General features: G+C 45.8%; 60 protein-coding genes, 1 pseudogene and 1 other annotated feature. Of the genes and pseudogenes, 49 read left to right on the top strand and 12 right to left on the bottom strand.

From position 1 onward, the window contains the following. The first annotated feature begins 304 nt into the window (after positions 1-304). The 5 genes from OCV99_RS04680 (at position 305) to OCV99_RS04660 (ending at position 6,734) form a co-directional block, all read left to right on the top strand. Positions 305-1,369 (top strand): 2,5-dihydroxypyridine 5,6-dioxygenase NicX family protein, encoded by a 1,065-nt coding sequence (locus OCV99_RS04680; RefSeq protein ID WP_158368691.1) that lies wholly within the window; start codon positions 305-307, stop codon positions 1,367-1,369. Between the two features lie 11 nt (positions 1,370-1,380). Continuing rightward, positions 1,381-2,445 carry a 2,5-dihydroxypyridine 5,6-dioxygenase NicX family protein gene (locus OCV99_RS04675; RefSeq protein ID WP_158368689.1) on the top strand — a complete coding sequence of 355 codons (1,065 nt, stop codon included), beginning with the start codon at positions 1,381-1,383 and terminating at the stop codon, positions 2,443-2,445. A gap of 24 nt (positions 2,446-2,469) precedes the next feature. Further along, positions 2,470-4,158, top strand: coding sequence for an OPT/YSL family transporter (locus OCV99_RS04670; RefSeq protein ID WP_262574884.1), 1,689 nt, complete (start codon positions 2,470-2,472; stop codon positions 4,156-4,158). Between the two features lie 19 nt (positions 4,159-4,177). Further along, positions 4,178-5,572, top strand: a complete 1,395-nt coding sequence (gene pepV, locus OCV99_RS04665; RefSeq protein ID WP_158368687.1) for a dipeptidase PepV — start codon at positions 4,178-4,180, stop codon at positions 5,570-5,572. A gap of 406 nt (positions 5,573-5,978) precedes the next feature. Then, positions 5,979-6,734 (top strand): aminoglycoside phosphotransferase family protein, encoded by a 756-nt coding sequence (locus OCV99_RS04660; RefSeq protein ID WP_158368685.1) that lies wholly within the window; start codon positions 5,979-5,981, stop codon positions 6,732-6,734. Positions 6,735-6,809: 75 nt separating this feature from the next. Here OCV99_RS04660 and OCV99_RS04655 read toward each other — a convergent pair whose 3' ends face one another. After that, a complete protein-coding gene (locus OCV99_RS04655) occupies positions 6,810-7,811 on the bottom strand; it encodes a 3D domain-containing protein (protein ID WP_227192447.1) in 1,002 nt (333 codons plus the stop codon). A gap of 117 nt (positions 7,812-7,928) precedes the next feature. Between OCV99_RS04655 and OCV99_RS04650 the strand changes: the two genes are divergently transcribed. The 8 genes from OCV99_RS04650 to OCV99_RS04615 all read left to right on the top strand — a co-directional run bounded on the left by OCV99_RS04650 (position 7,929) and on the right by OCV99_RS04615 (position 15,541). Next, the gene (locus tag OCV99_RS04650) at positions 7,929-8,519 is read left to right on the top strand and encodes a hypothetical protein (RefSeq protein ID WP_158368683.1); all 591 of its coding nucleotides are present in this window, start codon (positions 7,929-7,931) and stop codon (positions 8,517-8,519) included. Further along, entirely contained in the window at positions 8,500-9,357 is an 858-nt protein-coding gene (locus tag OCV99_RS04645) for an HAD family hydrolase (protein ID WP_262574876.1), read from the top strand. Before OCV99_RS04650 ends, OCV99_RS04645 begins: the two co-directional genes overlap by 20 nt. A 1-nt stretch (position 9,358) precedes the next feature. Next, complete coding sequence (locus OCV99_RS04640) at positions 9,359-10,180, top strand: undecaprenyl-diphosphate phosphatase (protein WP_158368681.1); 822 nt, start codon at positions 9,359-9,361, stop codon at positions 10,178-10,180. 153 nt (positions 10,181-10,333) lie between these two features. After that, a complete protein-coding gene (locus OCV99_RS04635) occupies positions 10,334-11,086 on the top strand; it encodes a basic amino acid ABC transporter substrate-binding protein (protein WP_158368679.1) in 753 nt (250 codons plus the stop codon). 23 nt (positions 11,087-11,109) lie between these two features. Further along, positions 11,110-11,802 (top strand): amino acid ABC transporter permease, encoded by a 693-nt coding sequence (locus OCV99_RS04630; RefSeq protein WP_158368677.1) that lies wholly within the window; start codon positions 11,110-11,112, stop codon positions 11,800-11,802. Next, complete coding sequence (locus OCV99_RS04625; protein ID WP_317247741.1) at positions 11,792-12,535, top strand: amino acid ABC transporter ATP-binding protein; 744 nt, start codon at positions 11,792-11,794, stop codon at positions 12,533-12,535. Before OCV99_RS04630 ends, OCV99_RS04625 begins: the two co-directional genes overlap by 11 nt. 5 nt (positions 12,536-12,540) lie before the next feature. Then, a complete protein-coding gene (gene mutY / locus OCV99_RS04620; RefSeq protein ID WP_158368672.1) occupies positions 12,541-14,301 on the top strand; it encodes an A/G-specific adenine glycosylase in 1,761 nt (586 codons plus the stop codon). Positions 14,302-14,389: 88 nt separating this feature from the next. Continuing rightward, positions 14,390-15,541: a double-cubane-cluster-containing anaerobic reductase gene (locus OCV99_RS04615; protein ID WP_158368670.1), complete on the top strand. Its 1,152-nt coding sequence runs from the start codon at positions 14,390-14,392 to the stop codon at positions 15,539-15,541. A 64-nt stretch (positions 15,542-15,605) separates the two neighbouring features. Here the strand turns inward: OCV99_RS04615 and OCV99_RS04610 are convergent, their stop codons facing one another. From OCV99_RS04610 to OCV99_RS04590, 5 genes are all read right to left on the bottom strand, one after another. Next, complete coding sequence (locus tag OCV99_RS04610; RefSeq protein ID WP_158368667.1) at positions 15,606-16,028, bottom strand: bacteriohemerythrin; 423 nt, start codon at positions 16,026-16,028, stop codon at positions 15,606-15,608. Between the two features lie 21 nt (positions 16,029-16,049). Continuing rightward, a complete protein-coding gene (locus OCV99_RS04605) occupies positions 16,050-16,718 on the bottom strand; it encodes a phosphatase PAP2 family protein (protein WP_158368665.1) in 669 nt (222 codons plus the stop codon). 99 nt (positions 16,719-16,817) lie between these two features. Beyond that, the gene (locus OCV99_RS04600) at positions 16,818-17,630 is read right to left on the bottom strand and encodes a glycerophosphodiester phosphodiesterase (protein WP_227192442.1); all 813 of its coding nucleotides are present in this window, start codon (positions 17,628-17,630) and stop codon (positions 16,818-16,820) included. A gap of 26 nt (positions 17,631-17,656) precedes the next feature. Next, complete coding sequence (locus OCV99_RS04595; RefSeq protein ID WP_158368660.1) at positions 17,657-18,577, bottom strand: diacylglycerol/lipid kinase family protein; 921 nt, start codon at positions 18,575-18,577, stop codon at positions 17,657-17,659. A gap of 20 nt (positions 18,578-18,597) precedes the next feature. Beyond that, positions 18,598-19,236: a GntR family transcriptional regulator gene (locus OCV99_RS04590; RefSeq protein ID WP_158368658.1), complete on the bottom strand. Its 639-nt coding sequence runs from the start codon at positions 19,234-19,236 to the stop codon at positions 18,598-18,600. 179 nt (positions 19,237-19,415) lie between these two features. On the opposite strand from OCV99_RS04590, the gene proC reads away from it, so the two are divergent. The 14 genes from proC to OCV99_RS04520 all read left to right on the top strand — a co-directional run bounded on the left by proC (position 19,416) and on the right by OCV99_RS04520 (position 32,159). Further along, positions 19,416-20,210 (top strand): pyrroline-5-carboxylate reductase, encoded by a 795-nt coding sequence (gene proC / locus OCV99_RS04585; RefSeq protein WP_158368656.1) that lies wholly within the window; start codon positions 19,416-19,418, stop codon positions 20,208-20,210. 159 nt (positions 20,211-20,369) lie between these two features. Further along, positions 20,370-20,888 carry a peptidylprolyl isomerase gene (locus OCV99_RS04580; protein ID WP_158368654.1) on the top strand — a complete coding sequence of 173 codons (519 nt, stop codon included), beginning with the start codon at positions 20,370-20,372 and terminating at the stop codon, positions 20,886-20,888. A gap of 13 nt (positions 20,889-20,901) precedes the next feature. Next, on the top strand, positions 20,902-21,747 hold the full coding sequence (locus OCV99_RS04575; protein WP_158368984.1) for an energy-coupling factor transporter ATPase: 846 nt from the start codon (positions 20,902-20,904) through the stop codon (positions 21,745-21,747). After that, a complete protein-coding gene (locus OCV99_RS04570) occupies positions 21,732-22,580 on the top strand; it encodes an energy-coupling factor transporter ATPase (RefSeq protein WP_158368652.1) in 849 nt (282 codons plus the stop codon). The genes OCV99_RS04575 and OCV99_RS04570 overlap by 16 nt, the downstream gene beginning before the upstream one ends. After that, on the top strand, positions 22,577-23,401 hold the full coding sequence (locus OCV99_RS04565; protein ID WP_158368650.1) for an energy-coupling factor transporter transmembrane component T family protein: 825 nt from the start codon (positions 22,577-22,579) through the stop codon (positions 23,399-23,401). The genes OCV99_RS04570 and OCV99_RS04565 overlap by 4 nt, the downstream gene beginning before the upstream one ends. A 43-nt stretch (positions 23,402-23,444) precedes the next feature. Continuing rightward, positions 23,445-24,188, top strand: a complete 744-nt coding sequence (truA, locus tag OCV99_RS04560) for a tRNA pseudouridine(38-40) synthase TruA (RefSeq protein ID WP_158368648.1) — start codon at positions 23,445-23,447, stop codon at positions 24,186-24,188. Further along, positions 24,178-25,341 carry an aminotransferase class V-fold PLP-dependent enzyme gene (locus OCV99_RS04555; RefSeq protein WP_158368646.1) on the top strand — a complete coding sequence of 388 codons (1,164 nt, stop codon included), beginning with the start codon at positions 24,178-24,180 and terminating at the stop codon, positions 25,339-25,341. Before truA ends, OCV99_RS04555 begins: the two co-directional genes overlap by 11 nt. A gap of 128 nt (positions 25,342-25,469) precedes the next feature. Beyond that, complete coding sequence (locus OCV99_RS04550; RefSeq protein WP_158368644.1) at positions 25,470-26,744, top strand: double-cubane-cluster-containing anaerobic reductase; 1,275 nt, start codon at positions 25,470-25,472, stop codon at positions 26,742-26,744. Between the two features lie 4 nt (positions 26,745-26,748). Continuing rightward, positions 26,749-27,009 carry a putative Se/S carrier protein gene (locus OCV99_RS04545; protein WP_158368642.1) on the top strand — a complete coding sequence of 87 codons (261 nt, stop codon included), beginning with the start codon at positions 26,749-26,751 and terminating at the stop codon, positions 27,007-27,009. Between the two features lie 18 nt (positions 27,010-27,027). Further along, a complete protein-coding gene (locus tag OCV99_RS04540) occupies positions 27,028-27,789 on the top strand; it encodes an acyl-CoA dehydratase activase (protein WP_158368640.1) in 762 nt (253 codons plus the stop codon). 414 nt (positions 27,790-28,203) lie between these two features. Further along, a complete protein-coding gene (locus OCV99_RS04535) occupies positions 28,204-28,350 on the top strand; it encodes a hypothetical protein (RefSeq protein WP_262574862.1) in 147 nt (48 codons plus the stop codon). Positions 28,351-28,369: 19 nt separating this feature from the next. Next, positions 28,370-30,352, top strand: coding sequence for a sodium-translocating pyrophosphatase (locus OCV99_RS04530; RefSeq protein ID WP_158368638.1), 1,983 nt, complete (start codon positions 28,370-28,372; stop codon positions 30,350-30,352). Positions 30,353-30,535: 183 nt separating this feature from the next. Further along, a complete protein-coding gene (locus OCV99_RS04525; protein ID WP_158368636.1) occupies positions 30,536-30,877 on the top strand; it encodes a PadR family transcriptional regulator in 342 nt (113 codons plus the stop codon). Then, a complete protein-coding gene (locus tag OCV99_RS04520) occupies positions 30,870-32,159 on the top strand; it encodes an FtsW/RodA/SpoVE family cell cycle protein (RefSeq protein WP_227192463.1) in 1,290 nt (429 codons plus the stop codon). The genes OCV99_RS04525 and OCV99_RS04520 overlap by 8 nt, the downstream gene beginning before the upstream one ends. A gap of 43 nt (positions 32,160-32,202) precedes the next feature. On the opposite strand, the gene OCV99_RS18340 is transcribed toward OCV99_RS04520, so the two are convergent. The 4 genes and pseudogenes from OCV99_RS18340 to OCV99_RS04505 all read right to left on the bottom strand — a co-directional run bounded on the left by OCV99_RS18340 (position 32,203) and on the right by OCV99_RS04505 (position 33,923). Further along, entirely contained in the window at positions 32,203-32,328 is a 126-nt protein-coding gene (locus tag OCV99_RS18340; RefSeq protein WP_158368632.1) for a hypothetical protein, read from the bottom strand. 160 nt (positions 32,329-32,488) lie between these two features. Further along, positions 32,489-33,082: pseudogene (locus tag OCV99_RS04515) on the bottom strand (oxidoreductase); the annotation flags it as partial. Further along, complete coding sequence (locus OCV99_RS04510; RefSeq protein ID WP_158368628.1) at positions 33,027-33,422, bottom strand: oxidoreductase; 396 nt, start codon at positions 33,420-33,422, stop codon at positions 33,027-33,029. The gene OCV99_RS04510 and the pseudogene OCV99_RS04515, both read right to left, overlap by 56 nt. A 78-nt stretch (positions 33,423-33,500) precedes the next feature. Continuing rightward, positions 33,501-33,923: a MarR family winged helix-turn-helix transcriptional regulator gene (locus OCV99_RS04505; RefSeq protein ID WP_158368626.1), complete on the bottom strand. Its 423-nt coding sequence runs from the start codon at positions 33,921-33,923 to the stop codon at positions 33,501-33,503. 1,096 nt (positions 33,924-35,019) lie between these two features. Between OCV99_RS04505 and OCV99_RS04500 the strand changes: the two genes are divergently transcribed. From OCV99_RS04500 to OCV99_RS04490, 3 genes are all read left to right on the top strand, one after another. Further along, a complete protein-coding gene (locus OCV99_RS04500; RefSeq protein ID WP_158368624.1) occupies positions 35,020-35,907 on the top strand; it encodes a hypothetical protein in 888 nt (295 codons plus the stop codon). A gap of 62 nt (positions 35,908-35,969) precedes the next feature. Beyond that, positions 35,970-36,230, top strand: a binding site (T-box leader). Between the two features lie 119 nt (positions 36,231-36,349). Next, positions 36,350-37,573: a tyrosine--tRNA ligase gene (tyrS, locus tag OCV99_RS04495; RefSeq protein WP_158368622.1), complete on the top strand. Its 1,224-nt coding sequence runs from the start codon at positions 36,350-36,352 to the stop codon at positions 37,571-37,573. A gap of 236 nt (positions 37,574-37,809) precedes the next feature. Further along, positions 37,810-38,319 carry a flavin reductase gene (locus OCV99_RS04490; RefSeq protein ID WP_158368620.1) on the top strand — a complete coding sequence of 170 codons (510 nt, stop codon included), beginning with the start codon at positions 37,810-37,812 and terminating at the stop codon, positions 38,317-38,319. 18 nt (positions 38,320-38,337) lie between these two features. On the opposite strand, the gene OCV99_RS04485 is transcribed toward OCV99_RS04490, so the two are convergent. Further along, entirely contained in the window at positions 38,338-39,294 is a 957-nt protein-coding gene (locus OCV99_RS04485) for a carbohydrate kinase family protein (RefSeq protein ID WP_158368618.1), read from the bottom strand. A 27-nt stretch (positions 39,295-39,321) separates the two neighbouring features. Further along, on the bottom strand, positions 39,322-40,635 hold the full coding sequence (locus OCV99_RS04480; RefSeq protein WP_158368980.1) for an alpha-amylase family glycosyl hydrolase: 1,314 nt from the start codon (positions 40,633-40,635) through the stop codon (positions 39,322-39,324). 283 nt (positions 40,636-40,918) lie between these two features. Here OCV99_RS04480 and rplM point away from each other — a divergent pair, with 283 nt between their 5' ends. From rplM to OCV99_RS04385, 19 genes are all read left to right on the top strand, one after another. Then, a complete protein-coding gene (rplM, locus tag OCV99_RS04475; protein ID WP_158368615.1) occupies positions 40,919-41,347 on the top strand; it encodes a 50S ribosomal protein L13 in 429 nt (142 codons plus the stop codon). Positions 41,348-41,375: 28 nt separating this feature from the next. Then, positions 41,376-41,768: a 30S ribosomal protein S9 gene (rpsI, locus tag OCV99_RS04470; RefSeq protein WP_158368613.1), complete on the top strand. Its 393-nt coding sequence runs from the start codon at positions 41,376-41,378 to the stop codon at positions 41,766-41,768. A 433-nt stretch (positions 41,769-42,201) separates the two neighbouring features. Further along, a complete protein-coding gene (locus tag OCV99_RS04465) occupies positions 42,202-43,032 on the top strand; it encodes a phage antirepressor Ant (protein ID WP_002576413.1) in 831 nt (276 codons plus the stop codon). Beyond that, positions 43,029-43,196 (top strand): hypothetical protein, encoded by a 168-nt coding sequence (locus tag OCV99_RS04460; protein ID WP_171032223.1) that lies wholly within the window; start codon positions 43,029-43,031, stop codon positions 43,194-43,196. The genes OCV99_RS04465 and OCV99_RS04460 overlap by 4 nt, the downstream gene beginning before the upstream one ends. After that, on the top strand, positions 43,177-43,851 hold the full coding sequence (locus tag OCV99_RS04455) for a helix-turn-helix domain-containing protein (protein WP_097772875.1): 675 nt from the start codon (positions 43,177-43,179) through the stop codon (positions 43,849-43,851). The genes OCV99_RS04460 and OCV99_RS04455 overlap by 20 nt, the downstream gene beginning before the upstream one ends. After that, positions 43,848-44,693, top strand: a complete 846-nt coding sequence (locus tag OCV99_RS04450) for an ATP-binding protein (protein WP_005929990.1) — start codon at positions 43,848-43,850, stop codon at positions 44,691-44,693. The genes OCV99_RS04455 and OCV99_RS04450 overlap by 4 nt, the downstream gene beginning before the upstream one ends. Positions 44,694-44,768: 75 nt before the next feature. After that, positions 44,769-45,677: a ParB/RepB/Spo0J family partition protein gene (locus OCV99_RS04445; RefSeq protein WP_005929988.1), complete on the top strand. Its 909-nt coding sequence runs from the start codon at positions 44,769-44,771 to the stop codon at positions 45,675-45,677. A gap of 13 nt (positions 45,678-45,690) precedes the next feature. After that, positions 45,691-46,197 carry a hypothetical protein gene (locus OCV99_RS04440; protein WP_129872642.1) on the top strand — a complete coding sequence of 169 codons (507 nt, stop codon included), beginning with the start codon at positions 45,691-45,693 and terminating at the stop codon, positions 46,195-46,197. A gap of 10 nt (positions 46,198-46,207) precedes the next feature. Then, positions 46,208-46,843, top strand: a complete 636-nt coding sequence (locus OCV99_RS04435; RefSeq protein WP_129872641.1) for a DUF3846 domain-containing protein — start codon at positions 46,208-46,210, stop codon at positions 46,841-46,843. Positions 46,844-46,861: 18 nt separating this feature from the next. Next, the gene (locus tag OCV99_RS04430; RefSeq protein WP_005929980.1) at positions 46,862-47,344 is read left to right on the top strand and encodes a PcfB family protein; all 483 of its coding nucleotides are present in this window, start codon (positions 46,862-46,864) and stop codon (positions 47,342-47,344) included. After that, entirely contained in the window at positions 47,341-49,098 is a 1,758-nt protein-coding gene (locus OCV99_RS04425; RefSeq protein ID WP_005929977.1) for a VirD4-like conjugal transfer protein, CD1115 family, read from the top strand. Before OCV99_RS04430 ends, OCV99_RS04425 begins: the two co-directional genes overlap by 4 nt. Before the next feature lie 208 nt (positions 49,099-49,306). Then, positions 49,307-49,447, top strand: a complete 141-nt coding sequence (locus OCV99_RS04420; RefSeq protein ID WP_033121798.1) for a Maff2 family mobile element protein — start codon at positions 49,307-49,309, stop codon at positions 49,445-49,447. A 661-nt stretch (positions 49,448-50,108) separates the two neighbouring features. Next, complete coding sequence (tet(W), locus tag OCV99_RS04415; protein WP_158368611.1) at positions 50,109-52,028, top strand: tetracycline resistance ribosomal protection protein Tet(W); 1,920 nt, start codon at positions 50,109-50,111, stop codon at positions 52,026-52,028. Between the two features lie 125 nt (positions 52,029-52,153). Beyond that, the gene (locus tag OCV99_RS04410) at positions 52,154-52,345 is read left to right on the top strand and encodes a hypothetical protein (protein WP_000841357.1); all 192 of its coding nucleotides are present in this window, start codon (positions 52,154-52,156) and stop codon (positions 52,343-52,345) included. A gap of 624 nt (positions 52,346-52,969) precedes the next feature. Further along, positions 52,970-53,368, top strand: a complete 399-nt coding sequence (locus OCV99_RS04405) for a plasmid mobilization protein (RefSeq protein ID WP_082425540.1) — start codon at positions 52,970-52,972, stop codon at positions 53,366-53,368. Further along, positions 53,340-54,956 (top strand): relaxase/mobilization nuclease domain-containing protein, encoded by a 1,617-nt coding sequence (locus OCV99_RS04400; RefSeq protein ID WP_158368609.1) that lies wholly within the window; start codon positions 53,340-53,342, stop codon positions 54,954-54,956. Before OCV99_RS04405 ends, OCV99_RS04400 begins: the two co-directional genes overlap by 29 nt. A gap of 185 nt (positions 54,957-55,141) precedes the next feature. Then, positions 55,142-55,336: a hypothetical protein gene (locus OCV99_RS04395; protein ID WP_082425539.1), complete on the top strand. Its 195-nt coding sequence runs from the start codon at positions 55,142-55,144 to the stop codon at positions 55,334-55,336. Then, positions 55,326-56,069, top strand: coding sequence for a phage replisome organizer N-terminal domain-containing protein (locus OCV99_RS04390; RefSeq protein WP_055246178.1), 744 nt, complete (start codon positions 55,326-55,328; stop codon positions 56,067-56,069). Before OCV99_RS04395 ends, OCV99_RS04390 begins: the two co-directional genes overlap by 11 nt. Beyond that, positions 56,066-56,848 (top strand): ATP-binding protein, encoded by a 783-nt coding sequence (locus OCV99_RS04385; RefSeq protein WP_158368607.1) that lies wholly within the window; start codon positions 56,066-56,068, stop codon positions 56,846-56,848. Before OCV99_RS04390 ends, OCV99_RS04385 begins: the two co-directional genes overlap by 4 nt. The last annotated feature ends 65 nt before the right edge of the window (positions 56,849-56,913 follow it).

Raw genomic sequence — 56,913 nt, 5'->3', positions numbered from 1 at the left:
AAACAAGGATTACCAAGTATTATACAATTATAAAACAAATTGTTACTTTTTTATACCATAAATTCACTTTATAAATATATAAAAATATATAATTTGTAATCAGATAAAACATAGATTAAAATGAAAATAAGAAATACAATTTTAATAACAAGTCAGTGTATTTAGAAAAGTGAAGGTGCATTTCTGTCATTTGAAGATAAATAGTAGGAGGCGAGGTTGCTTTTTTGACAATCGCGCCTTTTTCTGTGAAGTAAATCAAAGATAGAGTGTATAGAAAGAAGTTACAGAAAAGGAGGAAGAGACTATGGAATTAAGATTAGGATTTGAACCGCGAGATGAGTATTTGGCGTATGAGACCTGGAAAGGAGCAATGGTGCTGTTAAGAGACGTTATGCTTGTAAAGCCCGGTGAAAACGTATTGGTGACAGGAGATACTTCCAGCGACAGGCGGGTAATGGAGGCTTTTTCAGCAGCAGCATATGCGTTGGATGCGATTCCGGTATGTATTACATATCCCACGGCGCCAGTGTCGTTACTTGATCCGCCAAAACCGATACAGGCGGCGGCAATGGAAGCAGACGTATGGTTTGAATGTGCTTATCAGACGGTTCAGCATACATTGTCTTGGCAGGCGGCGATTAAAAATGGTGTGCGCTATATGTGTTTGACGGGAATTGATGTGGACATGTTGACAAGATGCGTGGCAAATGTGGAATATGATGCGATGATAGAATTTGGAGAATATTTGAAGGCAACCATCGAAAAGGTTGATAAAATTGAAGTAAAAAGTGCGAACGGAACCAATCTTGTTGCCAGACAGAGTGGAAGAAAGGTCCGCCATTCGGGACAGCGGGGAACGATTAAGGGATATCCTTTTATGCTAGGAGGACAGATTAGCTGGTGTCCGTTAGAATCCACGATTAACGGGACGCTGGTGCTGGACGGAGCCCTTTGGCCGCCGGCGGATATCTGCATTCTGCAAGATAATATCAAGCTGACGCTCGAAAATGGTGTGGTTACCAATATTGAAGGCGGAAAGGATGCGGCACGTATGAAATCCTGGATTGAGTCTTACAATGATCCGGCGAGCTACCGCCTCGCGCATTATTCTCTTGGATTTAACCCGGGTGTTACGGCACCGACGGGAAGAATTGTGGAGGATGAACGAGTTTTCGGCGGCATTGAATTTGGTATTGGAAGCCAGGGAGCGGCAATTATGGGTGAAAAATGGGATGCGCCAAGCCATACGGATGGAACAATCTTAAAACCGACGCTTATTTTTGATGGGGTTGTATTTGAAGAAAATGGAGTCTATCTTGATGAAAAAGCAAGAGAATTGTGCCGTAGAATGAAAGTGGCCGGATATTAGGAGGTGGAAGGATGGAACTTCGTTTAGGATTTGAACCAATGAATGGATATTTGAAATATGAATTATACAAAGGTGCGATGAAATTAGTTGCGGATGTTATGCTTGCAAAACCCGGAGAAACGGTGCTGATTACAGCCGATACGTCGTCCGATATGCGGGTGGCAAATGCAATTGCGGCAGCAGCCCATGCGGTAGACGCAATCCCGGTATTAGCGGAGTATTCTACGGCAAAGGAAACCTGTATAGACCCGCCGGTACCGATACAGGCAGCAGCGTGTGAAGCTGATGTGTGGATTGAGCTGGCGGACAAGAATGTGCAGCATTGTCTGTCGTGGCAGAAGGCGTTATCCTGTGGCTGCCGTTATACCTGCCTGACGGGAATGGATGTGGATATGATTGTAAGATGCATTACCAATGTTGATTACGATCTGGTGATTAAAATGGGCGAGACTATGAAAGAGATTATTGAAAAAGCAAACACGGTTCAGATATTGAGTAAGAACGGTACAAATCTAACCGGTGAGATGCAGGGAAGAAAAGTCCGTCATTCTGGAAGAAGAGCGATTGAAAAAGGACAGTCCAATATGATGTGCGGGCAGATTAGTTGGAACTGCATGGAATCTACGATTAATGGCAAACTGGTATTTGACGGCGCACTTTGGCCGCCTGCAGAGATCGGACTGTTGAAAGCACCGGTATATCTAACGGTGGAAAATGGGGTAGTGACGAAAGTAGAAGGCGGCAGGGACGCAGATATTTTCCGTGAATGGCTGGCAAGCTATAATCATCCGGCGTCTTACCGAGTAGCACATTATTCTCTTGGATTTAATCCGGGAGTGATGGCTCCAACGGGAAGAATCGTGGAAGATGAACGAGTTTTTGGAGGCATTGAATTTGGAATCGGAAGCCAGGGAGCGTCTATTCTGGCTGAAAAGTGGGATGCGCCAAGCCATACGGATGGAACAATCCTGAAGCCCACGATTGTTCTTGATGGTGAAGTGTTTGAAGAGGATGGTGTTTATAAACATCCAAGAGTCAGAGAAATCTGCAGAGAGCTTGGTGTGGCAGGGTACTAACTGGATTCTAAGGGAGAGAAGCATATGACAGAAGAAAGAGGAAAATTAAAATTCAAAAATGATGAGGAATTGATAAATTATTATTGTTCAATGGAGCATCCAAAAACATTTAGCCCGGCAATTATGATCGTAATCTTCCTTACTTCTATTGTAGGGGCAATCATTGGCATGGAACTGATTGTAAGGTTTGGGCTTAGTACGAATTCATCCATTATCGGAGCGTTGATTGCGGTAATTATCGGAATGATTCCGCTGAAATTTACAAGGCAGTTTAAAAACATCCACACACAGAATATTATTGAGACCGGGATTTCCTGTGCTACTTTTGGGGCTGGAAATGTATTGATGGTATGTGTATCCGTTATCTGGGTATTTGACAGGCCGGAAATGTGTACGGGTATTTTAGTTGGCGGTGTGATTGCATTTTTAATTGACATTACCATGATGTACTGGATGTTTGACACACCGCTTATGGGAGCAAACGAGGCGTGGCCTATCGGAATTGCCACGGCAGAGACGATTCTTGCGGCGGCAGAGCTTGGTAAGAAAGCGGTTCTGTTAATAACTGGCATTGTTGCCGGAATTGCCGGAACCTATTTTGGGCTTCCGATGGATATTATTGGTGTCTGTGGACTGGGAAATATTGTTGCATTGACAGCATTCTGTATTGGTCTTATCTGTAATGGCTACTGGGAGAGCTGGTTTGGGTTCTCGCTGGGTACTTATTATGTTCCCCAGGGCGTAATGGTTGGCGCAGGTCTGGTTGCTTTGATACAGTCAGCGATTCTGATTCGTAAAAAATATAAGGAAAAAGGTGAGAAAAAGCAGGCTGAGGCGAAGCGTGTCAAGGCAGAGGAGGTACAGCCGGATGAATATGTTACTTCCAGATCTGCCGAAGATATGTCCAAGGCTCTGATAAAGGGGATGATTCTTTATACGATTGGAGCTATTGTAATGGCAGTTATCGGTGGGTTGGTTGCGGAAATGAGTATTCCGAAATTAATTATCTGGGTAATCTATGCTATGATTGCAGCGCTGGTATCTGAAATTCTGGTTGGTATTTCTGCAATGCATTCCGGGTATTTCCCGGCAATGGCTACGGTTATTATCTTTCTGGTTCTGGGAATGTTCATTGGGTTCCCACCGGAAGCGCTGGCATTTCTTGCAGGATACGCGGCATGTACAGGACCTGCATTTGCAGATATGGGATATGACCTGAAGACGGGGTGGATACTGAGAGGAAAAGGAAAGAACAAAGACTTTGAACTGGAAGGAAGAAAACAGCAGTATTTAGCAGAGCTTATGGGAGCTTGTGTTGCCATCGTTGCAGTATTTGTTTTCTATAAAGCATATTTTATGGAAGGGCGGATTCCGCCGGTAGCGACCGTTTATAAATCTACCATAGAAGCAGGAGTTGATGCGGCAGTCCTGCGCTATATCCTGATATTTGCGTGTCTGGGAGGCGTAATTCAGTTAATTAGCGGATTAAAGAGGCAGATTGGTATTATGTTTGCGGCAGGTTTGTTGATTACGAATCCAATTGCGGGCGTTGCGGGACTTATTTTCCTTGCAGTACGTTTCGGTATTGAGAAGATATTCGGCGAAGAAGGAACAAAGAATCTGAATGTACTGTCGGCCGGACTGATTGCAGGTTCTGCGCTGTTTTCCTTCTTTACAAATACATTTAAGTTGGTGAAGAAACCAACAGAATAGCAGAGGTGTATTATAATATATGGAAGCTATATTGAATACGTTGATTGAACAGTATAAAGAGGATATATTAAAAGAAATACAGAATCTTATAAAGGTTCCCAGTGTGATTCATATGGAATCTGCAGAGGAAGGCGCGCCTTTTGGACGGGAAATCAGAACCGCCTTGGACAAGGTGATGGATTTGTCGCAGAATCTGGGGTTTGAAGTCAGAGACTACGACGGTTATGCAGCGTCAGTCCGATTCGGGGATGCAGGAAAAGAAATAGGAATTCTTTCACATATTGATGTGGTTCCACCCGGCAACGGGTGGAGCCGCCCCCCATTTGAACCGTGGGTGGAAGATGGAAAGCTTTATGGAAGAGGCGCAGTGGATGACAAAGGGCCTATGGTTGCAGCGCTTTATGCCATGAAGGCGGTGAAGGAGAGCGGGCTTCCGATCAGGAATCACGTGTGTCATATTATCGGATGCGATGAAGAGACAGGCCACCGCTGTATAAAATATTATCTGACGAGAGAAAAGCAGCCGGATCTGGGTTTTTCACCGGATGGGTCTTTTTCGGTTATTCATGCAGAGAAAGGAATCCTGCGTTTTAAGATTCAGGAGGAATGGAAAGAAACGGAAGGAAACATGCTTCATGTAGAAAGGATAGAAGCAGGCACAGTGGTGAATGCAGTTCCCAACAGCGCGAAAGTATGGTTGAAAGGAACAGAGGAAATACTGGACAGTGTGCGGGAGAAATTCCTGAGCTGTAGGGAAAAAGAAAATCCGGTATATGAAGAGGGAAGACTGGTTCTTTCGTTCCGCGGTGTAAGTGCACATGCGATGCAACCGTGGCTGGGCGACAATGCAATTCTTCCGATGGTTGATTTTTTGTGTCAGCTGCCGCTTACGGAAGAAGAACGCCGCTATTTTGAAGCACTGCAGGCATTGTTTGCGGACGGATGGGAAGGAAAAAATATGGGAATTGCCTGCGAGGATCAGTTGTCAGGAAAACTGAGCATGAATCTTGGTATATTGAACCTGAAAGACGGACAATGCGAGGCAAAAATAGATGTGCGCTGTCCGGTCCATATAGATTTGGATATGGTTTGGAAAACGATTGAACTAAACTGTAGAAAATATGGATTTGAGGCAGAATACTGGCAGAAAAGACCATCTCTTTATGTACCTAAGGAGGCGGAGCTTGTACAGACACTTCTTACAATATACAATGAAATGACCGGGCAGCGGGAAGAGCCAATTGTAATTGGGGGAGGAACGTATTGCCGTGATGTGGAAAATTTCGTTTCATTTGGCCCTGTATTTCCGGGAGAACCAGAGCTGGCACATGAAGCAAATGAGTATATAGATATAGAAAGCCTTATGAAAACGGCAAAAATCTATGCGCAAGCCTTGTACCAGTTGGTAAAGTAAAAGGATTGCTTTTATGTCAATGACAAAAAAGTGTTTGCACGAGTATTATAATGTGATATTATGTCTACATATCGACGGGCAGGTTTCTTCCTGCCCGCAGGGATCTAAGCCGTAAGGCATCTCATTTTCGGAACTTCAGATCGAAGAAATGACCCGATAATGAACAAAATTAAAACATGAATTATCATCAGAAAAGCAGTAGAAAAGGGAGGAAGATTTATTCCCGCGGGCAACGAGCCAAGCGGACAGCTATGGAGAATGCATTGTTAAAATATTAACAATAAAAAGTGAACGAAAAAATAAGTTAAAAAAATATCAATTAACTCTTTTCAAATGCTCCTGCATGGTGTATAATAAGCATATCAAAAGACGGTTAAAAAAATAAGCGTTGCAGGAGGTAAAAAATATGACATTAGATCAGGGAAAATTAATTGTAAAGCGTCCTTACAAAGAAGTTTACAAATGTGATGACAGTATCGTGAAGGTATTTGAAAAAGATCATCCGAAGTCAGCGGTATTCAACGAGGCTCTGAATACGGTTAGAATAGAAGAGGCAGGTCTTGATATTCCGAAATTAAAAGAAGTAACACAGATTGATGGCAAATGGTCAATTGTGATTGAGTACAAGGAGGGCAAGACTTTAGAGGAAATGATGCAGGTAGATCATGCCAATGCAGAAAAATATATGTCAGATTTTGTGGATCTTCAGCTTAAAATCCATGGGAAAAAGGCTCCTATGCTGAACAAGCTGAAAGATAAGCTGGCACGTCAGATTGACGGTCTGAAGGAGTTGGATGCAACCCAGAGATATGAATTAAGAACCCGGTTAGAGAGTATGCCGAAGCACACAAAGGTATGCCACGGTGATTTTAACCCAAGTAATGTTATTGTAGGAAAGAACGGAAAAATGACGGTTGTTGATTGGGCGCACGCAACGCAGGGCAATGCCAGTGCAGATGCGGCAATGACGTATCTTCTTTTTGCATTGAAAGACCAGGGGCTGGCTGATATGTATATGGATATGTTCTGCAAAAAGAGTGATACGGCAAAGCAGTACGTACAGCAGTGGCTTCCGATTGTAGCAGCTTCTCAGTTAGACAAAGACAATGAATTAGAAAAAGATTTCCTTATGAAGTGGATTGATGTAATGGATTATCAATAAGAAAAAATAAAAAGAAAACCGGAGACAAGCAGTTTTTGCTTGCCGCCGGTTTTTTACTATGTGCACTGCGCATAATTAATTTGCTAAATATACTTCTGCATAATAAGTACCGGAAGATAGAGCCGTTGTATGGTCAGAGACGTAAATATCGATTCGGTTGCCTTTGATCGCTCCGCCGCAGTCTTCCGCAACGTAAGCATGTCCATTGATTACAACTACGCTTCCGTAAGGAATGACACTCGGATCTACTGCAATGGTACGTCCCGGTGTTGCCGCTGTTCCGGTAGCTGTGCCGCTTCCCCAGCCGCCGCTGCAGTAATAGCAGGGACAGTAGTGTGTAATACGGAATACGCCAAGGCTCTGCCCGGAACCGACGCTTCCCGGTGGATTCGTTTGATTGTTAATCTGCTCGGCCAGCGTCTCTGCCTCGGTGAAGTGTTGACCGGAAACAAGCTGTTCTGCAGCCCGTGCTCTCTCAAGCTGTGCCTGATACTGTTCAAGCTGACCGGATGTAGAGGCAATCTGGTTCTCCAAAGCAGTTCGCTTGTTATGCAATTCTTCCTGCAGCGCAAGCAGTTCTTCGTGCTGCCTTGCAACGGCGTCGCCATCCTTTTTAATCTCTTCCTGCGTGTCCAGAAGTTCCAGAAGCATGTTTCTGTCATATTCACTGATGTCCTGGATGAAATCACTCTTATTTAAAAAATCAGCCATATTATCTGCTGAACATAATAGTTCAATGAAGGAGTGATTGCCGGATTCGTACATATACTTAATCCGAAGCTTCATGGCTTCATATTGTTCTTCCCCTTTTTTCTGTGCTTCATCCATCTTTTGCTGAGATTCCTGAAGTGTGGCAGCGGCTTCTTCCATCTCGGCTGAAATGGAATCCATCTCTGCGCTCAGAGAACTCAACTCATTATTCAGATTATTTAACTCACCCTGTAGTTCGGAGGTCTTTTTTTCTAACTCTCCTGTTGAAGGTTCTGCGTATACCAGAGTGCATGTACACCCCATGGCTGCTACACAGGTTACGATGATGCCTGTTTGCAGCATGCGCTTAATTTTTGTACTCAACATATATACATATCCTTTCATTTCCTAGCGAGTGCCGTTTTATTATACAACAAATTGCTTTATTTGGCAAACTTTGATATGATAAAAGTGAAATTAGTTTAAGATAAGAAAGGAAGCCCTATGAAAAAGTATGAAGAAGAGCATTACAGATGGAAGAATATTCGTGAAGATATCTATCCCTGGATAAAAGAGTCGCTTGTCGACCATCAGGCATTGAATGGGAAATATATCTCAGACAAGGATACGCCTTTGATTTCTTTTGTCGGAGATTTAATGATAGTATTTGTCATACGGCGGGAAGGCGGCACATATGAAATCTTAAAAGACAATATGCTTCCGCCGGAGAGTGATATGGAACAAATATATCACATTGCCTGTGAAAACCTGGTAAGAGATGTGGAATTTGTGATATCCCATACCTGGTACGGTGGATTTGGTATTGTGGCAGATGGGATACATGAGGCCAGTTCGCTTTGTTTTAAGCATATCTGGAATGTCTGTGCCGAAAAGCTGGGTGATGATATTGCAATCATGGCGCCGTCTAAGGATATGGTGCTGTTTGTCCCGGCGAAGGATGAGACGCTGGTAGAGAAGATGCGTGCTTTTGGGGAAGAAGCATTTGCAAGAAGCCGTGATAAGATAAGCCGGGATGTGTTTATCTATACGAAAGATGGAAAGGAACTTCTGCTTTATGGGAAATCCGGATATTAAGATGATAGGATTTGATTTGGACGGTACGTTGCTGACCAGCGGAAAAGAACTGTCTGAATATACAAAAGAGATATTGAGGGAAGCGGCGCAGCGGGGGATTGTCCTGCTGCCGGCCACAGGAAGACCGCTCTGCGGACTGCCGGAGGAAATCAGGAATTTTCCCGGAATCCGGTATGCTTTAACTGCAAATGGAGCCAGGGTTCTTGATTTGGAGGAGAATAGGGGCTTATACGAAAAACTGGTGCCTTACGAGACGGCAGAGAAATTGCTGGACATTTTCCTGAAGTATGATGCGATTGTGGAGGTATATTATGACGGCGTAGGCTATGCGCAGGAGGATAAGCTTTGGCGGATCGAGGAATTTTTCCCACAGCGTCCGATGGCGGAGTATGTGATGTCAACCAGAAGATCGGTGAAGGATATCCGAAAGAAATTAGAAGAGACCGGGCGGCCATCGGATAAAATCCAGGCGGTGTTTAAAACACCGGAGGAGAAGGATATCGTTCTGAAAGAGGTGGTGTCTGAAGTAGAAGGAATCGAGGCGGTTAGCTCGCTGGGACATAATATAGAGGTAAATGTAAAAGGAGTGAATAAAGGAGATGCCCTTGTAAGGCTGGGAGGGATGCTTGGAATCCGGCAGGAAGAGATTATGGCATTCGGAGATGGAGAAAACGATATTGCTATGATGGAGGCCGTGGGAGTCGGGATTGCTATGGCAAATGGACTGGATGCAGTAAAGGCGGCGGCGAGATATGTGACGGCGTCAAATGATGAAGACGGAGTGGCGAAGGCCATTATGGAATATGTATTAAAACAGGAAGACAGGAGGAATGGATAGTATGTTAGATGTGATTAAGGTTATAGTCCTTGGAATCGTGGAAGGGATTACAGAGTGGCTTCCGGTCAGCAGTACGGGACATCTGATTCTGGTGGGTGATCTGCTTCAGCCGGGGATGAGTGATGAATTTATGGAGATGTTCAATGTGGTAATTCAGCTTGGCGCTATTATGGCGGTGGTGGTTCTGTATTTCCATAAGCTGAATCCGTTTTCGCCGCGAAAATCAAAGAAGCAGAAGATGCTTACCTGGCAGATGTGGATTAAGGTATTGATTGCGTCTATCCCGGCAGCAGTGGTGGGACTGATTTTTAATGATTATCTGGATGCGATTTTCTATAAACCAGTGCCGGTTGCAATTATGCTGATAGTATACGGTATCTTGTTTATCGTGATTGAAAACCGCAACAAAGGCGTAACCCCGAAGGTGACCAAGATATCACAGCTCACAGTTCAGATGCTGCTTATGATTGGAATTTTCCAGATGCTTGCGTTAATCCCGGGAACTTCACGGTCAGGCGCTACGATTGTGGGAGCATTGATTATTGGTGTGTCTCGCGAGACGGCGGCGGAGTTCACTTTCTTCCTGGCAATTCCGGTGATGTTCGGGGCAAGCTTTTTAAAGCTGGTAAACTTCGGTTTTCATTTTACCGGGGCAGAATTCGGCTTCCTGATGCTGGGATGTGCAGTTTCCTTTGTAGTATCCATTATTGCAATTAAGTTCCTGATGGGATATATAAAGAAACATGACTTTAAAGTGTTCGGCTATTACCGGATCGGTCTTGGAGCATTGATTTTAATTGTAGCAGCCATTAATGCATTATAGACGGGAAGAGATTGTGAAAGAGGCGTTTTGCATAAACATGTAAGACGCCTCTTGTTTTTTGGGGAAAACATGGTAAAATGTGAAAAGAGCTTGTATTTTTATAAATAAAAATACGCTTTGTTATTAAGAAGATGAATGGATGGAGGGAAAATTATGAAAATGAAAAAGGTAGTAAGTCTGGTATTGGCGGCTGTGTGTGCATTATCTCTGGCTGCATGCGGCTCAAAGGAAGATTCGGAAAAAGAAACACTGGTAATGGCAACGAATGCAGAGTTCCCACCTTATGAGTATTATGAAGGCGACGAGGTTGTAGGAATTGACGCAGAGATTGCGGCGGCAATTGCAGAGGAACTTGGCATGGAGCTGAAGATTGAAGATATGGCATTTGATTCTATTATTCCGGCAATTACCAGCGGAAAGGCAGATATGGGAGCCGCAGGTATGACGGTAACTCCGGACCGTGAGGAGAATGTAAACTTTACAGATACCTATGCGCATGCAACACAGGTAATTATCGTAAAAGAGGACAGTACGATTGCAGGACCGGACGATCTGGTTGGAAAGACCGTCGGCGTACAGCTTGGTACTACCGGTGATATTTATGCAGATGATATTGAGGATGCTACAGTAGAGCGCTACAACAAAGGCTTTGAGGCGGTTCAGGCGCTTACCCAGGATAAGATTGATGCGGTAGTTATTGACGGGGAACCGGCAAAGGAATTTGTGAAGGATGCGGAAGGCCTTAAGATTTTGGATGAGGCATTTACAGAAGAGGATTATGCAATTGCAGTGGCAAAGGATAATACAGAACTTCTGGATAAGATTAACGATGCGCTTGCCAGCCTGAAGGAATCCGGAAAGTTAGATGAGATTGTTGCAAAATACATTTCTGCAGATGAAGAATAATTAGGAAAGTAAGGATGTAGAGTATGTTACAGACATTACAGGATAAGTTTTATACGAATTTTATTGCAGATGACAGATGGAGATATATCTGGGATGGTCTTGGCGTTACGCTGCAAGTGACGTTTTTTGCAGTGCTGATTGGTATTGCGCTTGGATTCTTGGTGGCGGTCATCCGTTCTACCTGCGACAAGACCGGAAAGCTTAAGATTCTGGATTTTATCTGCAGGATTTATCTGACGGTAATAAGAGGAACTCCGGTGGTTGTCCAGCTGCTGATTATCTACTTTGTTATTTTTGGAAGCTCCGATATCAGTAAGGTTATTGTGGCAGTTATGGCTTTTGGCCTGAATTCGGGAGCCTATGTGGCAGAGATTTTCCGGTCTGGTATTATGTCTGTTGATAATGGGCAGTTTGAGGCGGGAAGAAGCCTTGGATTCAACTATGTGCAGACGATGGTATATATTGTTATGCCGCAGGCATTTAAGAATGTACTGCCGGCGCTGGGTAATGAGTTTATTGTACTTTTAAAAGAGACGTCTGTTTCCGGCTATATTGCTCTTCAGGATTTAACCAAGGGCGGCGATATCATCAGAAGCCGCACCTATGATGCATTCATGCCTTTGATTGCCGTTGCACTGATTTATCTTGTAATGGTAATGATATTTACGAAGCTTGTAAATATGCTGGAAAGGAGGCTGAGAAATAGTGACCACTAATGGAGAGACATTAATTAAGGTAGAAGAGGTACATAAGATTTTTGGTGAACTTCATGCGTTGGACGGCGTGTCAGAAGAAATCCATAAAGGAGAAGTGGTTGTAATCGTCGGGCCGTCTGGCTCCGGTAAATCCACATTTCTGCGTTCTTTGAACCTCCTGGAGACTCCTTCCAAAGGGCATATTTATTTTGAAGGAACTGACATTACGGACAAGAAGGTAGATATTAATAAACACCGTCAGAAGATGGGAATGGTATTCCAGCATTTTAATCTGTTTCCGCATAAGACGATTCTGCAGAATATTACCCTTGCGCCTGTGAAGCTTAAACTGCAGAGCAAGGAGGAAGCAGAGAAAAAAGGAATGGAGCTTCTCAGACGGGTAGGACTGGAGGAAAAGGCGAATGCTTATCCTTCTCAGTTGTCCGGCGGGCAGAAGCAGAGGATTGCCATTATTCGTTCTCTTGCCATGAATCCGGAAGTGATGCTGTTTGATGAGCCGACGTCTGCTCTCGACCCGGAGATGGTGGGAGAGGTGCTGGATCTGATGAAGCAGCTTGCAAGGGATGGCATGACCATGGTTGTAGTAACCCATGAAATGGGATTTGCGAAAGAGGTTGCCACAAGAGTGATTTTCATGGATGAAGGACGGATAAAGGAGCAGGGAACACCGGAAGAGTTCTTCGATCATCCGAAGGACGAAAGATTAAAAGAATTTTTGTCAAAGATATTATAGAAGTTATGAAATACAGGAATATTAGTCAGGGACGCTTTATAGAGCGTCCCAATCGTTTTATTGCGTATGTGGAAATAAATGGAAGAAAAGAAACGGTCCATGTGAAGAATACCGGGCGCTGTCTTGAACTGCTGGTTCCGGGGGCGAAGGTGTACGTGCAGGAGTCAGAGAATCCGGAGAGAAAGACGAAGTGGGATCTGATTGCTGTGGAGAAGAATGAAAAGCTTATTAATATGGACTCTCAGATTCCCAATCAGACGGTGAAAGAATGGCTGGAAAGCGGGAAGGCGGATTGGTTTCCCGGCTGCAGAATGAAAATCCGTCCAGAATATACTTATGGGAATTCCAGAATTGACTTGTATGTGGAGGCGGAAGAAGGAGAGAAGAACCGTCGGATTCTGATTGAGGTGAAAGGGGTTACGTTGGAAGAAAGAGGAGTGGTTCGGTTCCCTGATGCACCCAGCGAGCGTGCCGTGAAGCATGTAGAAGAACTTGTGCGGGCGGTGAAGGAAGGGTATGAGGCTTATGTATTCTTTGTAATCCAGATGAAGGGAGCCAGGTACTTTACACCGAATATGGATACCCATCCTGCCTTTGGAGAAGCCCTCCGGGGAGCAGCGTCAAGAGGCGTACATATTTTGGCGTATGACTGTGAGGTGACGCCTGACAGTATTACATTGGATGCTTCGGTTCCTGTAGTCTTGGGAGAGCCACTTTTGTTCGAAATAAGAGAACCGCTGATTCGCTGGTATCGGGAGAATAAGCGCGATCTGCCCTGGAGAAAGGCACCGGATGCTTACCGCGTATGGGTGTCGGAGATTATGCTGCAGCAAACCAGGGTAGAAGCAGTTAAACCTTATTATGAAAGATTTCTGAAGGAACTTCCGACGGTGCAGGCACTGGCAGAGGCAGAGGAAGATACTTTACTCAAACTGTGGGAAGGGCTGGGCTATTATAATCGTGTCCGAAATATGCAGAAAGCGGCACAGCAGATTATGATAGATTATCAGGGAAAGTTCCCGGACGCCTATGAAGAGATCCGATCTCTTAAGGGAATTGGAGAATATACGGCAGGGGCAATCAGTGCATTTGCATACGGGCTTCCCAAGCCTGCCGTGGATGGTAACGTACTTCGGGTAGTGTCAAGGGTGCTTTGCAGTGACGAGGATATTATGAAACAGAGCGTCCGCAGGAAGGTAGAAGCGTTGTTAGAAGAAGTGATACCCGAAGATGCTGCCAGTGATTTTAATCAGGGGCTGATAGAGCTTGGCGCTCTGGTCTGCGTGCCAAATGGAGAACCAAAGTGCGGAGAATGTCCTTTGCAGAATTTATGCAGAGCACATGCTGCGGGCAGGGAGCTGGAACTTCCGGTAAAGACGAAGCCAAAAACCAGGCGGATTGTAGAGCGTACCATATTCATTTTCTGGGATGGCGAGACGGTGGCTCTTCGGAAACGCCCGGCGAAAGGACTGCTTGCAGGACTCTATGAATTGCCGGGAATAGACCGGAAGATGACGCAGGACGAAGTGATTGCTTACAGCAAAAAAATCGGGCTTACTCCCGTCCGGGTTGTGCCGGCAGGTGAGGCGAAACATGTTTTCAGCCACGTAGAATGGCATATGACAGGATTTCTTGTGGTGGTGGATGAGCTGGAGAAGGCCTGCCGGGAGGAAATGCTGTTTGTCCGGCCGGAAGAAGTGGAGGAAAAATATCCTGTTCCGTCAGCATTTGAAAAATATGCGGAATATTATAGGTTAAAACTATAAACGGATTGTCTTTATTGCACTTTTTGATTAGAAGATGGAGTGTGCAGGTGGTAGAATAAAGGCAGAAAATATTATGGGAGGAACGAGGATGGAAGTAATAAAAGATTTGCCGGAAGTTTTTGAGGAATTTGCAGAGCAGAGAAAAAAATCATTTCTTGGGGTAAAGCAGTTAAAGGATAAGGGCATCCCGGTAATTGGTTCTTATTGTACTTACTTTCCACAGGAAATCGCAATGGCAATGGGGGCGGCAAGCGTAAGCCTTTGTTCTACGTCTGACGAGACGATACCGGATGCAGAAAGAGATTTGCCCAAGAATCTGTGCCCGCTGATTAAATCCAGCTACGGATTTGCAATTACGGATAAGTGTCCGTTTTTCTATTTTTCAGATCTGGTAGTGGGAGAGACCACCTGTGACGGCAAGAAGAAAATGTATGAATATATGTCGGAGTTTAAGGATGTATATTTGATGGAACTTCCTAACACGCAGGGAGAGGAAGCGTTGAAGCTCTGGAAGAGCGAAATGATTCGTTTTAAAGAGTATTTGGAGAAGAAGTTTGACGTAGAAATTACGGAAGAGAAGCTGCGCGAGGCAATTAAGATTAATAATGAAGGAAGACGTGCACTGAAAGGCCTGTATGAAGTGATGAAGAATGACCCGGCGCCGATTAAAGGGCAGGATCTGTTCAAAGTTCTCTATGGAAGTACTTTTAAATTCGACCGCTCTGCGATTCCGGGTGAGGTAAATGCGCTGGTTGATAAGATTAAGAAGGAATATGCGGAAGGAAAGATGGAAGAAAAGAAGCCGCGAATCCTGGTAACCGGATGTCCGATTGGCGGGGCAACAGAGAAAGTCATCCGGGCTATTGAAGATAACGGCGGTATTGTTGTTACTTATGAGAGCTGTTCCGGGGCAAAATCCATTGACAAATTAGTAGATGAAGATAATCCGGATGTATATGATGCTCTGGCACGCCGGTATCTGAATATCGGCTGTTCTGTGATGACTCCGAATCCGAACCGTCTGGAACTTTTGGGAAGACTGATAGATGAGTACCGCGTTGACGGTGTGGTGGAGATGATTCTTCAAGCCTGTCATACTTATAATGTAGAGTCTCTGGGCATTCGCAGATTTGTCAATGAGAAGAAAGGAAAGCCCTATATCAGTGTGGAGACTGATTATTCTCAGGCAGATATCGGACAATTGAATACAAGGATTGCCGCATTTATTGAGATGCTGTAATTTTTAATATGGAAATAAAAAAGATGGCTGATATCAGTCATCTTTTTATAATTACAGCTAAAAATTAAAGTCTCTCGTTATTCTCGCGCATGAATTTGTATTCTGCGACAGAGCGGTCAAATCCCTGGATGTGTGTGTAGAGCCAGTTGATTACGTTCTCCTGTACCTTCGCAACGAAAGCCGGAGAAGGACCTTCCTCTTCTACAAGCATTTCATGAAGCTCTTCTACGGTCTTCTTAAATTCTTCATGCTGGGCTTTGTGCTTGTCGTAGCCGGGATACTCAATATCCTTCTGAAGTTGTTCTTCTGCGTTGAAATGGTATTCTGTGTAGTCGGACAGGAAGTCCAGAGTCTTGATCGCGACAACCTTGTCGCTGCTCTTCTCACAACTGTCCAGTAAATCATTGATTTTCTGAATCAGTTCCTTATGCTGTGAGTCAATCATCTCGTTTCCTGTCGCTAGATTTTCTGTAAATTCTGCGTACATTATCTCTCCTCCTTAAATGAATCATGTTCTGCTGTGTGCCGGCTGGCGCGCAACCTTCGTGGCTTTCCTGCGCTCCGGCGCATATACAAATGGATAAATGATACCTGCCATAACCAGTGCGGCGAAGACATCTGTCACAGAATGTTGCTTTAGGAACATGGTGGACAGAATAATCAGGCCGGCAAACAGATAAGTAAGGTATTGTATCCATTTTTTCTGTTTTAGCTTATTGCTGTGGGCAACTGCAATGGCAATCCCTGTGGAATTGAATACGTGGATACTCGGCAGTACATTCGTGGGAGTATCGGCAGCGTAGATGAACTGTACCATACGGGTGAAAATATTGTCACGTTCAAATTCGGTTGGGCGAAGTGCAAGTCCGTTAGGGAACACGGTACAGATAATAAGGAAAAAGGTCATGCCGGTTATAAGGAACGCGGCAAGCCTGTAAAAGCCATTCTTATCTGTAAAGAAAAAATATCCCGCGCCTACAGCGATAAACAGGAACCACAATAAATAGGGTACGATAAAATATTCAACGAACGGGATATAATCGTCCAATGGTGAATGGATTAAGTAGTAATCCTGTGTGACATGCTTTTCCAGATACGTAAACCAGGGCATGTAGATTAACGCATATAAAAATACCCAGGCATGACGGTATTTTTTTATAAATTTCCTTACTTTCATTATTTATACACCCTTTTTATATTCTCTATATATCATACATCTGGTTTCATTGGGATTATAACACGAAAAATCTTTATCAACAAGGTGATTCATAGTTTCTTAATATAAATTCCTACTTTTTTCAAAAATTTGTATATCGTAATATTTTCGTCCGATTTCTAAGTCTTCCTCGGTACGCAGAGTCCACACGGCAACAGGAACCTTAAAAAGGCTGCGGCATATGGATACACTTATGGCAGGCAGGTCCGAAAGCTTATAAGAAATGAAATCCGGGCGTCCCAGTATGTTGGAAAGCAGATGTTTTATCAGAAAGCACAGGACATAATTTTCACCCGTATTTTTGGCGGTCAAATTAGAAGAAAGCTGGCCGCGCAGCACTTGGGGCGCATGATTTTTAAACCAGCGAAGCCCCATCGTGTTGAAGGACTGGATGAGGAAGGCACCTTCATAGTTTTCCAGAAGCCGCAGGGTCTCCGGACAAATGTCCAGGGATTTGGATGGGATTTTTAATTCAATCAGCAGAGGGACGCGGCCATGAACCAGTTTTAATACATCGTCAAATAGAGGGATTTTTTCTGTGGTATTTAAAAGATGGAAGTTCAGAAGCTCATCATAAGTATATGCTTCAATCCGGCCTTTTACGCCGCAGATTCGCTCTAAAGTGTCATCGTGAAAGACTACAAGCCGGCGATCTTTGGTTAAATGGAGATCTAGTTCAATTCCATAGCCATGGGCAAGTGCTGCCCGGAATGCGGGTATGGAATTCTCCGGGATTTGTTTTTCTGCGCAATGGAAGCCGCGGTGTGCGAACTGCGTGTGGAGGAAAGGAAGCATCTCGCTTCTTTTCGATAGCCTCGGCATAAGGGCAAAAATGTAGAATAAGAGTATAAAAGCAAGTAGTATCAGTAACATATCTGACATCCTTTCTGTGGCATGATTTAGCCCGCGATAATCCGTATTTTTTTGTTGGTCAGTGCCGCGCTGATATGTTTTTGTAAAAATGCGGGTTCGCCGTCTGTATGTACAGCCAGCGCCTTTTCACTGTCAATGGAGACCTCCTTGCATCGGTAAAGATACACGCCTTTGAAATGTACGTGGAATCCGCTGAAGGCTGTGGGAAGAAGCAGAAGTACTTTCAGTTTAGAAATGCCTGCCACAACAATGACATCCAGTAGATTGTCACAGGGATCTGCCTTTGGACAGAATTTACAGCCGCCGCCCTCAAAGGGATGATTCATTGCGGTAGCAAAAAGTGCATTTTCAAAAGTAAGCGTTTTTTCCTGATCCAATGTAACGGTCATCTTCCCGGGCGATGCCAGCATAAGCTGGCGGAATGCGATTCCTACATAGGTTAGCCGCCCAAGCTTTAACTTGTTCAGGAAGAATTTTAATTTGGAAATGACGGCTTCATGGCAGATGGCGGCGTCAAAGCCGATGCCTGTGCTGACGGCGAAGCTCCGGGTTCTTCCCGGATATTTTAGGATGCCCACATTCATGGAGCAGATTTTCTCCGGTTTTAAAATGATTTCCAGTGTCTGCAGCGGATCTTTGGGAAAGTGGAAATAGCGGGCGAAGTCGTTGCTGGAACCGATGGGGATGTAGCCTAAAGTAATTTGTTCATAGTCAGGAATGCCGTTTATTACTTCATTGACGGTTCCGTCGCCGCCCAGAACGATTAGTGTGTGCCGTTCGGTGTCGGCGGCGATATCCTGCGCGATTTGGGAAGCGTGGCGCTGGTATTTGGTAAAATACACGTCATAGGAAATATTTCTTGCTTTCAGTACGGCTTCTATCTCGCTCCAGACGGTATATCCAAGTCCGGAGCGGGCATTAGGATTGACGATAAATGTATAATGCATAGGGATTCTCCTCTGTGGTTTTATTTTAAAAGTGCACGGTCCTTGCCGATGCCAAAATGGTCGGTTTTTAATATGCTATAGGCATTTTCATAATCGCCGTTTCGCATATATTGGATCATCTTTTTTAGATTCTCGTTTGTTTTGGCAACTGCCATTCCGTTTTTTACAGAATATAAACCGATGCGAATCAGCTCAGACAGATTGTTTTCATAAATTTTATTGATGCGGTTATTTTCAAAAATGCTGATAATTTCCATATGCATGGCGGTATCGGCAATTTCCCATTGGTAAATATCATTTGCCGCTGCGCACATGCGGACGACCCTTTCCTCTATCCGGTAGGAATATTCATCGTATTTGCCGGAAGTGAAGATTAGCTTAAAAGCTTCGCCCTCCAGCAATTCCCGAAGTTGGTAGATTTCGTGAATGTCTTTGTCGGTGATTTCGCTTACCGTCATAGAACGGTAGTAATCGGTGGTAATCAGCCCTTCCACCTGCAGCCGGTGGATGGCGGAGCGGATGGGGCTTCGGCTCATACCCAGCTCGTCGGTCAGTCTGGCTTCCGTCAGCGGCATTCCGGGCGGCCAGGTCAGATTCAGGATGTTCTCTTTTATTTTCTCATATGCCTGGTCGGCAAGAGAAGTAGATTTATCAGTCATAAAAATCTCCTTTGATGTATACGAAAAAATGTTTTGTATACAAATTATAACGCATTTACAGCGCTGCTGCAATAAAAAGCGATTGACATTTCTAATATAGGATGCTATGATAGGCAAAAGAATGAATTGTATACAATATTTAAAAATGTATACAAAAGACCGCGAAGGAGGATATGTAGATGAAATTAGGGTTTATCGGAACAGGGAATATGGCGACGGCTATGATGGGCGGCATTATTAAAAATCAGATTGTGCCGGCAGAAGAAATTATCGGGGCAGATTTATCCGCACCGGGAAGAGAGAAGGCAAAGGCTAATCTTGGTATCCATGTTACAGAGAAGAATACAGATGTTGTGGAGAAGGCAGAGGTTATCGTGTTGTCCGTGAAGCCGCAGTTCTATGAAGATGTTATCTGTGAAATTCGGGATGGAATCACGGAGAATCAGATGATTATTACCATTGCGCCGGGTAAGACACTGGCATGGCTGGAAGAGAAGTTCGGCAAGCCGGTGAAGATAGTCCGTACAATGCCGAATACTCCCGCGATGGTAGGAGAAGGAATGACGGCGGCATGCCGCAACACCTATGTGACGGAGGAAGACATGGATCGTGCAGTTGCATTGCTGAAAGGCTTCGGCCGCGTGGAGATCGTGCCGGAACGGCTGATGGACGCAGTGGTATCCACAAGCGGAAGCTCCCCGGCATATGTATTTATGCTCATTGAGGCCATGGGAGACGCCGCAGTGTCCGGCGGTATGCCCAGACAGCAGGCATACCAATTCGCAGCGCAGGCAGTGTTGGGAAGCGCAAAGATGGTTCTGGAGACAGGCAAGCATCCGGGCGAACTGAAAGACATGGTATGCTCTCCGGCAGGGACAACCATTGAGGCGGTTCGTGTGCTGGAAGAGCGAGGGTTCAAAAGCGCAGTGTTTGAAGCTATGAAAGTTTGCGAAGAAATGTCAAGAAATATGTAGATTTTGTGTTTTGGGACGTAGGAAAGTGACACTTTCCTACGTCCCAAATTGTATTTTGTAGTGTACCTAAATTGCATTTGTCATGTCTGCGTGTTACAATACCAGAGAGCGTATGTATCCGCTTGGTTAAAAATGTGAATAAAAGTGAGGTATAATAGTATGGCAAATCCAATTGTTACGATTGAAATGGAGAATGGAGATATCATGAAAGCAGAGTTGTATCCGGAGACAGCGCCGAATACGGTGAATAATTTTATTTCTCTTGTGAAGAAAGGATATTATGACGGGCTGATTTTCCACCGTGTTATCAATGGATTTATGATTCAGGGCGGCTGCCCGCAGGGAACCGGGACGGGCGGACCGGGATATACGATTAAAGGTGAATTTATGCAGAATGGTTTTGTTAATGAGCTGAAGCATACAGAGGGTGTACTTTCTATGGCGCGGGCTATGCATCCGGATTCTGCAGGGAGCCAGTTTTTTATTATGCATAAGACGTCTCCCCATCTTGACGGGGCTTACGCTGCGTTCGGCAAGGTGACGGAAGGTATGGACGTGGTAAATAAAATTGCGGAAACGGATACGGATTACAGTGATCGGCCGCTGAAAGTGCAGAAGATGGCTAAGGTAACTGTTGATACGATGGGCGTAGATTATCCGGAACCGGAGAAGGCATAAGAACATGAGCAGAATGGTCAGGACAGAAAACCTGGTTTTTGAATATGAGAAACGGGATGAGGAAGGTAATGTCATCGGCAAGTCCCGCGCGATCGATGAAGTGAATATTGACGTGGAGGAAGGGCAGTTCATTGCCATTCTGGGTCATAATGGTTCGGGCAAGTCTACATTTGCTAAGCATTTGAATGCAATTCTTGTTCCTACGGAAGGCTCTATCTGGGTGAATGGCAGAGACACCAGGAAGCCGGAAGAGCTTTGGAATGTCCGGCAGTCGGCGGGAATGGTGTTCCAGAATCCGGATAACCAGATTATCGGAACGGTAGTAGAAGAGGACGTGGGCTTCGGTCCGGAGAATCTTGGCGTGCCCACGAATGAAATCTGGGAACGGGTGGAGGAAAGCCTAAAGGCGGTAGGAATGATTGAATACCGTCACCATTCTCCCAATAAATTATCCGGCGGCCAGAAGCAGCGTGTGGCGATTGCGGGAGTCATTGCCATGCGTCCGAAATGTATCGTGCTGGATGAGCCTACTGCCATGCTGGATCCCAATGGGCGCAGGGAGGTTCTGCGTACGGTGGAAGAGCTGCGCAGGCAGGAGAAGGTTACGGTTATTTTGATTACCCATTATATGGAAGAGGTCATCGATGCGGATAAGGTCTTCGTTATGGATCATGGGCATGTGGTAATGGAAGGGACGCCGCGGGAAATATTTTCCCAGGTGGACACACTGAAAAGCTACCGGCTGGATGTCCCTCAGGTGACTATCCTGGCAGATGAACTACAAAAGAGGGGGATTCCTGTTCCGGCAGGAATTTTAAGAAAAGAAGAGTTGGTGGAGGCGTTATGTCGATTAAAATAGAACATCTGAATTACGTATACAGTGCAGGGACAGCTTATGAAAAACAGGCGCTCCACGATATTTGCCTGGAGATACCTGACGGAGAATTTGTAGGGATTATCGGTCATACCGGCTCCGGGAAGTCTACGCTGATCCAGCATCTGAACGGACTGATTAAGGCAACTGACGGCGCGATTTATTATCAGGGTGAAAATATATATAGTGAAGGCTATGATATGAGAAAGCTCCGCTTCCAGGTGGGACTGGTGTTCCAATATCCGGAACATCAGCTTTTTGAGGTGGATGTACTGACGGATGTGTGTTTTGGACCGAAAAATCAAGGGCTTTCGCCGGAGGAATGTAAAGAGCGGGCTTTGGAGGCACTCAAATTAGTAGGACTGAAGGAAAAATATTATAAGGCTTCTCCATTTGAGTTGTCTGGCGGCCAGAAACGGCGGGCGGCGATTGCGGGAGTTCTTGCCATGCGTCCTAAGGTTCTGGTGTTGGACGAACCCACAGCAGGGCTTGACCCCAAAGGCAGAGATGAGATTCTTGAACAGATAGCCAGCCTGCATAAGGAGACGGGCATGACAGTTATTTTGGTATCCCATAGCATGGAAGATATTGCCAGATATGCGGACAGGATTATTGTGATGAACAAGGGGAAGGTTATGTATAACGACACGCCGAAAAATGTGTTCCGGCATTACCAGGAACTTGAGAAAGTAGGGCTGGCTGCTCCACAGGTAACTTATATTATGCATGAGCTTAAGGAACAGGGGCTGGATGTGGATGTAACCGCAACTACTGTGGAAGAAGCGGCGGATGAGATTATAGGAGCATTGGGAAGATGATTCGAGACATTACAATAGGACAGTATTATCCGGCAAAGAGTGTACTTCATCGTCTGGATCCAAGAGTGAAGCTTACCTGCACTTTGCTGTATTTGATATCTTTATTTTTATTTAAGAGCATACCGGGATATATCGTAGCTACTGTATTTCTGGCTGTAGTCATCCGGCTGTCGAAGGTTCCGTTCAAATATATTATGCGGGGCATGAAGCCGGTAATCATGATTCTTTTGATTACAGTTATCTTTAACCTGTTTTTGACAAAAGAAGGAGAAGTTCTTTTGAAAGTATGGGTCTTTACGATTACTGCGGGAGGACTCCGGACAGCGGTTTTCATGGCAATCCGTCTGGTTTACCTGATTACCGGTTCCTCGCTGATGACATTTACTACGACACCCAATGAGCTGACAGACGGCATAGAGAGTCTTCTCCATCCGCTGAATAAAGTACATGTCCCGGTACATGAGATTGCAATGATGATGTCTATTGCCCTGCGGTTTATCCCGATTCTTCTGGAGGAGACAGATAAGATTATGAAGGCACAGATTGCCAGAGGCGCCGATTTGGAGAGTGGTAATATGATTCAGAAGGCAAAGAATATGATTCCGATTCTGGTGCCGCTTTTTGTCTCGGCATTCCGGCGGGCGAATGACCTTGCGATGGCAATGGAAGCCAGATGTTATCACGGCGGTGAGGGCAGAACCAAGATGAAGCCGCTGCGCTATGCCCGCAGAGACTATCTGGCGTATGGGATTGTTATTTTCTATATGATTGCTGTAGTGGTGATTGGGAGATGCGTGCCGTTTCATATCTGGATTTTTTAGGGTGTGAAATGGCTGTTTGGGAGGACGTGAAAAAATGGTGCATATGAGGCGTATTCGGCTTACGGTAGCATATGACGGGACAGATTACTGTGGCTGGCAGGTGCAGCCCAACGGAATTACGGTTGAAGAAGTGCTGAACAAGGCAGTCAGCAAACTGACGGGAGAGGATATCCATGTAATCGGGGCAAGCCGTACGGACTCCGGCGTGCATGCATTGGGAAATGTGGCAGTATTCGATACCCGGTCGTCGATTCCGCCGGAGCGGATGGCTTATGCGCTGAATCAGCGGCTGCCGGAGGATATTGTAATTGTGAAATCGGAAGAAGTGCCTGCAGAGTGGCACCCCAGATACCGGGATGATATTACGAAGACTTATGAGTACCACATTTACAATGCCAGAGTACCGGATCCGTTAAAACGGAGAACCTGTGCTTTTGTTTCTTTTCCTATGGATATAGAGAAGATGCGGGCGGGAGCAGCATATCTTGTGGGAGAACATGATTTTGTAAGCTTCTGCAATGTGCGGACCAATGTGGAAGATACGGTGCGTACGGTGAACCGGATTGCTATCTGGCAGGATGGAGCGGAAATCGTGATGGAGATTGAAGGGAATGGATTCCTCTATAATATGGTCCGGATTATTGCCGGAACCTTGATTCGTGTGGGAAGAGGATTCTATGAACCGGAGAAGGTAAAGGAGATACTGGAGACGAAAAAACGCACAGAGGCAGGAATCACAGCTCCGCCCCAGGGGCTGGTTCTAAAGGAGATTCGTTATGGAGAATAAACATACAGGGATTTATTTTGATAATGGGAGTACTTCTTATCCAAAAGCGCCGAAAGTAGCGGATGCCGTAGCGCATCTGCTAAGTAGCGGCGCTTTTAATATTAATCGGGGAAGCTATGAGGGAGCTTACGAAGTGGCAGGAATGGTTCTGGACACCCGGGAAAAATTAGCAGAGCTTTTTCATGCAGAGACGTCCAAGCAGGTGGTGTTCACGCCCGGTATTACCCATTCGTTGAATTATTTTATCAAAGGATTTTTAAAGCCCGGCGATCACGTGATCGTAACCGGCATGGAGCATAATGCGGTGATGCGTCCACTGTTTCAGATGGAGCGGTTGGGAATCTGCTATGATATGGCAAGGACGGACCGGGAAGGAATGGTGTGCCCGGAGGACGTGGAAAGTCTGATAAGACAGGAGACAAAGGCAGTGATCGTAGTTCATGCCTCTAACGTATGTGGAACGATTGTGCCTATAGAGGAAATTGGAAATATTTGTGAGAAGCACAGTATTTTCTTTGCCGTAGATACGGCACAGAGCGCGGGAACGATTCCGGTGGATATGCAGGGAGCGCACATAGATTTCCTGGCATTTACCGGACATAAAGGGCTGCTTGGTCCTCAGGGAATTGGCGGCTTTCTTATTTCAGAGCGGTTAAATGCAGCAATGGAACCGCTGATCGCGGGAGGAACGGGAAGTCAGTCAGACAGGCTGGAGATGCCGGATTCCTTGCCGGATAAGTTTGAGAGCGGGACATTAAATCTTCCTGGGATTGCCGGATTGCATGCGGCTCTTTCGTATTTAGAAGAGGTAGGCGTGGAGCGGCTGTATCGGAAGAAAATGGATCTGACGGCGTATTTTCTTGAGCAGGTGAAGGAGTTTTCCGGTATTCAGATTGTGGGCAGGCAAGACCTTGCCCATCGTGTGGCAGTGGTGTCGCTGGATTTTAGAAGGCAGGATAACGCGATGATTGCCTTTGAGCTGGAGCAGCAGTACGGAATCATGACAAGGGTAGGACTGCACTGCGCTCCTATGGCTCACAGAAGTCTGGGGACATATCCCCGGGGGACGGTTCGCTTTGCTTTCGGTAGTGCCAATAAGAAGGAAGAAATAGATATCTGCATCCAGGCGTTCAAAGAGCTGGGAATACGATAGAAAAAGTCAATAAATAAAAAGCGTTTATCAGAAAAGACAATTACACATCTGTCCGGAATGCATTGTCTGCCTCGTATAAAAATGTTACGATGAATACATAAAAATACTGTACGAGGAGGAAATAAAAAATGGCAGATTATCGTAAAATGTGGGAAGACCTGGGGATGGATGTGGAGACGCATGATCAGTTATGCGAGGTACTTCCACAGGCATTTGGGGATGTCTATTTGTCACAGGAAAACCGTCCGGAGTCTATGGATTATTATAATTTCGTGGTTGCGGAAATCCACGGTGTGCGTCCGGCGGAGCTGATTGAGCATCAGAAAAAGGGCGGAAAGGTATTCGGAACTTTCTGCGTATATGTACCGGATGAGATTGTATTTGCAGCAGATGCCATTGCAACAGGGCTTTGCGGCGGATCCCAGTTCTGGGTGCCGGGCGGTGAAAAAGTACTTCCTACCAATGTCTGTCCGCTGATTAAGGCTTCCGTAGGGGCGAGGCTTGACCGTACTTGCCCGTTCTTTAGAATTGCGGATATGTATGTAGGAGAGACAACCTGCGACGGTAAGAAAAAGGCGTGGGAGATTCTTGCAGAGGATGTTCCGGTTCATGTTATGAATCTTCCGCAGATGAAACGGGCGAAGGACGTAACAGCCTGGGCAGAAGAAATCACAGACTTCAAGAAGGTAGTGGAAGACTTTACCGGAAACGAAGTTACCGCAGAGAAGCTTGGCGCAAGCATCCGGTTAATCAATGATAAGAGAAGGGCGCTGGCAAGGCTTTATGATTTAAGAAAGAATGAGAAGCTTCCGATTAGTGGAAAAGACGTGCTGCTTATTTCTCAGATTGCGTTCTATGACGATCCGGCAAGATTTACCCAGATGACGAATAAACTCTGCGATGAACTGGATCAGAGGGTGGCTGACGGTGTGAGTGTATTTGCTGAGGGAACGAAGCGAATCATGCTGACCGGTACGCCGCTTGCTATTCCGAACTGGAAGATCCACAATCTGGTGGAAACCAGCGGCGGCGCAGTTGTATGCGAAGAGATGTGTACGGGAACCCGGTATTTTGAGAGGCTTGTGGATGAGACGAAGACAACGGTGGATGAGCAGATCCAGGCACTTTCTGAGCGTTATATGGGAATTAACTGCGCGTGCTTCACACCGAATACGGCAAGAATTGATGATATTATCCGTCTGGCAAAGGAATACAAAGTGGATGGTATCATTGACGTGAATCTGAAATTCTGCAGCCTCTATGATGTGGAAGGATATTCTGTAGAGAAAGCTCTGCAGGAGGCGGGAATTCCGGTACTTGGAATCGAGACCGATTATGTGGACAGCGATGCACAGCAGCTCCGTACAAGAATCAGCGCATTTATTGAAATGCTGAATGCATAGAGATATGAAAGAAGTACAATATTATGTGCTGTTTCCCAATCATGATAATGGTATGCGTTTACATAGGGAATTAAAGACTCTGGGGGTTAAGGCTGTTATTGCGCCGACCCCCAGAGCTGCCAGTAAATGCTGTGGGATTTCACTTCTGATAAAGGAAGAGGATGTGGAAACGGTCAGGCAGTGTGTCCGGGAGCATGGGATAGAGATTTTGGATATTACGGCAATTGAAAAGGATGTAAATCCCAACCGCGACCGTTATTGTTAGAAAAGGAGATTCGTGCAGATGAATTATGTGGGAATAGATATCGGTTCTACCGCATCAAAGGTGGTGGCAAGAGGGGAGAAGGAACTTCATTTTGTGCTGCCTACCGGGTGGAGCAGCAAAGAGACAACTATGACAATTAAAGAAAGGCTTTTGACAGAAGGGATAGATGTTCTTTCTGACGAAACCAAGGTAGCAGCTACCGGATATGGACGTATTGCTGTAGATTTTGCTGATTACGTCATTACAGAGATTACCTGCCACGCCAGAGGCGGCAGGGAGCTTGGCGGGGACAATCTTGCTATCATCGACGTGGGCGGACAGGATACGAAGATTATACTGGTGGCACGCGGCATGGTACAGGATTTCCTGATGAATGATAAATGTTCGGCCGGTACAGGAAAATTTCTGGAGATTATGGCAAACCGCCTGGGAATTACCTTGCAGGAGCTATTTGATATGGCAGACCAGGGAACGGTTCTTCCGATAAGCTCCCTCTGTACGGTATTTGCTGAATCTGAAGTTATCAATTATATCGGAGAAGGCAGGAAACGGGAGGATATAGCTGCCGGAGTGGTAGATTCCGTAGCGGCGAAGGTGGCACAGCTTAGCCAGCGCAAGAGCCTGCCGGACAAGGTAATCCTGACAGGAGGGCTAAGCCACAGTGAATACTTTACAAAAGCGCTTTCAGAGAAAGTGGGGAAGACAGTAGAGCCGACAGCGTTCGGAAGATATGCAGGCGCGCTGGGAGCCGCCATATTAGCAGAAGAGAAGTCAAGGTAAAATTGACTTCTCTTTTTGATATAGAGTTACTATTCACAGCCGATTTGAAATCCCATATGGATTCGTCGTGCTTGCACGTAAGAAGATATATGGGATTCCAAATCAGGACTGCGGATCAGTCACCCCACCTGCATAAGCAGTCTTAGTTCCGTTAGGAGCGGGACTGGAGCATCGAAGATGCGACGAGTGCGCATGTCGGTGGGGTGTGAATGGTAACAATATAGAAGGGAAAAGAGTGAAAATTCAAAAAATAAAGTGATATAAAAGGAAAAGTGTGATATTATAAAGGTGTAGAATATATTATCTAGTCAGGAGGGATGTAAATGAGAGGCAAAATGAAGAGAATAATCTCAACAGTCCTGCTGTGCACACTCTTGGTAAGTGTTTTCTGCGTAAATGCATTGGCAGCGGACAATGAGAAAATCGCCCCGGAGATTTCTGGAATCCTGCGAGCAGATTCTTCTCGGAAAAGATGAGGGGAAGAAGCTTCATCCCCAGGGGCAGACCACAAGGGCGGAGTGTGCTGCGATTATACAGCGTTTTACAGAAAAATATAAGTAAATCAGTAGGAGGATTTGGTATGGAAGCTTTGTTGAGAGTGGTTCCCATCTTTGGGGCGCTGGCATTGCTTTTCGCCGCTTACCTGGCGGCGAAGGTGAGCCGGCAGGATGCGGGAACTGAAAGAATGAAGGAGATTGCAGAAGCAATCAGCGATGGCGCCAGAGCATTCCTGACAGCAGAGTACAGAATTTTGATTTTTTTTGTCATTGTGCTGTTTGTGCTGATTGGTGTCGGGATCGGTAACTGGGTAACGGCAGTATGTTTTGTGGTGGGAGCTTTGTTTTCTACGTTGGCAGGTTATGTGGGAATGAGCGTTGCCACGAAAGCGAATGTGCGCACGGCAAATGCAGCGAGAGAGAGCGGGATGAACCGGGCGCTGTCGGTCGCATTTTCCGGTGGGGCTGTAATGGGAATGTGCGTGGCAGGATTGGGTGTGCTTGGGGTAAGTGCCATCTATATCATAACCGGGAATGTGGATGTACTTTCCGGATTCAGTCTGGGGGCTTCTTCCATTGCATTATTTGCGCGTGTAGGCGGAGGCATTTATACGAAAGCTGCTGATGTGGGAGCTGACCTGGTGGGGAAGGTAGAAGCGGGGATTCCGGAGGACGACCCCAGAAACCCGGCGGTAATTGCAGATAACGTGGGTGACAACGTGGGGGATGTTGCCGGAATGGGAGCAGACCTTTTTGAGTCTTATGTGGGAGCGTTAATTTCTGCGCTGACATTGGGAATCGTGTATTATAAAGCAGAAGGGGCCGTCTATCCGCTTATAATAGCCGGATTGGGGCTTATAGCATCCATTCTCGGAACCTTTTTTGTAAAAGGAGATGAAAATTCCAATCCCCACAAAGCGTTGAAAATGGGATCTTATGTGTCCAGTGTTCTGGTGGTAGCGGTAGCAGTTATTTTCAGCCGGTATCTGTTCCATAATTTTCATGCGGCAATTGCAGTTGTTGCAGGCCTTGCAGTAGGGCTTCTGATCGGCATCATAACAGAAATATATACTTCCGGAGATTATAAGCCGGTGAAGGAAATTGCAGAACAGTCCGAGACGGGGACGGCAACAACCATTATCAGTGGAATTGCTGTGGGAATGAAATCAACGGCAATTCCCATTCTGCTGATTTGTGCCGGTATTTTCGTAGCATATCAGTTCTGCGGGCTGTACGGTATTGCATTGGCTGCGGTGGGGATGCTCTCTACAACAGCGATTACGGTAGCTGTGGACGCCTATGGACCGATTGCAGATAATGCAGGCGGCATTGCAGAGATGTCAGGCCTGGATCCGGAAGTGCGTAAGATTACAGATAAACTGGATGCAGTGGGAAATACCACGGCGGCGATGGGAAAGGGATTTGCCATCGGTTCGGCGGCGCTGACAGCGCTTGCGTTATTCGTATCCTATGCGGAAGCGGTGAATTTAAAGACCATTGATATTCTGAATAGCCGGGTGATTATTGGGTTATTTATTGGCGGTATGCTTCCGTTCTTGTTCTCTGCTATGACGATGGAATCCGTGTCTAAGGCGGCATATCAGATGATAGAAGAGGTCAGACGGCAATTTAAGACCATGCCGGGAATCATGAAGGGGACGCAGAAGCCGGATTACAAGTCCTGCGTTGCTATTTCTACGACGGCAGCCCTGAAAGAAATGCTGGTTCCGGGGATTATGGCAGTTCTGTCACCTCTGGCAGTGGGGATTCTTCTTGGACCGGAGGCACTGGGAGGATTGCTTGCAGGAGCTTTGGTAACTGGTGTTATGATGGCAATTTTTATGTCTAACGCAGGCGGCGCATGGGATAATGCCAAGAAATATATTGAGGACGGACACCACAGAGGAAAGGGAAGTGAAGCACATAAAGCGGCGGTCGTGGGAGATACCGTAGGCGATCCCTTCAAGGATACGTCGGGACCATCCATTAATATCCTGATTAAATTAATGACGATAGTGTCGCTGGTATTCGCACCATTGTTTTTGTCTGTCGGGGGAATCTTGTAGGAACGGAATAAAGAATGAAGAAGTCTTAGGAGAGACTGGCACTTGTATAAGTCACAGTTTCTCCTAAATTTTTGTGAAGTCAGGGTTGGATTATGAAAGGAATGTCTTGACATATATAGATGTCCGATATATTATATAGTTAGCCGATATACATAGGCAGACTATATAAAGGAGGGAAACAAGATGGCAATTGACAAAAGTCTGGTATCCGGGAGCATGGTGATGCTGGTACTGAAACTTCTGGAAGAGAAAGATATGTATGGATATGAAATGATAGTAGCATTAAGGGAAAAGTCAGACAATGTATTTGAACTGAAGGCGGGAACCTTATATCCCTTGCTTCACGCGCAGGAAGAAAAAGGATTTGTCCAATCCTATGAGCAGGAGGTTCTTGGAAAAACAAGGAAATATTATAGCCTCACCAAAGAAGGAAAGAAACAATTAAAAGCAAAGACGGAGGAATGGAAGGAATATTCTCGGGCAGTGACGAATGTGTTGGGAGGTGCAGGGCTTGCGTATGTATAATTATCTGAACATTGTGTCAGAACAGATGCGTTGTAAAAGGGCAAGACCGGCAGTGTTAAAAGAACTGAAAGACCATATCGAAGACCAGAAGGACGATTATATGACGGCCGGAATGACGGCACAGGAAGCGGAAGAAGAGGCAGTACGCCAGATGGGAGATCCGGTAGAAGTAGGGGTAAGCTTAGACAGGCTTCACAGACCGAAGATGGAGTGGAAGCTTTTGAGTTATATTTTTCTCCTGAGCATCCTGGGAATGGTACTACAGATTTTTGTACATAGGAATGCCGGGGCGCTGCTGGAGACAGACACAATGAATCCGGTTATAAGACAGAGCTTTTGGATGGCAGTTGGAATCTTTGTTATGTTTCTGATCTGTTATCTGGATTATTCACGTATTGGACAGTATGCAAGAGAAATCTGGGGGCTGCTGCTGGCAGGTATTCTGCTGTATTATCATTTCGGTGTCCAAATAAATGGCGGATATCTAAAGGTGAATCTATTTGCTTACGCATTTATCCCGGTCTATGCGGGCATCCTGTGGAACTATCGGATGCAGGGATGGAGAGGGCTGGTAAAATCTATGGTTTTTCTTGCAATATCGGTGTTAGCGGTTTTAAGAGCGCCTGCAATTGTTCCGGCATTTATCCTTATGCTGATAGGGCTACTGCTTTTGAATATGGCAGTTTATAAGAAATGGTTCGGAGCAGAGAGAAAACGGTATTTTCTGCTTATATGGGGAAGCGTAGCGGCAATTTCTATCGTACTTTTTTTGATGCTTCTGCACGCAGGCTGGTTTTCAGCAATGCCGCTTTATCAGATGGAACGCATTCAGGGAATCTTTCATCCAATGGAAAATGGATATTATCAGATGAGTGCGGAAGTGATTGGTGATGGAGCGGAAGCGTTTAAGAGCGGTACCAAGATAGAAACTTCTGTATGGGCGACTGATGTCCGGGGAGATTTCTTATGGCTGTGCATATTCCGGTATCTGGGAAAGGGCGCGGGGATTATCTGCACAATATTGGTGGCGGGATTATTGGTTTATCTTTGCAGAATTGTTTTCCGGCAGAAAAACAGGCTGGGGAACATGATGGGAATAGGCTGTACATTCCTGATTGTACTGCAGGTAATTCTGTATGTGGGAATGAACTTTGGATGCGTACCGCCAACCAATGTTTTTATGCCGTTTTTATCTTTTGGCGGTACTAATCTTTTGATTATTTATGTTTATATGGGGTTGATACTTAGTATTTGTTATAATAGCAATGTGGTGAAAAATTAGGGGGAGCCAAATGGGAAGGTTCCCTCTGGAAAGCCTATAGACTCTATGTTTTTGCGTTCAAGCCGCACGTCCACTTTCTAAACTGGGAAGATACCAACGACGCTTTTTCTGCCTGTTCGCGCTTTGTTTCCTGCTTGCATTTCGGACGGTAAAGAGGAAAATTGTTCATCTCTGTATTTTGCCTTATTTCGCAATTTGACAAGTAATAATTTTGTCCCCCAAAGAATTACAGCAACGATTGCAAGAAATACACATTGCAGGACGTCTGTCTTTTTCCAACGGTTAGGAAGATTTGGTTCTCTAACAAGTGGACGACCAAAAGATACGGCAGATATTTTTGTTTCGGACAATGCTTTCTCAACCATATCGGGTGTACGATACCCGCAAACGCTTATAATAGGAATGGCTACTTGACAAGCAAGTTGAGAAGCATACTTTAAAAAAGGAGCTTGATTATCATTGCGAACAACCGGGGTAAACGACGCGGAAGAATTGTCCATTACCATTCCGGAGGACACCTCAATAAAATTTATTCCACGCTTTTCAAGCTCCTTGCAGACAAAAATAGATTCTTCCGGTTTGATAGAATTTTCATTCAAATCACTAAATGGAAATTTTACTCCTATGATAAAGTCATCTCCGACGGCTCGTCTAATTGCGTCATACACTTCAAATAAAATTCTGGCGCGATTTTCAATTTTCCCTCCATATTCATCTGTACGATAATTCGTAGAAGGCGAAAGGAAAGAGTTTATTAAGTAACCATGTGCCCCATGAATTTGTACTCCATCAACTCCGGCTTCTTTACATCTCAATGCAGAATTGGCAAAATCTACAGCAACTTTATGTAATTCGTCTTTTGTTGCTTCATGATAAATGCAGTTTTCGGAAACTTTTTTTTTCGCATACGGCAAATTTGTCATAACCCTCTGCGGTACTTGTCTTTCCTCCACAGTGCTGCAACTGAACAATAATCTTTCCACCTTTTTCGTGTACTGTATTGGCAATATTGCTCATGTCAACGACATAATTGTCATATTCGGTATTGACCATAATCGGGGCAACAGAACCAGATGCACTTACCGCGTGCATTCCTGTAATAATCAGACCAGATCCGCCGTCTGCAAGTGCTAAGTAACGCTCTTTGATTTTTTCGGTGATTTTTCCATTATCTGCACCATATTCAAACATGGCACTTGCTACAAGGCGATTAGAAACTTGAATGTTTTTTAAATGGAAAGGTGTGTACATAATTGTTGACATATAAAATCCTCCTTGAATATTGTATATACAACAAAAATGCTCTTTTATGTACGATAAAATAAAAGATACTTGAAAAAATTATAAATCTTGTAAAAGTATTAAGGTATTTTCAAATGCAGATAACTGTTCTTTGCCCAATTTTGCTTCAAATTGGTGTTGCGCACTTTCCCATAAGTTAGCAGCTTCCTTGCATACAGAAATACCTTTTTCAGTAAGTTCCAATACGCTATCTCTCGCACCTGCAACTTTATTGTCTTTTATATAACCAGCTTGAATAAGGGGTTTTAAACTCCTCGTAAGAGTAGAACGGTCAAGTAAAGTAGCTTCCGATAATATTCTAACATTGCAACCACTGTGTTCGGATATAGCATTAAGCAAAGAGTACTGTCTTACCGTTATGCCACATGGCGCAAGAATATTATCGTAGAATCGTATTACATTTTCTGCACTTCTTCTCATTTTTAAACAATGGCATACAGTGTTATCTACTCGTTTGCTCATTAGTCAATCCACCTCCATCTGTTGTATATACAACATATCAAAAAAAAGAACGTCTGTCAACCCTTATTCATTAAACCATACATGATAGGAATTATTTTGGCTAATAATAAGAACTGTGTAGATATATCCGTAGACTAATTCTTTTTCTCGGATAATCAAAATGGTGCCCGGTCTTACAAGAAGATTTTTGTCTATCAAATCAATAAAAAATCAAATGATAAAATTAGCTACTCCGTATATCAAATGACAGAGTGTAAAAATAGAAATCGGAATTACTGCTATCATGTTCCTTCTGTCAATGGCATAAAACATAAATGTCAAACATGGTGGAACCGTCAATCCCAATATGATAACCGTATTCACCATACCAAGATAATACCCGATCCAACTCGCAAAATATAATAAGCAGCAAATCACCACGGCAATTATCAAAGGAGTCATGCGGAATTTATAGCTTCTTTTATTCACAAAAATGCAAAGCGCAATAATCATCAATACCTGACATATTGAGGCTATGGTATCGACCACTTCTGTAATCGAATCTGCTCTTAGCACATCGTTTGGCGCAGGTATAGAAAACCAAATAAAATTAGGTATCATAATTATCAAGAATAATAGCAGTCCCCAAATATCAAAACTTAACTTGTAGTTTTTCAATTGTTTTTTCACTCCAATTTATAATTTATTCTCCCCTAATTATACAGGGCAACATGAAGATTTTCAATTCCTGTGTTATCTTTAAAGCGGCACCAACGAAATTGACCTTGACGTTTACATAATTTTAAGGTAGACTGTATTTTACAGATGATGGTCTGTACAGAGAACCTATGATAATTTCCTGTTAAATATCAAGATTATATTTCTACATTTTTCTTAAGTAAGGGTCAACCTGTTTTCAGGAATTTTCCTAATTATTTGAAGCATCGAAGATGTGACGAATGCGCATGTTGGTGGGGTGTTGTGAATGGTAACAGCAGAAACTCACAGCACAAACACTGTAACTAAAAAGATTCTAAAACCATTGCCTGAACCGCAATATTTTGCTATAGTTATAATCAGATAGTTTCTCTGTACAATTTCACAGAAAGGAAGGTCTATGGAGAAACACGACAGCTTAAAAGAAAAAACAAACTCTTTGGAACAGCATGAGGACATAGTATTAAAAACAGCCATGCGAGAATTTTCAAAAGTATTGCTCCCCTGGCTTGGCATTACGGAAAAGGTCGTCGGTTATGGCCCAACCGAGAACATTTACCTGGAAGCCAAAAAGATGTTTCAGGATTTTACTCTAATTATGGAGAACGGAACCTGGAAGCATTTTGAGTTTCAAAGTACCAACGAGGGAATTGACGGACTGAAGCGTTTTCGTATGTATGAGGCAGTAACAAGCTATCAGCACAAAGTATCGGTTACCACTTATGTACTCTTTTCTGGAAATATTTTAAATCCCGTAACCGAGTATACAGAAGGGGTGAATACATACCGCATTATTCCCATTATCATGCGAGATCAAAACGCAGACTGGCTATTTTCCAGACTACAGCAGAAATTAAAAGAAGGGCAGGTTCTCACAAAGGAAGATTTGGTTCCGTTAATGCTCTCTCCTCTTATGAGCGGCAAAATGACACAGAAGGAGCGTATGCGTACAGCTTTTCAACTTATTCGTGAAGCCACGGCAGTCTCCGAAGAGGATATTAGAAAGATCGAGGCGGTGCTTTATGCTATGACAGACAAATTTTTATCAAAGGAAGAGTTAGAAGAATTTTTGGAGGAAATCAGTATGACAAGACTTGGAGAAATGTTGATTGATAAGGGAATTAGCCAAGGGATAAGTCAAGGTGTTAGTCAGGGTATTAGCCAGGGCATCAACAAAGCGAAAATTGAAAATGCAAGAAATCTGCTGGATGTTCTGGATGTCCAGACGATTTCTGAAAAAATCGGATTGCCTTTAGAGACTGTCCAACAATTAAAAAATGAACAGTAAGCTGATTGGTATCTTGACAAAGTTACAAAAATACGTTAGTATTTCAGTCAAGTGAAGAGAACAAAAAGGCTTAGAAAAGAAGAAGTAGCAGTCGGGACCCCCATACAGAAAGCAGCCGGATGATGAGAGGCGCATGAAAGAACCAACTGCGAATACATCTTGGAGCTTCGCCCCGAAATCAGGGATTCAGACCAGAAGACAGTAGGCGGCGACGTAAGGCACACGTTATCGTGCATGGGCTGTAATAGCAGCTTACAGAGGCTGGTGATGAGAATCATCAGTAAAACAAGGTGGTACCACGGGAATAACGTCTCGTCCTTATTTAGTATAAGGGCGAGACGTTTTTACGTAAAGGCAAGGTACGTCAGCACGCAATTGGAAGGAAAGCGGCATAGGCGCCCGGGGTATAAAGACAAGGAAAAGATAAAGGAGAGGAAAGACAATGGGAATTTATGAAGAATTACAGGCACGGGGACTAATCGCGCAGGTAACAGATGAAGAAGTTATCAGAGACCTGGTGAATAATGGAAAGGCAACCTTCTATATCGGGTTCGATCCGACGGCAGACAGCCTTCATGTGGGACATTTTATGGCGCTTTGCCTGATGAAGCGTCTGCAGGAAGCGGGGAACAAACCGATTGCCCTGATTGGTGGAGGTACTGCCATGATTGGAGATCCTTCGGGAAGAACAGATATGCGTCAGATGATGACGCCGGAGACAATTCAGCATAATTGTGAGTGCTTTAAAAAGCAGATGAGCCGTTTTATTGATTTTTCTGATGGAAAGGCTCTTATGGTAAATAATGCGGATTGGCTGATGGATTTGAATTATATCGACGTCCTCCGGGAGGTGGGAGCGCACTTTAGCGTAAACCGTATGCTGACGGCAGAGTGCTATAAGCAGAGAATGGAAAAAGGCTTGAGTTTCCTGGAATTTAACTATATGATTATGCAGAGTTATGATTTCTATGCATTGTTCCAGAAATACGGATGTAATCTGCAATTTGGCGGAGATGACCAGTGGAGTAATATGCTGGGCGGTACAGAACTGATCCGTCGGAAATTGGGAAAGGATGCAAGCGCTATGACAATTACGCTGCTTCTTAATTCGGAAGGAAAGAAGATGGGAAAGACCCAGAGTGGCGCAGTATGGCTTGATCCCAACAAGACTTCACCATTTGATTTTTATCAGTATTGGAGAAATGTGGCTGATGCAGATGTGTTGAAATGTATCCGTATGCTGACGTTCCTTCCGTTGGAGGAGATTGATAAAATGGATTCCTGGGAAGGGGCACAGCTTAATACGGCGAAAGAAATTCTGGCTTATGAGCTGACGAAGCTGGTTCATGGAGAAGAGGAAGCGAAAAAAGCGCAGGACGCAGCAAGAGCGCTGTTCAGCCAGGGAGCGGCAGCAGATATGCCGACTGCAGAATTGACAGAAGAGGATATGGCGGATGGCAAGATTGATATCCTGACTATGCTGGTAAAGAGTGGGCTGGTTTCTTCCAAATCCGAGGCAAGACGTGCGGTTCAGCAGGGCGGTGTTGCCGTTGAGGGGGAGAAGGTGACGGATATTTATCAGGCTTTTACTGCAGAAGAAATGAAGGGAGAAGGTCTTGTTTTGAAGAAAGGCAAGAAAAATTTCCGGAAAGTAATTGTAAAATAGTTACCATTCACAGCCGATTTGAAATCCCAGATAGATTCGTCGTGCTTGCACGTAAGAAAATATCTGGGATTCCAAATCAGGACTGTGGAGCAGTCACCCCACCCGCATAAGCAGTCTTAGCTCCGCCAGGAGCGGGACTGGAGCATCGAAGATGCGACGAGTGCGTATGCTGGTGGGGTGCTGTGAATGGTAATGTAAAATAAGCAGTAAGACAGGATTTACAGGAGGACAGGAAAATGGCATTTAAAGAAATAGCAATTGATGAATTATCCTTCAACCCGTTTGATAAAATAGCAAAACAGTGGATGTTGATTACGGCGGGAAATAAAGAAGGGTCCAACACTATGACGGCAAGCTGGGGCGGGCTTGGTATTATGTGGGGGAAGAAGGTAGCCACTGCATACATTCGTCCTCAGAGATATACAAAAGAATTCGTGGACAGGGCAGAGATTTTCACCCTTTCTTTCCTTCCGGAAACCGAGCGGAAAGCTTTGAATATCTGCGGAAGCATCTCCGGCAGAGAAGTGAAGAATAAATGGGAACTGGCAGGACTTCATCCGTTTTATACAGACGGGACGGCAGGAGTGGAAGAAGCAGAGATGATTTTTGTGTGTAAAAAACTGTACCATCAGGAAATGAAGCCGGAGTGTTTTGACGCTCCGGAGAATGATGCAAAGTGGTATCCGGATAAGGATTACCATACAATGTATATTGCAGAAATCCAGAAGGTACTGGTGAAAGAATAGCGGGAAAGCCGCCCGGGATTAAGACATGGATTGGAAACGGTCAAATATTTGGGCAGCATCCTTGATTTTCCCGGCGGCTCCCACCGCCTCAATACAGATAGATGCCCCCGCATTGGCGAATTTCCCGCAATCTGGCAGGGACATCCCTAAATGCAAAGCATAGAGGAAGCATGCGGTAAAGGTATCTCCGGCGCCAGTGGTGTCAATGCAGTCTGCATATGGATAAGCGTCGATCCAATAACGCTGGTCAGCAGTCTTGATAAAGCAGCCCTTTGCGCCTGCTTTCAGGATGACATGCTTTACGCCGCAGGACAAGAATGCATCGGCAATCTCATCCCAGTCGGCAAGGCCGGTAAGAAGAGAAGCTTCTTCGTAATTAGGGAAAATGTAATCTAACAGTGCGAGACTTTCTTTCATATCCGTGAGAGTCTCGCCGTTTTTGCATTTTGTCATATCAGCGCAGAGAATAAGACCCTGCAGACCCTGCGCTTTTGCTTTTTCGAATAATTGTTTCATGGCATGATTATCAAAAGCAGGGGAGACAAAAATACTGGCGAAACAAAGATATTTTCCGTTTTTCAGAGCTTCTGCAGGGATATCCGGCAGAGAGAGTTTCCGAAGGCTTCCGTTTGGCGAAGTAATAAAATGCCGTTCACCCTGTCCGTCAACCAGGACAATATTTATCCCCGTATCAATAGAAGAATCTTCTATTATAAAGGCCGTGTCAATGTGAGAGCTTTGGCAGGCTTTTATGACTTGGGTTCCTGCCGCGTCCTGCCCGATTTTGCTTACCAGGCGGACGGAAGCGCCAAGTCCTGCCAGGACGGAGGCTTCGTTCATGGCGTCTCCGCCGGTGTTCATGGTGACTTTACCTGCAGCAAGGGAGCCGGAAGTAAATACATCTGCGCTTACAGGCTGCGCAAGAACATCCAGGATGGCAGCTCCTATGAGAATAAAATCCGTTTTCCTTTCCATATTGTCACGACCTTTCTTTTTCTATTTTCATTCATTTATCCTCAGGTATTGGATGCTGTACGGCTCCATTTCAAGCTGCCCGGTTAAGCAGATTTCTTTATCCGACAGCAGCTCTGTCATATGGCCGTTTAAGTCCCCGTGGTTAGCTGTAAAAGCATCCCCGGAAGCATTGATTGCCACCAGGATTTTCTCTTTATCAGACATACGTTCAAATACCAGCTGATGATTGGTGAGAACTACATTGCGGTAGCTTCCGTTGCAGAGAGCATCGCTGCTTTGGCGGATGGCAATTAGTTGTTTTATTAATTCTGTCAATTCATTTGGCTCCGGCTTCTCAAAGCATGGACGGAGTGCATAATCATTGTCAGGAGCCTTTACCCCTTCTTCGCCCCATTCGCTTCCGTAATAGAGACAAGGGATTCCCGGCATACCAAATAACAGACCATATGCAAGTGGGATATGGTTCTTATTCGTAAGGATGCTGGCAAGTCTGGTTACATCGTGGTTATCTACGAAACTCATCAAATGCTTGCCGCGATAAATACACCACTGATCCGCACCATACTGGCGATGGAGAGAATGGGCAATTTCAAACATATTCATAGAATTAAAACTGGAGAAAATACCCTTATAGCATTCATAGTTCGTACAACTGTGCAGCATCTCGTCATTTACAATTAGATTATAGTCGCCAAACAATACTTCTCCAATCAGGGCAAAACCCGGCTTCAGTTCCTGTGTGAATGAGCGGAGCCTGCGCATAAAATTATGATCCAGACTATAGGCAACATCAAGCCTCAAGCCGTCAATATCGAACGTATCTACCCAGAATTTTACGCAGTCCAGAAGATAATCCACGACGGCAGGGTTCTGAAGATTTAATTTAACCAGTTCAAAATGACCTTCCCAGCCTTCATACCAGAAACCGTCATTATATTGGCTGTTGCCGTCAAAATTGATGTGAAACCAATCTTTGTATGGAGAATCCCATTTCTTTTCCTGTACATCTTTGAAAGCCCAAAAGCCGCGCCCTACATGATTAAAAACACCGTCCAGGACAATTTTTACTTTATGTTCATGGAGATCCTTGCAGACATCGGCAAAGTCTTTGTTCGTTCCGAGACGGCAGTCGATATTCTTGAAATCCCTTGTATCATATCCATGGTTGTCTGATTCAAAAATAGGGTTCAGCAGAATAGAATCAATACCAAGTTCCTTAAAATAATCGCTCCATTCCATAAGTTTCCGGATGCGGGGGACGCATTCACCGTCGTTGCAGGTGGGAGCGCCGCAGAATCCGATGGGATATATTTGATAAAATACACTGTTATAAGCCCACATAAATAAAAACCTCGCTTTCATCATAGTTGAGAACTTCTGCCTCAACATCTTTATTTAGTTTATCACAGAAAAAGAAAAAGGAATACAGAAATCAGCAAAAAACCGACAAAAAACCTTGTGAAATTTGAAAGAAAATGGTTGACACACGTGGATGCGTATAATATAATAAAACAGCATGACAAAAAGAGAAACAGTTTGCAACCAAAGCCCCGGAGGCAGCTGATTTCAATATAAACTATTTTAGTAAAGTAAAGAGATGTAACGATTCACAGGAGGGAAACCAATGAAGACTTATATGGCTAGTCCAGACAAGATTGAAAGAAAATGGTATGTAGTTGACGCTGCAGAATATACATTAGGACGTTTAGCATCAGAAGTTGCTAAGGTTTTAAGAGGAAAGAATAAGCCTGAGTTTACACCACATATCGACACAGGTGATTATGTAGTAATTGTAAATGCAGAGAAGGTAAAAGTTACAGGTAAGAAACTCAGCCAGAAGATTTATTATAATCATTCCGAATATGTCGGAGGAATGAAAGAAACTACTCTGGCAGAGATGATGGATAAGAAGCCGGAGAAAGTTATTGAACTCGCAGTAAAAGGAATGCTTCCAAAAGGGCCTTTAGGAAGATCCATGATTAAGAAACTTCATGTATATGCTGGTCCAGAGCACAAACAGCAGGCTCAGAAGCCGGAAGAACTGAAATTTTAATTAGGAAGGCCGAAAGGAGGATATGAAAGTGGCTACAGCAAAATTCTACGGAACAGGAAGAAGAAAAAAATCTATCGCAAGAGTATATTTAGTACCTGGAACAGGTAAGATTACTATAAACAAAAGAGATATTGACGAATATCTTGGACTTGAGACATTGAAGGTTATCGTACGTCAGCCATTGGTAGCAACAGAGACAGACGGTAAATTTGATGTTATCGTAAATGTAAAAGGCGGCGGCTACACAGGACAGGCTGGTGCAATCCGTCACGGTATTGCGAGAGCGCTTCTTGAAGCAGACGCAGATTACAGACCGATACTTAAGAAAGCTGGTTATCTGACACGTGATCCGCGTATGAAAGAACGTAAGAAATACGGCCTCAAAGCCGCTCGTCGCGCTCCGCAGTTCAGCAAGCGATAATCTACAGCTTAATAATGCTAAAAAAGCCCGGAAATACGCCATTTTCCGGGCTTTTTCTATGCCTGAAATCGCCTGATTCCGATGGTGAAATTTGAGGAAATTTGACTTCAAATTAACCCATTTTGATGGGTTTACCATGGGTTTACGGCCTATTTTTGAGCCTAATGGGTGGGAAAATGGGTTTACAGAAGGCCATTTTGGAGGGGAAATTAGCCCCATATCCTTGACAGATTTTCGGCAAAAATCCGGCTGAAACGGAATGAAAAACAGTGTCAGGTTCGTTTGGCGAGTTCTGACGAATTCTGCAAAAATTTAATATCAGGTATCCTGTTACATAGAGCCTTGGCTCATTCTTTGAAAACGAGAATGGGTCGAGGCTCTATTTTTTTCGCCCGAAATCCGGCGAGACAAATTTGAGCAGGAGGTAACAGGTATGACGGATTTCAATCAGAAGACCCATGACACCGATGTGGGCAGTCATGGCGGACAGTCAAGGCAGATGATGGAGGTGTTTGAGAACCAGGAGTTTGGTTCGATCCGCGTGTTGCAAGAGGCGGGCAAGACCTTCTTCTGTGCAAGCGATGTGGCGAAAGCGTTGGGGTATGTGAATCCCTACGCCGCAGTGAAACGCCATTGCAGAGGCCCCCTAACGAAACGCGAGGGGGTCGTTCAGAAGGTGAATCAGTATGGAGATGCTGGAGAGCAGGTCGTTGAAATCTCCTTTATCACAGAAGGCGATGTTTACCGGCTGATCGTTCACAGCAAGCTGCCATCGGCAGAACGATTTGAACACTGGGTGTTTGATGAAGTTCTCCCGTCCATTCGCAAGCATGGTGTGTATATGAGCGATTCCATTTTGGATCAGGTGATTCAGCATCCGGAGGTCATCTACACACTGGCACAGGAGCTTGTAGCCGAGAGAGAGCAGCTTGAGGGTATCCGCAAACAGCTGGATGCGGCACAGCCCAAGGCAGACTACTTCGACACCTTTGTAAATTCGGAAGATTGCACCTGCATCCGGAATTTCTGTAAGGAAATCGGAATCCCAGAGAAGACGGCAGTAGCTCTCTTACTGGATCACCGCTATCTGTACCGCAGTCCAAGCGGCTGGCTGATGCCTTTTGCAGACAAATCTGCAAGGGGCTATTTTATTGTCCGGGATTGCTACGGCAGAAGCGGAAAACTGGTGCAGCAGACGAGAGTGACCTGCAAGGGAAAGAATCATCTCTTCAAGTTGTTTAAGAAATGGGGTGTGATCGAATGACGCTTTTTACAGAGGGACGCCTTCAGGCGTTTGAACGCATGATGCAGGATACCGGCAAATACCATCGACGGGAGGACAGCGAAGATCGTTCGCGCAAATGTCCGAAGAAAAAAACGGAGCCTGCGAAAAAGGATGGTGAGCACCATGCCGGTATTCAGGGTTGAGAAAAACAGCAATTACACAACGATGTGCAATTACCACCTGCGGGATCAGGGTCTCAGCCTGAAAGGAAAAGGACTTCTCTCTATGCTGCTTAGTTTACCGGACACATGGAACTATTCGGTACGGGGATTATCTTCGATTACACCGGATGGCGTAGATGGGGTGCTTACAGCTCTGAAAGAACTGGAACGTCTTGGATATCTGGAAAGGAACCAGCAGCGTGAGAGTAACGGTCGGATGGGCAGAGCGGAGTATGTGATCTATGAGATGCCAAGGAAAAAGCCGTGTTCGGAATCACCGTGTACGGAAAAGCCGTATACGGTAAATCCGGATACGGACACACCGGTTACGGAAAATCCCGCGCAATTAAGTACTAATAGAACAAGTACTGAAACAATCAATAAAAGAGAGAAGAAGGAAATCCAGCACCGGTATGGCTCATACGAAAATGTCCTTCTCTCTGACACGGAATACGGCAAGCTCCGGCAGGAGTTCCCAGGAGATTATCAGATGCGGGTGGAACGGCTCTCTGAGTATATGGCTTCCACCGGCAGGAGCTACAAAAATCACCTTGCCACAATCCGGAGCTGGGCAAAGAGAGAAAAGCCGAAGTATAACCCGGCAGACTACACATTTGAGGAAGGAGACAGCCTATGAGCGACATGGTGCCTGAAGTATTGAATGCGGCGTTGGATTCGCTCTTTACGCCGAAAGAACCCGGAGAGCAGGAATACCAGGGCGTGGACGGACTGCTGTATTGCCGGAACTGTCATACTCCGGTGCAGTGCAGGGTAAAGCTCTGGGGCAGAGACAAGATTGTTCCCTGCCTTTGCAGATGCCAGCAGGAAGCGATGGCGGAAAAGAAACGCCAGGATGAACTGGTGGAGCGGCAGCGTAAAATCAGGCAGCTGAAAGCAACTGGGATTCAGGAAAAGCATCTTCTGGAATGGAATTTTGGCGTTGCAGAAGACAACAAGGACATCCAGATGGCAAAACGTTATGTGGAGCAGTGGAAAAAGGTCAAGGCTGAAAACCTTGGCCTTTTGTTATGGGGAGATGTCGGAACCGGAAAGTCCTTTGTGGCGGCATGTATAGCAAATGCGCTGCTGGATCAGGGCATTCCGGTTTTGATGACGAACTTCTCCAAAATCCTGAACCAGATGGGTGCCATGTATTCGGAAGAACGATACCGGTATATCGCTTCGTTTTCCAACTATTCTTTGCTGATTCTGGATGATCTGGGAATTGAGCGCAGCACCGAATATGCGCTGGAGCAGGTCTACGCTGTCATTGATGAGCGGTATAAGTCCGGGCTTCCGGTCATTATCACAACCAATCTGAAAATTGCAGAAATCCGCAATCCGCAGGATGTGGCATACGCCCGGATTTACAGCAGGATTCTGGAAATGTGTACGCCGGTGCGAATCAGCGGAGAGGACCGCAGAAAGAGCATTGGAAAAGAAAAACAGCAGGTCGTTAAGGAGGTACTTGATCTATGAAGTGCAAGGCAAAAAAGGCGTTTTTCGCAGGTAAGAATGACATCTATCACCGCTGGAAGGAGGTTAAGAAGCTGAATGGCAAAAGCAAAAACCAGTATTACAACAGAAAACCGCAGTGGCTCAGCTGCCGACGCTGCGGCTAAGGAGAAGCGGACGGAGATGCCGCTTTCTGACCTGCATCCTTTTGAAGGGCATCCCTTTAAGGTGCTGGATGACGAGCTGATGGAACAGACCGTAGAGAGCATCAAGCAGATCGGTGTGGTATCACCACTGATTGTCCGACCTGACCCGGAAGGCGGATTTGAAATTCTTTCAGGACACCGCAGACTTCATGCGGCGCAGCTGGCAGGTTTGGAGACTGTGCCGGTCATCGTCAAGGAAATGGACGATGATGCAGCAATCATCTTTATGGTGGACAGCAACTTGCAGCGGGAGAATATTCTTCCCAGCGAGAGAGCGTTTTCCTACAAGATGAAGTTGGAGGCGATGAAACATCAGGGTCAGAGAAAAGATTTGACTTCGGAGCAATTTGCACCGAAGTTGTCTACGGAGATTATTGGTGAAGCTGTTGGAATGAGTAAGGATACGGTTAAACGCTATATCCGCCTTACCAACCTGATTCCTGAAATTTTGGATATGGTGGATGAGAAGAAAATCGCCTTTAATCCGGCGGTGGAGTTGTCTTACCTGAAACCGTCTGAACAGAAGGAATTTCTGGAGGCAATGGACTATGCACAGGCATCTCCATCCCTGTCGCAGGCACAGCGGCTGAAGAAGCTCTCACAGGAGGGCGGCTGCACGTTGGATGCCATGTGTGAAGTGATGAATGAAATCAAAAAGGATGAGCTTGACCATGTGACGATTAAAAACGAGGTTCTTCGGAAGTATTTCCCGAAATCCTATACGCCGAAGCAGATGCAGGACACGATTATCCGGCTGCTGGAAAAATGGCAGCGAAGTAAACAACGAGATATGGAACGATGAGAAGGAGATTTTTATGATGATGAACTTTAAGAAGAATCAGAACAACGCAGTGTGCAGCATGGATTGCAAGAACTGCCCGCACGGTGCATCGCAGCCCAATCCGATGGATGATTCCATGTTTGAGAAGTCCATTGCGATGCTTCATAACTGGCTGATGCTGGAGGCAATCCGTGAAGATCACCCGAAGGAGCGCATTGTGATGGTGATCCTGCCGGGGGCTGGCGGCGAACTCCTGACCGAGGATGGCAGTCGAGACATCTTTGAGGATGTTTACGATGAGATGGAGGCTGATCTGGTGGCAGATGGGGAACTGCTTCTCCATTATGATAAGAGCGATGTGATCGAGACTGACAGAACCCGCTATCTGTTGGGAGCTGCGGAGGTTTCGGAAATCGACCAGAACGGCAACGAATGCAGCATCAATCTGTTTACGCTGGAACGCACCATCGACTATGTGAACGAGAACCTGACGGTGGTTTCCATTGGCGGCGAGTTGGTTCCGGCACTGCGCCTGATCTAAGGAGGTGCCTATGAAGAAATTTGATGTGGAGATTACAGAGACTCTCCAGAGAAAGGTTTCCGTGGAAGCTGCCTCACAGGAAGATGCGGAACGCATGGTGACGCAGGCGTGGAACAATCAGGACTATGTTCTGGATTCCGGCGATTTCACCGGTGTGGATTTCAAGACCGTGGGAGAACATGAATTGGCAGAGACCAGGACAATGGATGTGCTGCTGGTACAGCCCAATGCCTATCCGAAGAAAATCAGTGTTGGCACGGAGCTGGAAGATTTGCAGGCCATGGTCGGCGGCGATATTGAAGTCACCTATCCATTTGAGGATGAAGTGGCCATTATTCTGAATGAATCCGGCAAAATCAATGGTCTGCCGCTGAACCGTGCGATTTACACCGAAGACGGGGATATGCAGGACATTTATGCCGGTGATTTTCTGGTGGTAGGGTTGACAGAGGATGACTTTGGTTCTCTGACTTCGGAGCAGATGCAGAAATTTGAGGAGCAGTTCCATCAGCCCCAGATGTTCGTTCGTATGGGGCGCAGCATCATGGCGATTCCGGTTCCGGATGACATGATGAAGAAGATGGAGGAAAAGGCTGCAAAGCCCCAAGAAAAGAGTAAACCGGCACCGGACCGGGACAGTTTGTAAGGAAGGAGGCGGAGATTCATGCAGGAAGAAGTTGAAAATCGTACCGTCAATCTGGCAATCAGTACCACGAAACTGACATTTCGCACTATCGTGAATGGCTATAATGCGTGGAAACGGCACCATCAGGCAAAGGCGGCTCAGAAATCAGCGCAGATGCCGCTTGGAAAGCAGAGCATCAAAGAACTGATCGGTCAGAATCAGGGAGTCAGCAGTATCCCCATTGAGAAAACGGATTTGAAAGGCTTTGAACAGGTGGCGCGGAAATACGGTGTGGATTATGCCATTACGAAAGACCAAAATGTGATTCCACCCAAGTACACGGTGTTCTTTAAGGCGAAGGATGCGGATGCACTGACTTCCGCTTTTGAGGAATTCACCAACCGCAAGCTGAAAGCAAAGGAAAAACCGAGTGTTCTGGAGCAGCTTAACAAGCTCAAAGAACTGGTGGCTGCAATTCTGCCGGATAAGGTTCGTCACAAAAGTCAGGAGCGTGATCTATGAGTAATAAGACCAAGAAGCTGCTGATCCTGAACCTGCCGTACTTCATTGCCGGTCTTGTATGTACCAATCTGGGAGAAGCGTGGAGAATTGCCGAGGGCGCAGACATGTCTGAAAAGCTCCTCGGCTTTCTTTCTGCCCTGGGTGCAGCATTTTCCAACCCGATGCCAAGTCTGCATCCGCTGGATTTGCTGATTGGTGTGTGCTGCGGAGCGGGTCTGCGGCTTGCTGTGTATCTGAAAGGCAAAAATGCCAAGAAATATCGTCATGGTATGGAGTATGGCTCTGCCCGGTGGGGTACGCAGAAAGACATCGAACCGTTTGAAGATCCAGTGTTTGCAAACAATGTGATTCTGACCCGGACGGAGCGGCTGATGATGGGCAATCGCCCGAAGAATCCGGCAAATGCCAGAAACAAAAATGTGCTTGTGGTCGGCGGTTCCGGCAGCGGTAAGACGAGATTTTGGCTTAAACCCAACCTTTTACAATGTCACAGTTCCTACGTGGTCACTGACCCGAAAGGTGATATCGTAATCGACTGCGGCCAAGCCCTTTTGAAGAACGGATACAGTATCCGGATTTTCAATACTATCAATTTCAGAAAGTCGATGCATTATAATCCCTTCGCGTATATTCACAGCGAAAAGGATATTTTGAAGCTGACCACAACCCTCATTGCCAACACTAAAGGGGACGGCAAGGCCGGTGACGAATTCTGGACGAAGGCAGAGACCTTGCTGTATTGTGCTTTGATTGGTTATATCCATTATGAGGCACCGCTGGAAGAGCAGAACTTTGCAACGCTGATTGAATTTCTGAACGCGATGGAAGTGCGCGAGGATGATGAAACCTTTCAGAATCCAGTGGATCAGATGTTTGAAGCTCTGAAAAAGAAAAAACCGAACCACTTTGCTGTCCGCCAATATGCCAAGTTCAAGCTGGCGGCGGGCAAGACCTTAAAGTCGATTCTGGTGAGCTGCGGTGCACGTCTGGCTCCCTTCGATATTGAGGAAGTCCGCGATATCACCATGTACGATGAGCTGTCGCTGGATACGGTGGGAGATAAGAAAACGGCTCTGTTCCTCATTATGAGCGATACAGACCCGACTTTTAATTTCCTGATTTCGATGATCTATACACAGCTGTTTAACCTGCTGTGCGAGAAAGCGGATGATATTTACGGCGGCAGATTGCCGGTGCATGTGCGCTGCCTGATTGATGAGTGTGCGAACATTGGTCAGATTCCAAATCTGGAAAAGCTGGTAGCCACCATCCGATCAAGAGAAATCTCGGCATGTCTGGTACTTCAGGCACAGAGCCAGTTGAAGGCAATCTACAAGGACAATGCCGATACCATCATCGGCAATATGGATTCTCGTATTTTCCTTGGCGGTTCGGAGCCGACTACGCTGAAAGAGCTGAATCAGGCATTGGGAAAAGAAACGATTGATTTGTACAACACTTCCGATACCAGAGGCAACAGCCCATCTTACGGCACCAATTACCAAAAGGTTGGGCATGACCTGGCTTCGGTGGATGAACTGGCTGTGCTGGATGGCGGAAAGTGCATTTTGCAGCTGCGCGGTGTCAGACCGTTCAAGTCAGATAAATACGATCTGACCCAGCATCCGAACTACAAGCTCACTGCCGGTGCTGATAAGAAAAACACGTTCAGCATCGAGACGTTTCTCGATCATCGGCTGAAGCTCAAGCCCGGTGATAAGTACGAAGTAGTTGATGCAGATCATGCCAAATAAGTTTGTTCCGGTGACGAAGATGTCAAGGGTACGCTGCTGGTAACAGAATAAGATAAGGGGCGGCGAGCTGCCGCCTCTTTACATAGCCAGGTTTCTGATTGGGATTGGAGACCTGGCTATATGTTTGCCCATTTGCAGGTGCACATGCAGATGGAAAATCACTATTCATCAGCCCATAAGGGCGCAACGTACAAGGAGGTACACATTTATGGCATTTTTCAACAGCGCAGTAACCGTTCTTCAGACCCTCGTTATCGCACTGGGTGCCGGCCTCGGCATCTGGGGAGCGATCAACCTGCTGGAAGGCTACGGCAACGACAACCCTGGTGCCAATGCTCATGTACGGTAAAGAAGCAAGCAACCGAAAACAATAGATAGACCGCCAGCACTACACTATTCCGAACCAAAGACCAAAAGATAAGCATTTTGAGAAAATCTAAACTTTTGGATTTTCCTACAATGCCGACTACGGCGGAATCCCTCCCACTCCTTATATATTTCTTTCTGTATACATTGAATTTGTATTTAGTAAAATGCAGACAACACCACGGATCGGCTTTTGGCTGGACAATTCCAACCAAACACCGCAGCAGACAGTAGAAACCATTCTGAACGTTAGGAAGCCGGTATGATTGTTACATATAAGGGGAAGAAAAATTTCTTTTAGATACTTGTTTTCCTAAAACTGATGTGATATAATACTGATGTGATATAATAATTCAATTCCAGAAAAGGAGTAAAAAATATGCGGCAAGGTATTCTTAAATAAAACTATAATCAAATAGTGGGAACAAAGGATTATGATAGTCCCTTTTGTAGGGGCTTAGTTTTTTGTACCCAATTTAAGAATACTTTTGCCTTATCAATTTTGACATATCCCCAAAAACAGCACTCACAAACAGGTGTATGCTGTATATGTGTATGTCCGCAAATTATCATCCCCAGTGGTAAAAGTATTTTACTGCTGGGGATTTTTATGCCCTTCGGGGCAGTAAAGGGAGGACAATCACATGAAAATAATCAATATTGGAATTCTTGCCCATGTAGACGCTGGAAAGACGACCTTGACGGAGAGCCTGCTATATGCCAGCGGAGCCATTTCAGAACCGGGGAGCGTCGAAAAAGGGACAACGAGGACGGACACCATGTTTTTGGAGCGGCAGCGTGGGATTACCATTCAAGCGGCAGTCACTTCCTTCCAGTGGCACAGATGTAAAGTCAACATTGTGGATACGCCCGGCCACATGGATTTTTTGGCGGAGGTGTACCGCTCTTTGGCTGTTTTAGATGGGGCCATCTTGGTGATCTCCGCTAAAGATGGCGTGCAGGCCCAGACCCGTATTCTGTTCCATGCCCTGCGGAAAATGAACATTCCCACCGTTATCTTTATCAACAAGATCGACCAGGCTGGCGTTGATTTGCAGAGCGTGGTTCAGTCTGTTCGGGATAAGCTCTCCGCCGATATTATCATCAAGCAGACGGTGTCGCTGTCCCCGGAAATAGTCCTGGAGGAAAATACCGACATAGAAGCATGGGATGCGGTCATCGAAAATAACGATAAATTATTGGAAAAGTATATCGCAGGAGAACCAATCAGCCGGGAAAAACTTGTGCGGGAGGAACAGCGGCGGGTTCAAGACGCCTCCCTGTTCCCGGTCTATTATGGCAGCGCCAAAAAGGGCCTTGGCATTCAACCGTTGATGGATGCGGTGACAGGGCTGTTCCAACCGATTGGGGAACAGGGGAGCGCCGCCCTATGCGGCAGCGTTTTCAAGGTGGAGTATACAGATTGCGGCCAGCGGCGTGTCTATCTACGGCTATACAGCGGAACGCTGCGCCTGCGGGATACGGTGGCCCTGGCCGGGAGAGAAAAGCTGAAAATCACAGAGATGCGTATTCCATCCAAAGGGGAAATTGTTCGGACAGACACCGCTTATCCGGGTGAAATTGTTATCCTTCCCAGCGACAGCGTGAGGTTAAACGATGTATTAGGGGACCCAACCCGGCTCCCTCGTAAAAGGTGGCGTGAGGACCCCCTCCCCATGCTGCGGACGTCGATTGCGCCGAAAACGGCAGCGCAAAGAGAACGGCTGCTGGACGCTCTTACGCAACTTGCGGATACTGACCCGCTTTTGCGCTGCGAGGTGGATTCCATCACCCATGAGATCATTCTTTCTTTTTTGGGCCGGGTGCAGTTGGAGGTTGTTTCCGCTTTGCTGTCGGAAAAATACAAGCTTGAAACAGTGGTAAAGGAACCCACCGTCATTTATATGGAGCGGCCGCTCAAAGCAGCCAGCCACACCATCCATATCGAGGTGCCGCCCAACCCGTTTTGGGCATCCATCGGACTGTCTGTTACACCACTCCCGCTTGGCTCCGGTGTACAATACGAGAGCCGGGTTTCGCTGGGATACTTGAACCAGAGTTTTCAAAACGCTGTCAGGGATGGTATCCGTTACGGGCTGGAGCAGGGCTTGTTCGGCTGGAACGTAACGGACTGTAAGATTTGCTTTGAATACGGGCTTTATTACAGTCCGGTCAGCACGCCGGCGGACTTCCGCTCATTGGCCCCGATTGTATTGGAACAGGCATTGAAGGAATCAGGGACGCAACTGCTGGAACCTTATCTCTCCTTCACCCTCTATGCGCCCCGGGAATATCTTTCCAGGGCTTATCATGATGCACCGAAATACTGTGCCACCATCGAAACGGTCCAGGTAAAAAAGGATGAAGTTGTCTTTACTGGCGAGATGCCCGCCCGCTGTATACAGGCATACCGTACTGATCTGGCCTTTTACACCAACGGGCAGAGCGTATGCCTTACAGAACTGAAAGGGTATCAGGCCGCTGTCGGCAAGCCAGTCATCCAGCCCCGCCGTCCAAACAGCCGCCTGGACAAGGTGCGCTATATGTTTCAGAAGATAATGTAACGTCTTGCGCAATGCAAGCGTTCATTGCTGGCTATTGCGAAATATCATTGATCTATTCCTAAAGGAAGCAGGTCATAGTATAATAGAACCAACGACAAATATACTTTTAGGGGAGATATAGCAATATGAAAAGTAATAAATACTTAACTATTGGCTTATTAACAGGATTTATTGTCGGTGGTTGCATAGGTGTGTTGGCATGGGCGTTTTTGCAAAATCTTTTTGCTATTTCTATTTGTGCAGGTATCGGAATGTTGATTGGAATTGTTATAGGTACATTGATTGATTATGAAAAAAATAATCATCAAGAGAAATAGAAAAAATGCACAATGCCTTAAAGGGAAAACAGGAATTTATTGTGCTATCCATCATCGGGCCAACCTGACCTGAACTTTCAAAACTGAATATCCACCGCCCATCGGCGGCCAGCGAAAGCAGTAAGTCTGAAAAAGATTTGCTGCTTTTTTCTTTATCCGTTTGGCAAAATCGCAAAGTCATCCGTAGTAGGTAGGTGAAGCCGGAAACAAAAAATTTTCTGCGGCGGTAGCCAAATCTGCATTTTCTGTATTTCTAAGGCAAAGGAAAATTTGAGAAAATTCCCGGCAAGCGGGTAGCTGGCGGCCTTTGAAATGTATCTTTAGCGGAAAGAAAGAACTGCGGGTAAAAATCGCCCCACGCCGTAAGATTTTTGCAGAAATCCGGCCAAAACAGGCGGCAGCTATACGAGTAGTAAGTGCAAGGGGAAATCTACGGCTTACTTAGAGCAAGATTCTACCACGGTGCCAAAATCCGCATATCTGCGGTTTTGCCCCTTTGGTAAATCTTGTTGGGGAGTGCCTTCCCCAAACCCTGCTATGCGGCATTCGCCGCTTGAGAATCCCACCGAAAAATACTTAAAAAATCGCCCTCAAAACGGCGGTAAGTGAAAGGAGTTGATACCCATAGGAAAGCGATACAATACGCCCCACCGAAGCCGTGTTGTCAAGACACGCATGACCGAGGAAGAATATGCTGACTTCACAGAACGGCTAAAGAACTATGACATGAGCCAAGCCGAGTTTATCCGGCAAGCCATAACAAGGGCGACCATTCGCCCCATTGTTACCGTGTCCCCGGTCAATGATGAACTGCTGTCCGCTGTTGGCAAGCTGACCGCAGAATACGGAAAAATCGGTGGCAACCTCAATCAGATCGCACATTCTCTCAATGAATACGGAACGCCCTATAATGCCCTGTCCGTTGAGGTGAGAGCCGCCATTTCCGACCTTGCCGCCTTGAAGTTTGAAGTCTTGCGAAAGGTAGGTGACGCTGTTGGCAACATTCAAGCATATCAGCTCTAAAAATGCGGACTACGGTGCAGCCGAGCAATATCTAACCTTTGAGCATGACGAGTTTACCATGAAACCCGCCCTTGACGAAGCCGGGCGGCTCATACTCCGGGAGGACTACCGAATAGCCACTATGAACTGCGGCGAGGAAGATTTTGCCGTTGCCTGTATGCGGGCAAATCTCCGATACGGCAAAAACCAAAAACGGGAAGATGTGAAAAGCCACCACTATATCATTTCCTTTGACCCATGGGACGCAGCGGACAACGGATTGACCGTAGACAGGGCGCAAGCATTGGGCGAGAAATTTTGTGCCGAACATTTCCCCGGACACCAAGCCATTGTCTGCACCCACCCGGACGGACACAACCACAGCGGCAATATTCATGTTCACATCGTTATCAATTCCCTGCGGATTGAAGAAGTACCCCTATTGCCCTACATGGACAGACCGGCAGACACCCGTGCCGGGTGCAAACACCGATGTACGGACGCCGCTATGGAATACTTCAAAGCCGAAGTCATGGAGATGTGCCACCGGGAAAATCTCTATCAGATTGACCTGCTCCACGGCAGTAAAAACCGCATTACCGAGCGTGAGTATTGGGCACAGAAGAAAGGGCAGCTTGCCCTTGATAAAGAAAATGCCGCTGCTCTTGCCGCCGGACAGCCTGTAAAGCAGACCAAGTTTGAAACCGACAAGGCAAAATTGCGGCAGACCATACGAAACGCCCTTGATAGGGCTACCACCTTTGATGAGTTTTCCGAAATCCTCTTACAGCATGGAATATCCGTCAAAGAGAGCCGAGGGCGATTGTCCTACCTTACCCCAGACAGGACAAAACCCATTACCGCCCGAAAACTGGGAGATGATTTTGACCGTGCCGCCGTTCTTGCCCTTTTGGAGCAGAACGCCCAAAGAGCCGCCGAAAAGACCGCACCCATACCCGAATACCATACCGCTGAAACAAACCGCACAGAGCGAGGAAAAACGCAGAAAATCGCCCCGACAGGCAACATTCAGAGAATGGTTGACCGTGCGGCGAAGCGAGCCGAGGGAAAAGGTATCGGCTATGACCGTTGGGCGGCTGTCCATAACCTCAAACAGATGGCGGCTACCGTTGCCGCTATGGAACAATACGGCTTTACCCCGGAGGAACTGGACGCAGCCCTTGTGTCTGCCAATGCGGATTTACACAGCAGCACCGCCAAGCTGAAGCCCATTGAAACGGCTATCCGTGAGAAAAAGGACTTGCAGAAACAGGTGCTTGCCTATGTCAAGACAAGAGATGTGCGGGACGGATTGAAAAAGCAGAAAACCGATAAGGCACGCAAAGCCTACCGGGAAAAGCATGAAAGCGACTTTATCATAGCAGACGCAGCCGTAAGATATTTTCGGCAAAAAGGCATTACCAAGCTGCCCACCTATAAATCGTTGCAGGCTGAAATCGAGCAGCTTACCGCCGAGAAAAACGCCCTTTACAACGAGTACCGGGCAAATAAAGAGCGTGTCAGAGAGTTGCAGACCATGAAAAGCAATCTTTCCCAAATGCACCACGGCGAGCCGAGCCGACAGAAAAAGCATGAACAGGAGCGTTAAAAACCGCCCCGAAATGATACCGAAACCAAACAAAAACAGGGATATGCCCTTACCCCTATCCGCAATACTACCCAACCTCAAAACAGGGCGTACAGGGCAAAAAATCCCCGAAAATGATACCGAGAAGATACAGTTTTCACGCCCTATCCGTGACACCTACGGAAACGGCAGAAAGGAGCGTACCAATGCCACGCATGAGCAATAAACGGCGGCTTGAATGGAGCTTTTTCCTCAACCACCGAAACCGAATTACCTATAACGACCTTTGCCGGAGTTGCACCTACGATTGCAAGCAGAGTTTTCGAGCCGTGATTATCCTCTGCCCCCGGTATTACTCCAAGCGTTGGAAACCAAAGGAGGACACCGCCTATGGCAGATAACCGCAAATATTATTACCTCAAACTGAAAGAAAGCTATTTTGATGATGACGCTATCGTGCTGTTGGAGAGTATGCCGGACGGTATTCTCTATTCCAACATTCTTTTGAAGCTGTACTTAAAATCGCTGAAAAACGGCGGCAAGTTGCAGCTTGACGAGAATATCCCTTACACAGCACAGATGATCGCCACCCTTACCCGACAGCAGGTAGGCACAGTAGAACGGGCATTAGGGATTTTCCAGCAGTTGGGGCTTGTGGAGCAGCTACACGGCGGTTTGCTCTACATGACCGATATTGAACTGATGATAGGTCAATCCTCTACCGAAGCGGAACGAAAACGGGCGGCAAGGCTTGCAAACAAGGCTTTGCCACCGCCCCGGACAAACGGCGGACATTTGTCCGACAATCGTCCACCAGAGATAGAGATAAAGAAAGAGATAGATATAGAGATAGAAAAAGAGAGAGATTTAGAAACGGGACAAGCCCCCGCCCGCTGCTATGGCAGATACAACAATGTATTTCTTTCCAATACGGAGCTTGACGAGCTGAAAGCGGAACTGCCCGACAAGTGGGAGTATTATATTGACCGCCTATCTACCCATATAGCGTCCAAAGGAACGAAATACCGTAGCCATGCAGCCACGATATACAAGTGGGTGCAGGAGGACGAAGCCAGGAAACCACCGAAAAAAGGCATACCCGATTACACCTTTAAGGAGGGCGAGAGTTTATGAGTGAACTTTTTACCGATACCGTTTTGAATATGATGACTGCCACCGCTGACCCGGAGGACTACACAGGCGAGGATGGTCTTCTTTACTGCGGCAAGTGCCGCACGGCGAAAGAAGCCTACTTTCCTAAAGAAACCATTGCATGGTTGGGGCATGACAAACACCCGACAGAATGTGACTGCCAACGGGAAAAGCGTTTGGAGCGTGAAGCTGCCGAGGAACGCAGGCGACACCTTGACACCGTTATGGAACTGAAACGCCGGGGCTTTACCGACCTCACCATGCAGGAATGGACTTTTGCACATGACAACGGCAAATGCCCACAGATGAGCAAGGCACATTTATATGTGGAGCATTGGGAGCAGATGAGAGAAAACAACTATGGTCTGCTCTTGTGGGGCAAGGTAGGCACAGGAAAAAGCTATTTTGCCGGGTGCATTGCCAATGCCCTTATGGAACAGGAAATCTCCGTCCGCATGACAAACTTTTCTGCGATATTGAATGATTTGACCGCCAGCTTTGAGGGGCGAAACGAGTATATCGAGCGTCTTTGCCGTTTTCCTCTGCTGATACTTGATGATTTTGGAATGGAGCGTGGCACGGAGTACGGTTTGGAACAGGTCTACAATGTAATTGACAGCCGATACCGCAGCCGCAAGCCGCTGATTGTCACCACCAATCTAAGCCTTACGGAACTGCAAAATCCACAGGACACCGCCCACGCCCGTATCTATGACCGAATGCTTGAAATGTGTCTGCCTGATTTTGTCAAGATTAGTTGACACATTTTCCTCAAGGATTTTGTACCCTATGCTGCTTCTTTCAGGGAATCATAGTATTGCTGTCG

The organism is Dorea acetigenes (assembly GCF_025567385.1).
GTDB classification, from domain to species: Bacteria; Bacillota; Clostridia; order Lachnospirales; family Lachnospiraceae; genus Claveliimonas; species Claveliimonas acetigenes.
Note: the sequence above shows the minus strand (reverse complement) of the source record. Positions and strands in the feature narration are given on the sequence as shown.

What these genes read in the sequence shown, in the direction of transcription:
- OCV99_RS04680 (WP_158368691.1), top strand. Translation starts at nt 305, where the DNA reads ATGGAATTAAGATTAGGATTTGAACCGCGAGATGAGTATTTGGCGTAT.
- OCV99_RS04675 (WP_158368689.1), top strand. Translation starts at nt 1,381, where the DNA reads ATGGAACTTCGTTTAGGATTTGAACCAATGAATGGATATTTGAAATAT.
- OCV99_RS04670 (WP_262574884.1), top strand. Translation starts at nt 2,470, where the DNA reads ATGACAGAAGAAAGAGGAAAATTAAAATTCAAAAATGATGAGGAATTG.
- pepV (WP_158368687.1), top strand. Translation starts at nt 4,178, where the DNA reads ATGGAAGCTATATTGAATACGTTGATTGAACAGTATAAAGAGGATATA.
- OCV99_RS04660 (WP_158368685.1), top strand. Translation starts at nt 5,979, where the DNA reads ATGACATTAGATCAGGGAAAATTAATTGTAAAGCGTCCTTACAAAGAA.
- OCV99_RS04655 (WP_227192447.1), bottom strand. Translation starts at nt 7,811, where the DNA reads ATGTTGAGTACAAAAATTAAGCGCATGCTGCAAACAGGCATCATCGTA.
- OCV99_RS04650 (WP_158368683.1), top strand. Translation starts at nt 7,929, where the DNA reads ATGAAAAAGTATGAAGAAGAGCATTACAGATGGAAGAATATTCGTGAA.
- OCV99_RS04645 (WP_262574876.1), top strand. Translation starts at nt 8,500, where the DNA reads ATGGGAAATCCGGATATTAAGATGATAGGATTTGATTTGGACGGTACG.
- OCV99_RS04640 (WP_158368681.1), top strand. Translation starts at nt 9,359, where the DNA reads ATGTTAGATGTGATTAAGGTTATAGTCCTTGGAATCGTGGAAGGGATT.
- OCV99_RS04635 (WP_158368679.1), top strand. Translation starts at nt 10,334, where the DNA reads ATGAAAATGAAAAAGGTAGTAAGTCTGGTATTGGCGGCTGTGTGTGCA.
- OCV99_RS04630 (WP_158368677.1), top strand. Translation starts at nt 11,110, where the DNA reads ATGTTACAGACATTACAGGATAAGTTTTATACGAATTTTATTGCAGAT.
- mutY (WP_158368672.1), top strand. Translation starts at nt 12,541, where the DNA reads ATGAAATACAGGAATATTAGTCAGGGACGCTTTATAGAGCGTCCCAAT.
- OCV99_RS04615 (WP_158368670.1), top strand. Translation starts at nt 14,390, where the DNA reads ATGGAAGTAATAAAAGATTTGCCGGAAGTTTTTGAGGAATTTGCAGAG.
- OCV99_RS04610 (WP_158368667.1), bottom strand. Translation starts at nt 16,028, where the DNA reads ATGTACGCAGAATTTACAGAAAATCTAGCGACAGGAAACGAGATGATT.
- OCV99_RS04605 (WP_158368665.1), bottom strand. Translation starts at nt 16,718, where the DNA reads ATGAAAGTAAGGAAATTTATAAAAAAATACCGTCATGCCTGGGTATTT.
- OCV99_RS04600 (WP_227192442.1), bottom strand. Translation starts at nt 17,630, where the DNA reads ATGTTACTGATACTACTTGCTTTTATACTCTTATTCTACATTTTTGCC.
- OCV99_RS04595 (WP_158368660.1), bottom strand. Translation starts at nt 18,577, where the DNA reads ATGCATTATACATTTATCGTCAATCCTAATGCCCGCTCCGGACTTGGA.
- OCV99_RS04590 (WP_158368658.1), bottom strand. Translation starts at nt 19,236, where the DNA reads ATGACTGATAAATCTACTTCTCTTGCCGACCAGGCATATGAGAAAATA.
- proC (WP_158368656.1), top strand. Translation starts at nt 19,416, where the DNA reads ATGAAATTAGGGTTTATCGGAACAGGGAATATGGCGACGGCTATGATG.
- OCV99_RS04580 (WP_158368654.1), top strand. Translation starts at nt 20,370, where the DNA reads ATGGCAAATCCAATTGTTACGATTGAAATGGAGAATGGAGATATCATG.
- OCV99_RS04575 (WP_158368984.1), top strand. Translation starts at nt 20,902, where the DNA reads ATGGTCAGGACAGAAAACCTGGTTTTTGAATATGAGAAACGGGATGAG.
- OCV99_RS04570 (WP_158368652.1), top strand. Translation starts at nt 21,732, where the DNA reads ATGTCGATTAAAATAGAACATCTGAATTACGTATACAGTGCAGGGACA.
- OCV99_RS04565 (WP_158368650.1), top strand. Translation starts at nt 22,577, where the DNA reads ATGATTCGAGACATTACAATAGGACAGTATTATCCGGCAAAGAGTGTA.
- truA (WP_158368648.1), top strand. Translation starts at nt 23,445, where the DNA reads ATGAGGCGTATTCGGCTTACGGTAGCATATGACGGGACAGATTACTGT.
- OCV99_RS04555 (WP_158368646.1), top strand. Translation starts at nt 24,178, where the DNA reads ATGGAGAATAAACATACAGGGATTTATTTTGATAATGGGAGTACTTCT.
- OCV99_RS04550 (WP_158368644.1), top strand. Translation starts at nt 25,470, where the DNA reads ATGGCAGATTATCGTAAAATGTGGGAAGACCTGGGGATGGATGTGGAG.
- OCV99_RS04545 (WP_158368642.1), top strand. Translation starts at nt 26,749, where the DNA reads ATGAAAGAAGTACAATATTATGTGCTGTTTCCCAATCATGATAATGGT.
- OCV99_RS04540 (WP_158368640.1), top strand. Translation starts at nt 27,028, where the DNA reads ATGAATTATGTGGGAATAGATATCGGTTCTACCGCATCAAAGGTGGTG.
- OCV99_RS04535 (WP_262574862.1), top strand. Translation starts at nt 28,204, where the DNA reads ATGAGAAAATCGCCCCGGAGATTTCTGGAATCCTGCGAGCAGATTCTT.
- OCV99_RS04530 (WP_158368638.1), top strand. Translation starts at nt 28,370, where the DNA reads ATGGAAGCTTTGTTGAGAGTGGTTCCCATCTTTGGGGCGCTGGCATTG.
- OCV99_RS04525 (WP_158368636.1), top strand. Translation starts at nt 30,536, where the DNA reads ATGGCAATTGACAAAAGTCTGGTATCCGGGAGCATGGTGATGCTGGTA.
- OCV99_RS04520 (WP_227192463.1), top strand. Translation starts at nt 30,870, where the DNA reads ATGTATAATTATCTGAACATTGTGTCAGAACAGATGCGTTGTAAAAGG.
- OCV99_RS18340 (WP_158368632.1), bottom strand. Translation starts at nt 32,328, where the DNA reads ATGAACAATTTTCCTCTTTACCGTCCGAAATGCAAGCAGGAAACAAAG.
- OCV99_RS04510 (WP_158368628.1), bottom strand. Translation starts at nt 33,422, where the DNA reads ATGTCAACAATTATGTACACACCTTTCCATTTAAAAAACATTCAAGTT.
- OCV99_RS04505 (WP_158368626.1), bottom strand. Translation starts at nt 33,923, where the DNA reads ATGAGCAAACGAGTAGATAACACTGTATGCCATTGTTTAAAAATGAGA.
- OCV99_RS04500 (WP_158368624.1), top strand. Translation starts at nt 35,020, where the DNA reads ATGGAGAAACACGACAGCTTAAAAGAAAAAACAAACTCTTTGGAACAG.
- tyrS (WP_158368622.1), top strand. Translation starts at nt 36,350, where the DNA reads ATGGGAATTTATGAAGAATTACAGGCACGGGGACTAATCGCGCAGGTA.
- OCV99_RS04490 (WP_158368620.1), top strand. Translation starts at nt 37,810, where the DNA reads ATGGCATTTAAAGAAATAGCAATTGATGAATTATCCTTCAACCCGTTT.
- OCV99_RS04485 (WP_158368618.1), bottom strand. Translation starts at nt 39,294, where the DNA reads ATGGAAAGGAAAACGGATTTTATTCTCATAGGAGCTGCCATCCTGGAT.
- OCV99_RS04480 (WP_158368980.1), bottom strand. Translation starts at nt 40,635, where the DNA reads ATGTGGGCTTATAACAGTGTATTTTATCAAATATATCCCATCGGATTC.
- rplM (WP_158368615.1), top strand. Translation starts at nt 40,919, where the DNA reads ATGAAGACTTATATGGCTAGTCCAGACAAGATTGAAAGAAAATGGTAT.
- OCV99_RS04465 (WP_002576413.1), top strand. Translation starts at nt 42,202, where the DNA reads ATGACGGATTTCAATCAGAAGACCCATGACACCGATGTGGGCAGTCAT.
- OCV99_RS04460 (WP_171032223.1), top strand. Translation starts at nt 43,029, where the DNA reads ATGACGCTTTTTACAGAGGGACGCCTTCAGGCGTTTGAACGCATGATG.
- OCV99_RS04455 (WP_097772875.1), top strand. Translation starts at nt 43,177, where the DNA reads ATGCCGGTATTCAGGGTTGAGAAAAACAGCAATTACACAACGATGTGC.
- OCV99_RS04450 (WP_005929990.1), top strand. Translation starts at nt 43,848, where the DNA reads ATGAGCGACATGGTGCCTGAAGTATTGAATGCGGCGTTGGATTCGCTC.
- OCV99_RS04445 (WP_005929988.1), top strand. Translation starts at nt 44,769, where the DNA reads ATGGCAAAAGCAAAAACCAGTATTACAACAGAAAACCGCAGTGGCTCA.
- OCV99_RS04440 (WP_129872642.1), top strand. Translation starts at nt 45,691, where the DNA reads ATGATGATGAACTTTAAGAAGAATCAGAACAACGCAGTGTGCAGCATG.
- OCV99_RS04435 (WP_129872641.1), top strand. Translation starts at nt 46,208, where the DNA reads ATGAAGAAATTTGATGTGGAGATTACAGAGACTCTCCAGAGAAAGGTT.
- OCV99_RS04430 (WP_005929980.1), top strand. Translation starts at nt 46,862, where the DNA reads ATGCAGGAAGAAGTTGAAAATCGTACCGTCAATCTGGCAATCAGTACC.
- OCV99_RS04425 (WP_005929977.1), top strand. Translation starts at nt 47,341, where the DNA reads ATGAGTAATAAGACCAAGAAGCTGCTGATCCTGAACCTGCCGTACTTC.
- OCV99_RS04420 (WP_033121798.1), top strand. Translation starts at nt 49,307, where the DNA reads ATGGCATTTTTCAACAGCGCAGTAACCGTTCTTCAGACCCTCGTTATC.
- OCV99_RS04410 (WP_000841357.1), top strand. Translation starts at nt 52,154, where the DNA reads ATGAAAAGTAATAAATACTTAACTATTGGCTTATTAACAGGATTTATT.
- OCV99_RS04395 (WP_082425539.1), top strand. Translation starts at nt 55,142, where the DNA reads ATGCCACGCATGAGCAATAAACGGCGGCTTGAATGGAGCTTTTTCCTC.
- OCV99_RS04390 (WP_055246178.1), top strand. Translation starts at nt 55,326, where the DNA reads ATGGCAGATAACCGCAAATATTATTACCTCAAACTGAAAGAAAGCTAT.
- OCV99_RS04385 (WP_158368607.1), top strand. Translation starts at nt 56,066, where the DNA reads ATGAGTGAACTTTTTACCGATACCGTTTTGAATATGATGACTGCCACC.